The sequence below is a fragment of the Bacteroides sp. An51A genome (assembly GCF_002161565.1).
Classification (GTDB): Bacteria; Bacteroidota; Bacteroidia; order Bacteroidales; family Bacteroidaceae; genus Phocaeicola; species Phocaeicola intestinalis.
The window spans coordinates 230686-288356 of sequence record NZ_NFIC01000002.1 but is presented as its reverse complement, the minus strand read 5'-3'; the positions used below and the strand labels follow the sequence as shown (position 1 = coordinate 288356).

The window sequence follows — 57671 nt, the reverse complement described above, 5'->3', positions numbered from 1 at the left end:
ATATTTGCCCGAAGGTATCAGTGACGCGAGTTTAACGCTCTTTCCATCGGGATTTTCTACATCGATGTCTATGTACTTATTACCTAAGGCAAGGGGGGTTATTACGTTCACCATGGAGTCCAGTTCAGCCAGTTGAGGAGTTCCTTGCCAAGCATCCGTTATCCAACTTTTCATTTCTGTAATTTCTTTTTCATTGAAATTGACGGTAAGCCCAGAGAATAAGGCTTTCAATTGGTCTAAAGCTACTACGGAAGAAGGGTTTTGTTGGATAAACGCTTTTACTTTTTGTATATATTGTTGTTGGTAGTCGGCTTGTTTTGTTACTAAGTTGATGCCAATATCGGTATAATCTTTTTTGTGTTCTCGGTCTGCCATCATCGGTTTAGTATATTCTTCGAGGAACTGGCGGTCGATGGCCTGCAAGGAATCGCTGTAAGGTTTCAGTGTTGTCAGCAGTTGTTGGTAGAGGTCTTGAGTGGCAGATCCTTTGATGACCGGTGGGATTACTTTACGGTCTGGAGTCCAATAAATACTGGGCAGGCAATCGAATTCGCCTTCGATGGTGATGGGCGAATTTTCCAAATAGAAATTGGTTACGAATACTTTTCCTCTTGGGCTTTCTTGAGGATTGGTACGTGTGTCTATGTACAAGGTATACATTTCCGGCTGGTTTATTTGTCCTTGTAGCCGGAATTTTCCATGTTCCATAACGGCACTGTCAATGCGCATCACTTCGAAAGGGAGTTGTTTTTGCAGGTAAACCTTGCCTTCGGGAATGCTGTCGCCCGTCAAGGTTCCTTTGATGGTATATCCTTTTTCTTGGGGTTGGCAAGCTGCCAGTGTGGCAAGTGCTGCCAGTAAACATAATTTTTTCATAAGAATGTTGTTTGGATGGTTTTTACTATTAATTCAGGGTGTATGAAGGGTTTTGTTCCAGTAGCTTGTTTCCGCTTAGGGCCGACCGGGGAATAGGCAAATTGAGATGTGCCATTGAATGCACATATCCCAAGCTTACGAAGTCGGTACCGTCCAGTTGTGAATATCGTACCATATCATACCACTCTTCGTAGTTCTCGGCACTCAATTCCAGGTATTTGTGCCGGAAGATAGCAAGCAGCAGATCGTTGTCGGCTATTGTGTCTACATAGCCTGCGGCATATCCGGCACGGTCGGTTAGGGGTTTCAGCGCCATACGGGCCGCTGCATATTGCCCGTTTCTGGCTTCTGCCTCAGCTTTTATTAAATATACTTCGGCAAGGCGCATCAGGTAGTATGTATTATTGTCGCCGGTAGCCGCGTCGTTCAGTACGTATTTTTGCAGAAGGTTTCCCGCTTCGGTGCTTAGGTAGGTTTGTGTATAGCGCGGGTCATTGCCAGTAGGGTCTAATTCTTCGGCAATCAGCTTAATGGTAGTGCCGAAGCCGCGCATAGCGGCGTCTGTCACTTTGGAGCCATATATTTGTTCCTGTGGATACGATACGTAGGGTGCCATCAGCAATTCGTGTGAACTGAATCCTTGAGAAAAAATGTTCAAGTAATTGCTTTCTAATGCCATGCCGCTTCCCAAGGCTTCGTCGATGGTGGCTTGTGCGGTCTGTGCCGCTTCCGCATACCGGTTCAGGTAGAGCAATACGCGTGCCTTCAGGGCGTTTACGGTAATTTTGTTCACCTTATAAGCCATGCCGGCGTAAGCCGGAGCTTGTTCGGCTTGTTTCAAGTCAGACAAGATTTGGCTGTAACATTCGGCTACGGTAGAGCGTCCTTTTGCTTCGCTGTTGTCGCGTACCGGTTCGTTGTATAAGATGATGCCGTATTCGGATTTTTGGTCCCAAAATTCTCCGAAGGCACGTAGCAACATAACTTCGGCAAAAGCCTTGTGGAAATAGGCTTCGCCCAGAATTTCCGATTTTCGTGTATCGGAAAGTCCTTGCGGCCGCTTGTTTTCCAGTTGTACGATGAGGGAGTTTGCCTGGTTGATGATGCTATAAAGTACAGTATAATAATTGAGCACGGCATTGTTTTCTATTCTCACGTCATTATTGGCAAAGTTAGTAGAACCTTCTACGTCCGAGTTGAGCAACGTGCCTGTCAAGATAAACATTGCGGGGCGCAAAGAGGCGAACTCTCGTTGGCGGTAGTATTGGTAGATGCCGTTCAGCAAGTATTCGGCAGAGTTGGCGTCGGTGATGACGTTGTCGTCTGTCAGTACATAGTCGGGATGTATATCGTCTACTGGCCCCAGCAGGTTACATGCCGAAAAGGAGACTCCTGCAAGCAAGGTATAAATAAGGTGTTTGATTTGCATATTGATGTTTGTTTTAGGGTTAGAATTGAAGTTTTACGCCTATCGAGAAAGTTTTCGATAAGGGATAGGAATCGTAGTTGGTACCCATAAGTGTGGTGCCCGAACCTACCGATTCCGGATCAAGTCCCGGCCAGCCGCTTACGGTGAATAAGTTAGTAGCAACGGCATAGACGGAAGCTCCGGCGATGTGTAGTTTGGAGAGCCACGGCTTAGGGAGATTGTATGAAAGGGTGATGTTTTTCATCCTGAGATACGAAGTGCTGAATACATATCGGTCCAACAGGGAAGTATTGTAATTGTATATGCCATCGCCTATGCGAGCATACTTGGCGTCGCGGCGGTCGGGAGTCCAGAAATTGTCATACAGTTCGGGATTGATGCCTTTGCCTGCTATTCCTATCATATCGGCGGCAAGGTCATTGTATAAGGCTTCTCCTCCTTGTGAGAACTGCATCAAGATGGAGAGCGACCAGTTTTTGTAACTGAAGGTGTTGTTCCATCCGCCGAAGAAGTTTGGCTCAGGATTGGCTATTACGGTTTTGTCGCCGGTGGTCGAGAATACGCCATCGCCATCCAGGTCTTTCAGTAAATAGTCGCCTACACCTGTAGTAGCTTGGTATACTGTTCCTTCTCCATATCGGGCGGCAGCTTGCGCATTGAGCCGGTCCAGTTCGCTTTGGTCTTGCACGATGTGGTCTACTATGTATCCTTGTACTACCCCAACTGGCTTGCCTACCACGAAGTAGTCTTGCATATAGGTGTCTATCTGCGCGTTGTTCAGCTCTTCCACGCGGTTGCGGTTCAAAGACAAGTTGAGGATAGAACTCCAGTTGAAGTTGTTGGTGCGCACGATGTCGGCACCTAGTGACAATTCAAAGCCGCGGTTGCTCATGTCGATGATATTGTCGTAATAGGTATTCATGCCCGCTTCCCAGATGTGGGGCGCAGGAGCCAGCGCGCCATCGGTATAGCGGTAATACCAGTCAAGGCTTCCGTACAGCCGGTTATCGAATAAGCCGAAGTCCAACCCTACATTGACTTCACTGGTCTTTTCCCATCCGATGTTCCGGTTGGGGAGGGTGCCGTTCAGCACGATGGTGCTTCCGTTGCCGTAAGGATAGTCGCCATACGTATAATATTGCTTGTACACAAAGTCTGCCACGTTGGTCGAACCGGTCTGTCCCAGGCTGAGGCGGAACTTCAAATTGTTTATCTGCTTTTTGTTTTTGATAAAGTCCTCTTCGCTGATAATCCATCCGGCAGACAGGGCAGGGAAAAAGCCCCACTGGTTTTCGGGGCCGAATTTCGAAGAAGCATCCGCACGCATACTCAATTCTACCAAGTAACGTCCGTCATAGTCGTAATTTACGCGTCCGTATACCGAGTTCAGTCCGTTTTTGCTGGAGGTTTCGCTTTTGCCGTACAAAGTTTGGGCTGAACCTATGTTGTTCAGGTTTTCGTCGTCGGGGAATCCTTGGAAGGTAAACGAACGGCTATGTGCCTTGCTGCGTTCAGAGCCGTAGCCCAGCATTGCGCCGAAGAGGTGTTTACGGATATTGAGGCTGTAGTCCAAACGGAAATTCAATGACATTGTCGTGTATTTGCTGTCGCTGGTAAGCAGTGTCGATTCTAGCGGAAGCCCTAAGTTCGACATATCTATGCTTGCTACCTTTGGAGTGAAATATTCCGATTCGAAGGTATAGTTGGTCATGCTGAAGTCTGTACGGAATTTCAGCCCTTTCATCAGGTCGATTTCGGCGAAAAGGTTTCCTAAGAATTGATTGCTTGAGTAAGTGGTGCGGCGTTGCGTCAAGGCTACAGGGTTGGGCTCCAGTTGCAGTCCTGCCATGCCATACATTTCCAATCCAGTGTCAATGCGTGTGTAATTGCCGTCTTCATCGTATACAGTTATGTCGGGTCGTACCAGCCAAGGCTTGGTGTCGCTGCTTGCTGTGCCTAGCCCGTCGCTGGTGCTGCGTCGGTTGGTTTCCGAGTAGTTCATTACGCCGCCTATCCGTATGTGGTTGTTCAGGTCGGTATTGAGCGCAAGGCGTCCTCCGTAAGTTTCCAGGTTATCGTTGCGGTAAAGCCCTTGTTCGTTTTGGCCGTTAAGCGAGAGAGAATAATTGGTTTTAGCCGAGCCTCCGCGTATCGAAGCCGTATATTGGTGGGTCAGCGCGTTGCGATTCATCACTTCGTCGGTCCAGTTGGTATTTGCCGTGCCGAACATGGCTTGGTTCAGTCCGTGGTAGATGTACGAACCGTCTTCAGCATAGCTTACGTTTGCCAGGGCATCGATGGCGGCTGAGTAGCCGATGCCTTGATTCCAGGCATCAACGGCGTTGCGCAGGTTTTCGTCGGTATATTTCAGGAAGGCCTCGTTGCTCATGGTGTCAAACATTTTCGTGGGGTTGGCTATCGAAAGGGTATATCCTACCTCTACCGAAGGCTTGCTCTCTTTGCGTCCGTCTTTTGTCGTTACGATGATGACTCCGTTGGCTCCGCGTGAGCCATAGATGGCGGTGGCGGAAGCGTCTTTCAGCACATCAATGCTTTCGATGTCGTTGGGAGAAAGGTTTTGCAGGGGATTGATGCTGGTGCTTTCGGCAAACAGGGGCACGCCGTCGATTACGTAAAGCGGCGCATTGTTGTTGGTTCCTGTCTGCATATTGGGATAAGGGGCGGTGACGCCGCGCACGTTGATGGTGATGGAAGCGCCCGGTTCGCCGCTGTTTTGTGTGGCAAGCACACCTTTCACCATGCCGCCTCCCAGCAGGTCTTGGATGTTGTGTGATACGGGTGCCATCCGTTCGATATCTTCTTTCTTTACTGATGAAATAGAGCTGGTCAGACTTTTACGGTTTTTGCTTCCATATCCTATGACCACTACGTCTTCCAATGCCACATGGTCATCGCGCAAGGTTACGTTCAACTGGTGTTGCCCTTTATAGGCGATGTGCTGGGTTTGCATTCCGATGAAAGAGAATACCAAAGTAGCGTTGTGTTGTTCCTTTCCTATTTTTAGTTGGTAGCGTCCGTCAATGTCGGTGATGGTTCCTGTAACTGTCCCTTCTATCGACACCGATACGCCCGGCAAAGGTTCTCCGTGGCTGTCGGTCACAATTCCCGTCAATGTCGGCCCGTTTTGCCGGGCGTAGCTTGCCGACGGCATCTGGCTTTCTTGAGGCATATCCGTTCTTGCGGCATAAATGACGGTGCCGCTGCATAAAGCAAGAAATATGCACGCAAACGTTTTTCTTGTATTCATTTTTGTCTTTTTTTGAGGGTTAAATATAGTAATCCGTTGGCTGGCCTCGGGTACGAGGTTTTATCTTGATGTAAGTCTATCAGGCAGCAATTGGATTATGGTTTTACAAAATTTGCGAAAATTATTCATATTTGCAAATTTTGCTTTGATAATCTCTGAAAAATGAGGGGCATTCAAGATGGTTATCTAAGCAAATACGTCAAGACAAGAAGTCAGATAGTCCGCTATCCTCCTTATAAAATCAGAAAAACAATCTTCGAAAACAATTCTTAAAAAAAACTGAGCAAAATTCAAACAGGCTTTAATCGGGAGTGATAAAAAAGATATATTTGTTAATACAAGATAAGGAAAAGAATCTAATTATTAAAGCGTGTTATAAAGCATAAGATTTTTGTTCTTATCGCTTGCTATATTCCGGAAAGTCCGTACATTTGCAATGTGTTTTTCATAGTATTAGATTTAAGGTTAACAAAGGTTGGAGTACAGCGGTACTCCTTTTTTTATGCCCGCACGCTTCATTTGCCGGGCTTTTCCGGAGCGGTCTGTAAATCCGGTAAGGAGAATGGGTTGCCACATTCATTCTATATAACCGTATCGCCAACACGATTAGTAATCGTCAAGCTGCACGATTAGTAATCGTCAAGCTGCACGATTAGTAATCGTATCGGTATTGCAGTTATATGCCCAAACTCCAGTTTCAACAGTTTGTTTTATAGTAAAACAAAATTGGTTTGCGAAAAAATGGAACGCAGAGACGCAAAGACGTGGGGAAATAATTTAGAGAGAAGGCAAAGAACACGGAGCCAAATGTCACTCTCTGTGTGCTTTGCTCTTAAAAAAATAAACTTTGTGCTTCCGCGTCTCTGCGTTCCATTCCATTTTTCGTAATCCATTTTTGATAGACTATATCTGGCTATATAGTTCCTATGTTTGTAATGTGCTAGCAAAATAGCATAAAGCCAAGAGAATTATTAAATTTGTAAATGAAAGAAATAACTTAATAAAACCTATGACTTTATGCGTAAACAAAGTAACACATTAAATTTTGAAGGACAAAATATTTACGTAGGAATTGATGTGCATTTGAAGAGTTGGACAGTAAGTATCCTGAGCGGGCATCTCCACCACAAGACATTCGTTCAGCCCCCGAGTCCGGAAGCCCTGTCCTCTTATCTTCACTCTCATTTTCCCAACGGAAACTATCTGTCAGCCTATGAAGCCGGTTTCAGTGGCTTCTGGGCACATTATAAACTGGTTGCAATGGGAATACAGAATATAGTGGTTAATCCGGCGGATGTCTCCACCAGCCAGAAGGAACGTCTTCAGAAGACGGATGCAGTGGACAGCAGGAAAATAGCCAGGTCTCTGCGTAACAATGAACTGACAGCCATCCATGTCCCTTGCAGGGAGACATTGGAGGTCCGTACCCTTTTGCGCAGCCGTGACGCCCTTGTCCGTGACCTGGCAAGAATGAAACAGCGCGTCAAGGCATTCCTGTATTATTATGGGATTGACTATCCTAAAGAATTCCAGCACAGCGGCACCCACTGGTCACGCGCTTTCATGAACTGGCTGCGTAACGGTATCCGCATGGATACGGAGGAAGGGGGTGCCGGTCTTTCCCTTTTGCTGGATTCCGTAGAGTCACAGCGCAGGCTTCTTCTGGAAGCGACACGGAAGCTGAGGGCGCTTTCCCGTTCAGACGGATATGCCACCGACTACGAACTGCTACGTTCCGTCCCGGGCATAGGCATGATAACGGCTTTGTCTTTACTCGCCGAACTGGAAGATATACGGCGTTTCGCCAATTCGGACAGGCTTGCGGGGTATATCGGCCTTGTCCCCACTTCCCACTCCACGGGTGAGAAAGACAATAAGGGGGAGATGACCTTCCGGGGGCAAATGCAGTTAAGAAGCAAACTGATAGAATGCGCATGGTTCGCAGCCCGGATTGACCCGGCCTTGAACATGGCTTTTTCAAAGCTGACACGGCGGATGGAGCCTAACAAGGCCATTGTGCGGATAGCCCGAAAACTGTTGAACCGGATCTTTTATGTCTTGAAATATAAAAGGAGATATAAGAATGAGACAGTTGAATGACACGATGGACAACAACTATATGAATGACCGCTGACAGTTTCTTGCAGCCATCAGGTCTGCTTTCTTTAGAATGCGGCATTTTACTTTAATAGGACTGAAAAGGAACATGTGACCGGGAACTTCCCGGTTCACTGATAGAAGGTTGTCCATATAATAAGTTCCGGCAAGGAAAACGGCAGGTTTTCTTAGCCATGTAGCGATATCCGTAACACAAAGGGACAGGACCGATGTCCCATCCCTCAACAATGTTACGGCGTAACGCAGGGAGTCTATTGCTGGCAAGTTGCTCCTCAGCAGAGCTTGCGTCCTCTTCAACTCCTTGATTACAAAGCTAATGAAAACCTTTAATAAAATAAAAAAATTCTCTGGATATTTGGATTACAACATAGAAGAAACTGTTTTGAATTGATTCAAGAATAATGTTACAGTCTCCTTAAAATTTGAAATCAGCAAGCCAATTGGAAAAATGTTATATCTTTAAAGGTACCAAACTATAAAGTTATGACACACTATCCAACCGACCTGACTGAAAAACAGTGGCAAGTTATAAAAAATATTTTAGAGCCGCAAGCGAGGGACCGAAAACATTCGCTTAAAGAGATAATGAATGCAATCCTTTATATCAACAAGACCGGCTGCCAGTGGCGTATGCTTCCCTCTGACTTCGCCCCTTGGCAAACCGTCTATTGCTATTTCCGTAAATGGAAGCTTGAAGGCGTGTTTGAAGAGGTGATGGATACCTTGCACGCTTTCATCCGTAAACAGGCAGGGCATCAGGAAAGCCCCAGCCTTGGCATCATGGATTCCAGAAGTGTGAAGACTTCCCATCATGTTGATTCTGACCGCGGTATAGACGGGAACAAGAAAATCAAGGGGCGGAAAGAGCACATCATTGTCGATACGCTTGGGCTTCCGTTAGCCGTCGCAATCCATGAAGCCAACCTGCATGACAGCAAGGGTGCCCCACAAGCCATAGAAAAACTCGCTTATAAATTTCCGCGTTTGGTTAAAATCCTGGCAGATGGAGGCTACAGGGGAGGTTTGGTCGATTGGGTCAAGAAGAAATTCGGATGGATATTGGAGGTCGTACTCAGAGCGGATGAATGCCCATCCAAATTTCAGGTGCTGCCCAAACGATGGATTGTAGAACGCTCTTTCTCATGGCTGGAAAACTTCAGAAGGCTGACTATTGATTACGAGTTCCTTGCTGAAACTGCGGAAGCCATGGTACAGATCGCATTCATCCAAATCATGCTTAACAAATTTATCGAATGAAATCAAAACAGCTTCTAAAAACTTAATATCTAAAAACTTAATATCTTTCATAATGGAATTTTTTCTTATACTTCGGGCTGCATTAATTTGTGCATTTTGTATATGCCATGTAGTAGAGACGATGTGCACATCGTCTCTACAGAAACAGTGCGAAATGTTCAATGAAATGCACAAATTCATGTCGTACATGGTATAATTTCGGATGCCAAGGTGCAATTGGATATCAGCTCTATCTGCTTCAACGTTCTCTTTTAATATACTAATGGGCTGTTCGCCATGTACTGGTTTAAACCAGATGGCAGGGGAATCGGAGACATTTCTCTTGAACTCCTCAATTTTTGCAGGAGAATATTCCAGCAATCCTACTACTACAACGTTTGCCGAATCAAGCACATAGCAATAGATGAAATTGCTTGCCTTGTAATCTTTATTCTTTATCATGTGGTCGGTCAGTTCATCCATTACCTGATTCAGATAATTATAAGAAAATTTGCAAGGCTTGAAAACAAGGTTGCCGGCATTTTCCGTCATCGATTTTATCTGCGCTTGCCCGCTTTCGTTCGTAGCCAACACAACCAATTGTTTTTGGTCGTTAATGAAACATCCGCCATAGTAATCGGGATAGATAGAGGTTGCACCACGGGCGGCGGCCTGCTTGAACCCTGCTATCAGCTTCGCATGGGTTTCCAACGCTTTCTCTTCGGTATTCACTTGAAGAGCAGGTTCACTCTGAGCATTGACTTCTGTCAATACTTCGTTTTCTGAACACGATATCAATTCCATCGGAATCAGTACCAACAATCCGATTAAACAATAAATTCTTTTCATGATTATTGGTTTTTATATTAAACATTCTCAAAGATAGGCTTTTTCGTGATAGTCTGTTACATCTCCCGCCTTTTTAACTTCCTCTTTTAACAATGTGAACGACGTAAAACGTTTCATAGTATGTCGTTTTTTAATGAAACAATTAAATTAATACAAGATGACGTCATTTGCGTGGCAAGTTGGATGAAAAAGCAAAAGAATTTGATAGTTTTTATAGATTTGCCCGTGTAAAATTTTGTGCCTATGAAAACAATTCTCTTTTTATTATTATCGCTTGCCCTGTTTTCTTGCCAAGGAGGACACAAGCAGGACGTCAAATCCACTGAAGAAACAAAACATCAGATTGTGGATACTGCTTCAGTCTATTATATTAACCCTTTGCCCCTCTATTTCATTTTAGGAGGCGATACGGTATATACGCTTGTTGACGGCGGTCTTGTATTTCCCATACATACCTCTGCTCCCGATGATCCAGACTTGTTTATCAACTTGAATAATTATGTGAAGAAAAAGGTGGCAAACGCACATCTTGGCAAAGGGTCAGTAGATCTCGTTTTCATCATCGACAAGGAAGGGTATGTCCGGGACGTGACTATTGAAAAATCGGCGAAAGAAAGCGGTGCCAATCCCAATGTGGCTGCCCGTATGGATTCTATAGCCTGCAAAGTAATAGCCAATCTGCCCCGCTTCACCGCTCCGGCAACAAGAAAAGGTAAGTCTGTGAATTTCTTAAAGAGATGGACGGTACGGTTTGAGTGACTGAAGTTACCCGTTCTTGCAGATTTGCAATCCGGCAAACATCTAAGCTACTGCTTTCTGGTAGGTATCTGTTAAGCGGATTAAAATTGACTTCGTCGACCTTCGGTTCAGAGCTGGAAGACGATGTGGCAACGCCTGCCTGCCAGCAAGAAGGTGAGGCGGTACAGCCCTTTTTTCACCTTGCCTTCCGTGATGTTATAGAACGGGATGTCGAACCGGACCGGTTTGCCCGGACGGAGGATTTGCCAAGCTTCTATCTTTACCAGGTTGCTGGCTTCAAGCTCTTCTTCGGATTGCGGGTTTGCCTCCACGTAGTTTCTTTCTTTTTTCTTGTGTGCGGACGGGCGGGGCAGCTTCATTTGTCCGGTCACTTCTTTCCACCCTTCGTTGTCTTGATAATAAATATAGCAAGGGTACTTCGGCAGGTAGTCGTGCATCAGCAGCGTGCAATCCTTTTCCGACTGATTGACCATCGCCACAATTACCATCGTGTCCTCCGGGCTGACGCGCCACGCCACCTTTATCCATTCTGGAAAGCCGGACGCGCCAAGGGGGTATGCCTCGGCTGTCTTTGCTTTCTTGCTTCCGCAGCTGAGGAAGCAGAAGCAGAGCAGAAGGAACAGTCCTTTAAAAGCGTTTGTTTTCATAGGAATAAGCTTTATGTGTTGAATGTCCTCGAAAGATAGGCTTTTTCGGGATAGTCATCTTCCGCCTTTTTAACTTCCTATTTTAACATTATGAACGGATCGCCTGTCCGTGCCGGGGCATCTCTTGCGTCACACACCTAATACGATGTTTGCATCAATGCTTAATTTCCGGCTTATCTCACGGGCTACTTTCAGTGTAGGTTCGCATTTCCCGGAGATGTAATCGCTTAGACGTGAAGGGCTGACGCCAATCAGTTTAGCCAAAGACTTCTGGTTCAACCCCATTTCGTACATACGGAGTTTGAGGATGTCGACAAGCGTAGGTTCTCCCAATGCGAAATGCTCTTCCGAATAGTCAGCAACAAGGTTGGACAGCAATTCCAATTCGATGCTGCTAGGGTCATCGAGAGGCGTCTCGTCCGTAACCAACGGAAGAAGTTCCTCGACTCTTTTTACAGCCCAATCGTATTGAGCTTTTGTTTCTATCTTTGTCATAAGTTTAAATTTTAGAGCAATCAGCTATTTTGTCATATTCCGAATGTGTCCCAATGAAACGGATATAAACAAACTTTATCGTGAATTTTATTACTACAATCAGCCTGTAATTATTACCTTTGATATTGAATACGTAATGCTGGTTGCCTACGTTATCCACACTGTTAAACGATTTCTTTACATCGGCAAAACACGTCCATTGGCTCTTCTTGACTATAGTGGCCCATTCTTGCAAAGCCACTTTCGCATCGGGATGAGTCTCCGAATACTCTTTTATCGCCTGTTCTGTAAATATTCTCATTGGGTCGTTTGATTATCACAGCACAAAGATAGGAAAAGAGTTCTGATTTTCAAAACAATATTTTGATATTTATAATTATGCTATAAAAATAGCGGTACCCCGAAAGATACCGCTATATGCAACTCGGTGTTTCCGTGTTCTATTTTTAATTACAGCTCCTTAATGCTGATAGCCACACCGCCGCTGGGCGCGAGGCGTTGCTTCAGCACGGTCTTGCTGGAGACTTTCTTGGTGGAGATGATGTAGTCTTGCGGATTGGTACGCCAGTCTGCCTTTTTGCCGTCGGCATAAATGGTGGCTTCGTATTTCTTGCCTTCGGGCAGGAAGCTGAGGTCGATGACGGCTTCGCGCGCATTCTCGTCAGTGATGCCGCCGATGTACCATTCGTTCTTGCCTTTCGCCTTGCGGGCAATGGTGATGTAGTCGCCCGGTTCGGCTTCCAGGATGTAGGTATTGTCCCAGTCTACCGCCACGTCTTTGATGAACTGGAAGGCATCAAGGTGTTTCTCGTAGCTTTGGTACAGGTCGGCTGCCATCTGGAGCGGGCTGTACATCGTGACGTAGAGGGCAAGTTGTTTTACCAACGTGGTGCTCAGCTTCGCCTGGTTCGATCCGTATTGCGAAAGGTCTCCCTCGAAGATACCCGGCGTATAGTCCATCGGACCGCCCATCAGGCGGGTAAACGGCAGGATGGTGGTGTGGTCGGGGCGGTTTCCTTTGAAGGATTCGAACTCGGTGCCGCGTGCCGACTCTTGCGCAATCCAGTTGGGATAGGTGCGGCATAAGCCTGTCGGGCGGACGGCTTCGTGCGAGTTGACCATAATCTTATATTGTGCAGCCGTTTTCGCCACGCGGAGATAATGGTTCACCATCCATTGTCCGTCGTGGTGCTCGCTGCGCGGGATGATGCCACCTACGTAGCCCGTCTTTACGGCATCGTATCCGTATTTGTTCATAAAGCGGAAGGCGTCGTGCATCTGGCGTTCGTAGTCGGCTACCGATGAGGTGGTTTCGTGGTGCATGATGATTTTCACGCCTTTCTCCTGTGCGTAGCGTTGCAGTTCAGCCACGTCGAAGTCGGGGTAGGGTTTGTCGAAATCGTAAATGAATTCCTTGCTGTAAGCATAGTTGTCTTCCCAGCCTTCGTTCCAGCCTTCCACCAATACGGCGTCAAACCCGTGTTTCGCTGCAAAGTCGATGTATTCCTTCACGTGTGCCGTGTTGGCTCCGTGGTGTCCGTTGGGTTTCAGCTTCGTATAATCGGTCTTGCCGATAACGATGTCCTGCGTGTCGGTATATGCCCACGTAGAGTCTTGCCCCGTGAAGTATTCCCACCATACGCCGACATACTTCGTAGGATGAATCCACGAGGTATCCGCCAGCTTGCAAGGTTCGTTCAGGTTCAAGATGAGGCTGGAAGCCAAGATGTCGCGGGCATCGTCGCTTACTACGATGGTACGCCACGGCGTAACGCTTCCGGTATGCACGTAGGCTTTCGTGCCGTTGCGGTCGGGAGTGAGGTGCGTGCTGAGTACGAAGCCTTTGTCGTCCAGATTCAGCTGCATGGCAGGATAGTTCACCAGTGCGGCTTCGTGGATATTGATGTATAACCCTTCAGCCGATTTCAGCATCAACGACGATTGTACGGCAAGGTTCGGGGTAGCCGAACGGATGGCGAGCGGTTCCTGGCGCACGCTGTCAATCAGGCTTGCCACTTCCGAGAGTTTCGAAGTCGTAGTGGGATATTCGTTCGTATCATAGTCTCCCGGAAGCCAGAACGCCTTATGGTCACCGGTCAGGCGGAATTCGGTCTCTTCTTCGTTCACCGTAAAGTGGCGCAGTTCTTTCTGCACCGGGAACTCATAGCGGAATCCCAGCCCGTCATTGAACAGACGGAAACGGAGGTTCAGCAGCCAGCCCGTTCCGTTTTGCTTCATGGCGATGAACAATTCGTTATGGTGGTCGCGGATTTCACTGTATTGTCCCCATACGGGCTTCCAGGTAGTGTTGCTTTCCGAAGTTTGTGTATCGGTCACCGTAAAGTTGCGGTCGAATTGATAATCGGGACGCACGCTGAATCCCAATTTGCTCTCCTTGATGACGTCTTTTCCTTTGTATTGCAAGGAATAGACCGGTGTGCCTTCAGCCGAAAGGCGGAACTGCAGGGTCAGGTTTCCGTCCGGCGATTTCAGTGTCTGTGCAAACATTGTTCCTGCCCAGACAAGCAGGAACAGGCAGATCATGCTTAGTCGTTTCATAGAATGGTATGTTTTTTAGGTAAAGATTACTCCTTAATTATATAATATGGCACAGCCCATGCGGAAGCCCGCAAGATGCCTATTGATTTATCTCCTTGCGTGACCGCCCGCATTGCCTTCCGCAACCGCCCGTGTAGACCAACGTAACCGCTTACGTCAGCCTACACGGGCGGCCGCGTTTTTAACGTTTGGCTATGCCGCTATATATAAAGAACAACCGAAAGTCCTGTTCCACTTATGCCTTTCGGAATAAAAAACAAGCCTTGTTATCCCCTATAGAAGGCGTTATAACCGCATTTCATTAAAAAATTATCGTTTTTCGATAAATTTTTCTCGAAAATCTTTGGTAGTATAAAAATAATGCGTACATTTGCATATCGATAAACGATAAATAATTATCGAATAGAGAACAAAACAAGATTAATAAAAACATTAAAGACATACGATTATGAAAAAGACATTTGTTACCAAAGCTATCGCCGCTATCTTCGCAACCGCTATGATGAGTTTTACAACCGCTACCGAAGCCAGTGCACAGAACACTTTTGTTTACGGACAAGACGGAAACACAATGACCGTTTCTACGCTGAATGCCGATGGCATCTCGATTACGCCGAAGCTGAAATACGAATACCAATACGATGCCAACGGGAACCTGGCGGAAAAGAAAGCCTATCGCTGGAATGCCGATAACCGTTCGTGGCAACCCGCTTACCTGCTGAATTACCTTCCTGGCGACGGTATCTACCTGATTGACTATGCTGAATACGACAAGGCTTCGGGCGCGTTTACGCAAAACATCCAGACCAGCATCTATTACCAGCAAGCCGAAAACGGTATGTTATTGACCGACATTCAGAGATAATCCACTTGATTCATTCACCTATTAATATATAAGGAGATACAACTATGGGACGCGTTATTAAACTGGTTATTTATTATTTCTTATACAACTTGGTTTTTATGGGCGTTGTGTTCGGGGTCTATGGATTTGTTAATCATACTTCCGATATGCCGCAAAGTGGTCCTGTTTACTTTAACCTCTCGATGTGGGTGCAGCTGTTTGCTACATTAGCTTTAGGTATTCATCTGTTGGCTTGGAAGTATGTGACCCGCAAAGATTTAAGTTTTGATTTCCCGAACACGGCTAAGGTGCTGCTTGCTTCCGTTATACTTAGTGTAGGCATGGGACTTTGGACAAATTATTTGACCGAGCTGACCGAATTGCCCAATGTCATGGAAGACCTCTTCAATAAAATGATGTATAACCCGTTGGGCGTTATCTCCATCGTCGTAATGGCTCCCATTGTGGAAGAACTTTTGTTCCGCGGAGGAATGCAAGGCCACTTGTTACGCAAATGGAAGAATCCCGCCTGGGCGATTCTGGTGTCTGCCCTTATCTTCGGTATCGTACATGGCAATCCCGTGCAAATGTTTTTCGCTTCCATCCTGGGATTGGTACTGGGCTGGGTATATTACCGCACCGGAAGCCTGTTGCCCTGCATGTTGATGCACTTTATCAATAACGGTACCTCAGTATTGCTCTTCCACCTGTCGGGAGGGGAAGACGAAACCATGACCGAAGCCTTGGGCACGACCGGAGCCGTCTGCCTTGCCCTTGTGGGTGTAGCATTGACCGTATGGAGCATCTGGTACATCAAGACCCGCTTGATTCCGAATCAGATAGCATGGAAAGAAACGCCCGCTCCGGCAGAAGAAGTGATTGCATCAGAGAATAAAGAACAAGCCTAATTCATCACGCTTATGAAAACCGTACGCATTTTAGGAATTATCGTGATACTGGCACTGATAGGAGGTGCTCTTAAAGATGCCATTCCCGGATTTATAGACGGGTGGAACGATGCCGAAGCCGATTCCCAACTGGTTCTGCCTGCCGACTTTAATTCGGTGTCTTTATCGGTAGAAGGATATAAAGACGGGGTTCCCGATAGCCTGTTCAACCGGGCTATGCAAGCCAATGTGCCCTGCGAAGTAAATGGGGTGAACACCTACGTGAAGCATAATTCATGGGTGCATGCCATGGGCTTTGTGATTCTACCTGTTATATTGCTCGTCTTTTATGGAGTTTATTGCTTGATACGCTTGTTGGTATCGGTAAGCCGGGGAGAAATATTGATTCGGAAGAACATACGCCGCCTGCGTTTCTTCATTTATCCGATAATGGCATTCTCTGCCTTGTACGAACTTCAGAACTATATCCTTTATCGGATTGCCACCAGCGAGCTGGTATCTTCCGGGTATGTGTTCGATGAGTTCCATTTGAAATATTCGTGGACTTTCATGTTGGTGATTGCCCTCTTGACCGAGATTTTCGCCCAAGCGGTACGCATCAAAGAAGAGAACGATTTAACCATATAAATAAACACTTCCGTTCGGCCTGTTTGCTTGCCTTGAAAAGTAATATATACTTCATCGCCAGTTTCAGTACTACTGAAACTCCCATAGAAGATATATTCAATGGCAAACACAGATATATTCGTTTGCGGAGGCATGTAAATAGGCTATAACGGGAATTTGAACAGCATTAAATAGTATATCTTATGAAATACATCAGCCTTTTAGGAATCATCACCATTATCGCCCTTTGCACGGAGTTCGTTTTACAGATGTCTGGCGGAGATGCAATAGAAAGCTTTAATGCCGGACGTGAAACCGGAGCACAACAAGCGGAAAGTGGTGCAAGTTATGTCCATTCTTTCCTTCTTCCCGTAAAAGCCAAAGTCATTCCCGAAGGAATGGAGGGTGAAGCCACCTTGCAACTTGCGGATGGGACAAAGACCGTGCCCTATAGTATTGCCGAAGTAAAATGCGAGGTGCGCCCCAGCTGGTTCATTGCGATAGCTCTTACCTTCGGCTCTTTCTTTGTTGCCCTTATCGGCATCTATTCCATTTATTGCCTGATCCGCTTGTTGATACGTGTGGCGAAACGTGATATTTTTTCCCGTCGCAAGGTATACTGGATACGCTGGTTCGCCTATGTTAATGCCGGAATTTACCTGGGATTGATGCTCTTCGAATGGTTATTGGAGCGCGATGCGGTAAGCCAGCTTCGCATTCCGGGCTATCAGGTCATCGGTATCGAACATACCGTTTACGATTTCAGTTTCTTCTTTGTCATCGTCTTGCTGGCAGAAGTCTATGCCGTAGCGGTAAAGATTAAGGAAGAACAGGATTTAACCATCTAATTACACATTGCAAATTATTACGCCTTATGAAAAAAAGACTAAACCTCATCTGCTTGGGAATTGTGCTCGCCGTTCTTGTCTCCATGTCCTTCTTGTTCAGCACATTCTATTACGGTTTCAAGGCAGGGATTGACGCTTACGAACAAGGAGCGGCGGGAGTGGAAAAGCTTGACGTGACTTACAAGATAATTGGCACGATGCCGACCGATGTCATCACCAACGAAACCGCTACGGCTATCAACGAGAAAGACGGTTCCACCGTATCTATTCTTCCTTTTATCAGCATGATAGGAATTCCGAACGAAAAAGCGGATGCTACCGATTCCATATTCCTTTCATTGCTGGACTGGATGGTGATAATATGTTGCATTTATGCCATAGTCCAATTCGTCAAAATGATTCGGAACATCCACCGCAACATCATTTTCGATTGGGCGAACGTGAAACGCCTGCGCCGGTTGGGCTTTTCGCTTATCCTCTGCTTCTGTTGCTCGTTGGTGACATTCGCCATCAACAATCATTTAGTCTCTCAAGTGATAAGTTTGAAGGATTGTGACTTTTCCATTGCTTTCCAGTTTTCAGACCCGACATTGCTCATCGGCTTCACCTCCCTGCTGTTCGCCGAGATTTTTGCAATCGGGTTAAGGCTGAAAGAAGAGAATGATTTAACCATCTAAAAAACGGACCGCTTATGAAAACAAAACCCGATAAACAATTGGTGCAATATTGCGAAGCGCTGATGGTGCTTTCTGTCTTTAGCGCAACATGCTTTGGCGTATCGAACATTTTCCCAATCTGCTACGAGTTGGGCAAAGACGCAAGTGACACATTCATCTGGTTTGCCTTGGTGCAAGGCATAAAGGCATACGCGATGTTCTTCATCGCCGTCCTGACCTACTTTCTGGTACGCAACGTACGGAACGGATCGGTCTTTACTTCCGCCAACCAGCGCATCCTGCTTGCCATTGGCGGCTCGACCGTTATTTCCGGCGCGCTTATCAATGCTATTATCAACTGTTCTCCCCTTGAGATGCCGACCGATACCAGCCTGTTGCTCATCATCATCGGATTGTTCATCGTCCTTGTCTCGCTGATGTTCAAGATAGGCATCCGCATGCAAGAGGAACAAGACCTTACCGTTTAAACTCATTATGCTTATGAAACCGAAAAGCAACTATACCCGAGTAATGGCAGGATTTTACATCTTCCTGTGCCTTATCGCCTCGATGATTGTAGGCGAACTCATCTATTTTTTAGCGATAGTCCCATTGGTGCCCAAGCAGACTTGGCTTCCGCTCATGAATGTGGCTTGGGTTTATCTTGTGGTTACTGTCTGTTACAAACTGACCCGCCGTTATACCAAATGGTGGAAGAAACTGGAAAATAAACAATAATGCCTATGCCGATAATAGTAAATCTTGATGTGATGATGGCGAAACGGAAGATTTCGCTGGGAGAGCTTGCCGAACGGATTGACCTGACACCGGCAAACCTTTCTATCCTGAAGACAGGAAAAGCCAAAGCGGTGCGCTTCTCTACGCTGGAAGCCATCTGCAAGGAACTGAATTGCCAGCCCGGCGACATACTGGAATACCAAGCGGAAGAATAACCGATATTCACCACAGAGGTCACAGAGTATCACGGAGGAATAAAAAATGAAAACCCTGTGTGCCTCTGTGTCCCTCTGTGGTGAAATAGCAACAGCAAGACACTTTCCTTCCTTTTTGTCAGCAAAAAAACGGGCAAACATACGTATATATCGTTAATTCTCTGTATCTTTGCAGCCGAATTAGACAGTTATAGATAAATGAAGACATTTGAAGAACTTGGCGTAGCTCCCGAAATACGCAAAGCGATTGAAGAAATGGGTTACGAGAACCCGATGCCCGTACAAGAAGAAGTAATCCCTTACCTGTTGGGAAACGGGAACGATGTAGTGGCTCTGGCACAGACCGGAACCGGAAAAACAGCCGCATTTGGTTTGCCGCTGATACAGAAAATTGACGTTAGCAACCGCGTGCCTCAGGCATTGATACTCTGCCCTACACGCGAACTCTGCCTGCAGATAGCAGGTGACCTGAATGACTATTCGAAGTATATCACCGACCTGAAGATAATACCCGTTTACGGAGGTTCGTCTATCGAGAGCCAAATCAAAAGCCTGAAGAAAGGCGTACATATCATTGTTGCCACTCCGGGACGTCTTATCGACCTGATAGAACGTAAAGTGGCGAAACTGGAAACCATCCGTGACGTAGTGATGGATGAAGCCGACGAAATGTTGAACATGGGCTTTACCGACAGCATCAACGCTATCTTGGAAAAGGTGCCCGAAGACCGCAATACCTTGATGTTCTCGGCTACGATGAGTCCGGAAATCTCACGCATTGCCAAGACCTACCTGCGTGACGCAAAGGAAATCACCATCGGCACGAAGAACGAAGGTACGAAGAACGTGCATCACGTGGCTTACATCGTGCATGCCAAAGACAAATACCTTGCCCTGAAACGTGTGGTAGACTTCTATCCGATGATTTACGGCATCATCTTCTGCCGTACCCGGTTGGAAACGCAGGAGATTGCCGACAAGCTGATACAAGACGGCTATAACGCCGACTCGTTGCACGGTGAACTGAGCCAGGCGCAACGTGACCTGGTGATGCAGAAGTTCCGCCAGCGTCATTTGCAATTGCTGGTTGCTACGGATGTGGCTGCCCGCGGACTGGACGTGAACGACCTGACCCACGTCATCAACTATGGCTTGCCCGATGATGTGGAAAGCTATACCCACCGAAGCGGACGTACGGGACGTGCCGGCAAGACGGGTATCTCTATCGCCATCATGAACCTGCGCGAAAAAGGTAAGATGAAGCAGATAGAACGCATCTTGAACAAGAAGTTCAGTGTTGAGACCTTGCCTACGGGACAAGCCATCTGCGAACAGCAGCTGATTAAGCTGGTAGACGATATCGAAAAGGTAAAGGTGGACGAAGAAGAAATCGAAGCATTCTTGCCGGGCATCTACCGCAAACTGGAATGGCTGAGCAAGGAAGACCTTATCAAACGCGTTGTTTCGATGGAGTTCAACCGCTTCCTGGACTATTACAAGAATGCACCGGAAATAGACCAGCCCAGTGCCAACGAAAAAGGAAAAGACAAGAAAGAGAAGAAAAAAGGAGAACGTCCGGAGCGCAGAGAGCGTTCGCGCAAAGCCGAAAAGGGTTATACGCGCTTGTTCATCAACTTAGGCAAGACCGACGGTTTCTTCCCCAATCAGGTTATCGAACTCATCAACCGTAACTTGAAGAAAGAGCGTATCGAAGTAGGACGCATCGACCTGATGCAGAATTTCTCGTTCTTCGAAGTGATTGAGGCACAAGCACCGAAAGTGGTAAGAGCCTTGAACAAGACGACTTACAACGGACGCAAAGTCGTAGTAGAAGTGGCAGAAGAAAACGAAGGCAAAAGCGATAAGAGTGGAAAGAAACGCTCCAAGGAAACAAAAAAAGTAAAAGCCGACCGTAACGGGGAGCGGACTGCACGTGCACCGAAACAGGAAGACGACTGGCGTCAGTTTTTCCAAGAAGACGGATTCTCGGATGTAGACTTTGGCGGAATGCCTGAGTGGGTAAAAAAGAAAAAGAAACGGAAATAACTTGATAACAAATCCTAACGAATAAAGGATGTGCCTAACAGTACATCCTTTATTCGTTAGGATTTATTTGAGAAGTTGGAAACTGTTTTGAATTTCTCCAAAAAGTTTTTCTCGTCTTGAGATTCGTTTTCGTGTGTGCTTTGGGCGATTCTTTGGATTCTTTCCGTTTCTGTCCTTCGCCAGATAGCCCGCTATCTGTTGATGCTTATAACACAGCATGCACAAATCTATACCGTACAGATATAGCCTGATGACGGTTGGGCAAAAACAGGAAGAAATAACTGCTTATCTTAATTTTTTTATTCTCAACCCCTTCAACAAGTCTTTTTTTACGATATAACCCGCAAAGCACAACAACAAAAGGGTATGAAACACCAGTCGCCAGATAATGTTTGTAATTGTCATTTCCCGCGCAATAATGTACAATACAGCGGCAAAAACCAGATAAACCGTCATGTCTTTCAACGGATAAACTACGGGGTATTTCTTCTGTCCTATCACATAGGAAAGTAAGGTAATAAGCCCGTATCCTGCCACCGAAGCCCAGGCGGAAGCCACATAGCCATATTGCGGAACCAGCCAGATGTTTAATATCAGGATAACGGCACAACCGATGATGGAGAAATAAGCCCCCCACTTTGTCTCATCGGTCAACTTGTACCAGAACGACAGGTTGAAATAAATGCCTTTCAAGATTTCCGCTCCCATCACAATTGCCACGACACCCAGTCCTTCCCAATAGTCGGGTGCAATGAGATAGCGCAAAATGTCCATGTAGAACATTACCGCAAGAAAAGCCAGAAGCGAGAAGATAAAGAAGTATTTCATTGCCTTGGCGTACATTTCCCGGTTATCTCCTTCCTTATTCTTGCCAAAGACAAAAGGCTCGTAAGCATAGCGGAAGGCTTGTGTAAACATTGCCATGACCATCGCCACCTTACTTGTCGCACTATAGATGCCCAGCTGCACCAAACCTTCTTGCCGGTCATCGAACAAGAATGGATAAATCATCTTGTCTACCGTTTGGTTTAAAATACCTACTAACCCGAATATCAGGATAGGGAATGAATAACTCACCATTTGCTTCATCAACGGACGGTCCAACCGGTAGGAAAAGCCTCTGAGTTCGGGGATAAAGAAGAACATCTGCACCGCCGACATGATAAGGTTGGATACGAAAATGTAACCCACCAGATAATCGGGCCGGTAGAACCAGCTGATTGTTTCGGGCGATACCTTATATATATAGGGGCATAACAAGAGGAAGAAAAGGTTCAGCACGATATTCCCGATGATGTTGAACAACTTGATGGCAGCAAACTTCATCGGTTTCTTCTGATAGCGCAAATAGGCGAAAGGGATGCACTGGAACGAATCGAGTGCCACTACAATCACCATCATGGCGATATAGTCAGGATGGTCGGGGTATTCCAGAAAGGCAGATAACGGATGGATGAACGCAAGGCAAAGCGCGACAAACAACAGAGATAATCCGCCCACAAACAACAGCGCATTGGCATACACATGTTTCGGGTCGGCATCGGTCTTGTTGGCAAAGCGGAAGAACCCTGTTTCCATGCCGAAAGTCAGCAATACCAATATCAGTGCCGTATAGGCATATACGTTCGACACTACGCCATAACCGCCCGATACAGCCGGGATGACCGCCGTATAGAGAGGCACCAGCAAATAATTCAAAAACCGTCCGACAATGCTGCTCAGTCCGTAGATTGCCGTATCTTTAGCCAATGATTTCAGTCCAGCCATAGATGTCAATTAGTTTGTAATCATGCGCTCGTTTTATATTCACCACAGAGGACACGGAGAGATATTTTATTTCCTCTGTGGTGAAATCAAACACGCTCAATCGAATAATGTTTTTTGTTCATTCCACCGGCTTCTGCCCAGATGCTGGTATGCCAGTTCGGTCACTTCCCGTCCGCGGGGTGTACGCTTCAAGAAGCCTTCCTTGATAAGAAAGGGTTCGTATACTTCTTCTATCGTGCCGGGGTCTTCTCCCAATGCCGTGGCAATGGTGGTCAATCCTACGGGACCGCCCCGGAACTTGTCGATGATGGTGCAAAGCAACTTGTTGTCTATCTGGTCCAAGCCGTAACGGTCTATGTTCAATGCCTCCAATGCGAACTGGGCAATCTTCAAGTCGATGCGTCCGGAGCCTTTCACTTGCGCGAAATCACGCACCCGCCGGAGCAAAGCGTTGGCGATACGGGGCGTTCCGCGGCTTCGCGAGGCAATCTCTCCAGCCGCTTCCGTATCACAAGGCACCCCCAGAATCTTTGCCGAGCGCAAGATGATTTTGGTCAGCGTGCTGTCTTCGTAGTATTCCAAGTGCAAGTTGATGCCGAAGCGTGCCCGCAACGGTGCGGTCAGCAAGCCGCTTCGGGTCGTTGCTCCTACCAGGGTGAACGGGTTTAAGTCAAGCTGGATGCTGCGTGCCGACGGGCCTTTGTCTATCATGATGTCTATCCGGTAGTCTTCCATTGCCGAATACAGGTATTCTTCCACGACCGGACTCAAGCGGTGTATTTCGTCGATAAACAATACATCGTTCGGTTCCAGGCTGGTCAGGACTCCCGCCAGGTCGCCGGGCTTGTCCAGTACCGGACCGGATGTGACACGGAACCCTACGCCCAGTTCATTGGCAATGATGTTGCTCAGTGTAGTCTTCCCCAGTCCGGGAGGGCCGTGCAGCAATACATGGTCAAGCGCCTCGGCACGAAGCCGTGCCGCCTTTACAAAAATACGCAGGTTATCCACCACCTTATCTTGCCCGCTAAAGTCTTCAAACTGAAGCGGACGCAGCGCGTTCTCGAAATCACGCTCCTTTCCGGTAGGCTTATAATCGCGTATGTCGAACTGTTCTTCCATAATTTTCTTTCTGAATCTCATGCAAAGGTAATGAATAATCTGAGTTATTTTATTACTTTTGTATTATTTCAGGTGACAAGTTAACTAATCAATTAACAATATGACTACATTTCAAACAACCCACATTGTTTATTTCTCGCCGACACATACCACAGAGAAAATAGCCCGTGCCATTGCCGAAGGCATCGGAATGGAAAGACGCATCGAAACCGACCTTACATTGGATGAATCTGTCTCTGCCATCGAAATCAATCATTCGCTGACCATACTTGCCACACCTGTCTACAAAGGACGTGTGGCACCTGTCGCCTTGCAACGCATGAAACGTCTGAAAGCCAGCGGCTCACCGGTAATATTGGTCGTCGTTTATGGCAACCGTGACTATGAAGACGCACTGGTAGAATTGCGGGATATGGCTATCGAATTGGGATTTACGCCTCTGTCCGCAGGTGCTTTTATCGGAGAGCACAGCTACAGCACGCCGCAACGGCCGATAGCAGCAGGCAGACCCGATGCCGATGATTTGTACCAGGCAATACAGTTCGGCAAAGACAGTTTGTCGAAGCTGGAACGAACAAATCTGCCGGTCCCTGCGTTTTATATCAAGGGGAATGTTCCATATAAACCTTTTATTACAGGAACACCTTCGGCTCCGGTCTGTAACGAAAACTGTTTTGTATGCGGAGAATGTGTGGAAGTATGTCCTACCCATGCTATCCGTATCAGTCCGGACGGTACCAGCATCGAGACTGATGTGAATCGCTGCATCCGTTGTTGTGCTTGCGTAAAAGTTTGCCCGAACGGAGCACGTGTTTACGATAACCCCTTTGCTGCATTCCTGCATGAAAACTTCAGCGCAAGGCGTGAACCGGAATTGTTCCTATAAGCAGACGCCTGTGCAGATAGGTGCGATGACAGGTGGAAATAGTTGGAACGTCCGTTGCATATATAATCAAAAAACATCCGCTTCCGGCTTCTGACGGAGAGAAGCGGGGTATAACTCCTTAACTCCTTTAACTTCTAAAAAAGAACAAAATATGACAAAAGACAAACGGGTATTGGTGGGAATGAGCGGAGGCATAGACAGCTCTGCTACCTGCATCATGTTGCAAGAGCAAGGATATGAAGTGGTAGGTGTTACCATGCGCACATGGGACATCCCCTCACATTTTTCTTCCCCCGATCAGGAACAACCCAATGAAATAATCGAAGCACAACACGTGGCTGCCCGTTTGGGTATCGAGCATCATGTCGCAGACGTGCGGGAAGAATTTCGAAAAGTCATCGTACAATACTTTATAGATGAATACATGAAAGGACGTACGCCCAATCCTTGTGTGCTTTGCAATCCATTATTCAAAGAACGCATCTTGTGCGAATGGGCCGACCGTACCGGTTGTCAATGGATTGCTACAGGTCACTATTGCCGGTTGGAAGACCGGAATGGATTGCGTTACATCATTACAGGAGACGATCCGGTGAAAGACCAGTCGTATTTCCTTTGGAAGTTGCCGCAATCGATTTTAAAACGTATGCTGGTTCCTTTGGGTGGAATGACTAAGGAAGAAGTGCGCAATTATCTTGCCGGCAAAGGATTCGAAGCTAAGGCACGTGGTGGGGAAAGTATGGAGATTTGTTTTATCGACAGAGATTACCGAGAGTTTCTGCGCGAGCATTGTCCCGATATTGACGAAAAGATAGGGCCAGGATGGTTTGTCGATAGCAAAGGAATGAAATTAGGACAGCACCAAGGGTTTGCTTATTATACAATCGGCCAGCGTAGGGGATTAGGAATCGCACTGGGCGAACCTGCATATGTATTGAAGATCAATCCGGAAAAGAATACGGTAATGCTGGGAAACGTTGAACAGCTAAAGACGGAATACATGCTGGTAGAATCGCCCGAAACTCCCGATTTAGACGAGTTGCTTGCCTGCCCGGATTTATCTGTACGTATCCGTTACCGGAGTCGTCCGATACCTTGCCAGGTAATCCTGTTGGATAACGGTTGCCTGTTGGTAAAATTCAATACCGAAGCCTCAGCTATCACGCCGGGACAATCTGCTGTGTTTTATGATGCCAACCGGGTATTAGGCGGAGGGTTCATCGCATCGCAACAAGGAATCCGAAAGATTTCGGCGGAAAATAGTTATAAATTTGATAAAAAGAACGGACAGATATGAAACAAAAGAAACTTTCTGTTTGTTTCCTATGTTAAAGAAAGACGATTAAATTTATAAAAAGCACCCCAAAAAAGTGCAAGCTATGCTTTTTTTTTATATCTTTACTTTCGGTAAGCAATATCTGTATAACACAAAAATAAAAAGATTATGAAACTAAGAAGAAACCTTACCGCACTCGTACTTGGATTAAGCACGATTGCAGCGTTTGCCCAAAGCGGCAACACAGAGACACGCCAGATTAAAGAAGAAGGCAAAACCGTATTTAACCCGCACTGGTTTATGCAGGTTCAGGCCGGAGCCTCACACACCGTAGGAGAAGCCAAATTCGGAGATCTGATTTCTCCGGCAGCTGCACTGAATGTCGGATATCAGTTTACCCCCTTATGGGGATTGCGTGCCGGTCTGAGTGGCTGGGAAGCTAAAGGTGCGTGGGTAAGCCCTGAAACTATTTACAAGTATAATTATTTGCAGGGAAATGTAGATGCTACACTTGACTTAAGTAATCTGTTCTGCGGTTACAATCCGACACGTTTCTTCAACGCGTATTTGTTCGGCGGTATTGGTGTGAACGGAGCATTCAACAACGATGAAGCCGTAGCCTTGAACGATGCCGGACACCGCTTGGAATATCTGTGGCGCGACAGCAAAGTAAATGTCGTAGGCCGTTTCGGCTTGGGCACGAACTTACGCATCAGCGACCATGTATTCTTCAACATCGAAGTGAATGCCAACACGATGTCTGATAAATACAATTCGAAGAAGGCAGGTAATTCCGACTGGCAGTTCAATGCTTTAGCTGGATTTACATTCAAATTCGGAAAAACTTATACAAAGACAGAACCTGTTTACTACGAGCCGACTCCTGTTCCTCCAACCCCAGAACCTGTAGTAGAAGAAAAGAAAGAAGAACCGGCTCCCGAACCTGTCGTTGTTCAACCGATGAAACAGAATATTTATTTTGTTATCAATTCATCCGAAATCCGCAATTCAGAACAGAGCAAAGTCAGTGCTCTTGCCGCTTACCTGAAAGAACACACTGACGCAAAAGTTTCATTGTGCGGATACGCTGACAAGAATACTGGAAATGCACGTATCAACAAGAAGTTATCAAAAGAACGTGCAGAAGCTGTAGCAGAAGCATTGAAAGCGCAAGGCATTTCGGCAGACCGTATTACCGTTGATTATAAAGGTGATACCGTACAGCCGTTCTCTACTATGGAAGAAAACCGTGTGACGGTTTGTATTGCCGAATAAAAACTATTCATTTTCTTAATTAGACTGTATCCTGTAGAAGTTATTACCTTTCTACAGGATACAGTTTTTTTATACTTGCAGTAAGTCATGGGAATCTTATTGTGTAAAAGAAAACTGAAAAATGGGCGCATTTCGCTCTATTTGGACTGTAATGTTGAAGGAAAACGTTATAAAGAGAACCTGGGCATCACCCTAGAAGCACCTGTAAGCAAGGAAATACGTCAGGCAAATTGTGCCAAATTGCAATTGGCTAAACTTTTACGTGCACAACGTGAAATCGATTATCTCCACAATCACTATTGGTCGAAACTGCCTCCATTATTTCACTCTCAGGTTAGAGAAGATGAAACGGCAGGCGAACCTTTACCCGACTTTTTCCTTGTATCGATAGGATACCTTAATATTTATCAGCCCAAAGATAGCCGTATGGTACAGGCTGCATTTTCATACCTCCGTCAGTTTCATCCTGCTTCTTTGCCTGTGAACCATATTACACATAGCTTTTGTACACGGTTCTTTCGCTTTTTACAAGAAAGATTGCATGGCAATACACCTGTCAATTACTTCAAGAAATTCAAAATGTGTCTGGATTATTGCGTAGAAGAAAACCTTCTGCCCTCTAATCCGGCAAAAGGCATCCGGCTACCTCAATATAACGATGTGACTAAACAGATTTTGTCGCCTAAAGAACTGGTAAAACTTACTCTCACACCTTGTCGCAATCCGGAAGTGAAACGGGCTTTCCTGTTTTCGTGCCAAAGCGGATTGCGTTGGTGCGATATACAAGAATTGTGTTATAAGAATATAGACTTTGCACAACGCCATCTGATGTTGGTTCAAAAAAAAGTTGCAGGTCATTCACAAAAGCCTGTCTTGCATATCTATCTGAATGAAAATGCCATGAAACTGTTGCAGGAATCACAAGGTACTCCCGATGATTTCATTTTTCATCTTCCTTCCCATTCATATAGCTTGCGTATCATCAATGAATGGACCAGGCGTGCCGGATTGCGCAAACATATTTCTTTCCATTGTGCCCGCCATACCTTTATTACTTCCATTATGGCCAGGGGAGCAAGCATCAAGACAGCAGCTTCTTTGGCTGGACATTCCAGTACCAGGCATACGGAAAAATATATACACATCATCGATCAGCAGAAACAACAAGCGGTAGAAAGTCTTCCTAATCTTCCACTTTAAAACAGATTAGAAGCTGTTTTGAATTTATCGTGCGATGATTTGGGATGAGTTTTTGAGGCATTTTCGCTTCTGTGATGAGGAAGATAGCGGGCTATCTGACGAAGAACAGGAGCGAAAAAGACCAAAAAATCGCCCAAAGCACACACGAAAACGTATACATCAAGCCAAGAAAAACTTTTTGGAGAAATTCAAAACAGCTTCTAGGTTTTCAGTGCTATCGAAGCTTTTTCTTTGGGCAACTTTAACACCATGATAGGTAAGCCTTGTTAGAAAGTGAAGAATTTTGAAAAAAAGACATCAATTTCTCGGGAAATCAATCTTTTTTATATACATTTGTGCCATGTAATAAATAAATTTAATACGAGTTTATGAATGAACTGAAAGTAAGCCTTAAAAGAATAGCCGAAGATGGCTTTACCCGCAACGACGAAATATTGGCAGACGAATCAAAAACATTGATTCCTCAGATGGGATTCGAGTTGCTTTCTGATATTAATAAAAACATGTTGACCATTGTAGCGCATGTCGGTTATGTTACTCCTGCAAAGGAAGTTGGAGCAGCGTTACGCTTCCGATTCTCGCTAGAAGTGGACAGTTTGAGTAATCTGGAATATGTTACCAATCCGCAAAAGGGTACCCATCAATATAAGTTCCCTAATGGTTTCATCGAAGCAGTCCTTACCGATGTGTATGCTACTGCCCGTATACTGATAGCACAAAAACTGAGAGGTACACGTCTTGAAAACATTTACTTACCTTTTGGAGGTGCAGGCAGTTTGGTTCGCATGATGCAGAAGAAATAAGATAAATCTTTTTCTATAAGACAATAGCAGGAGACATAAACATTCGAATACTGTTATGCCTCCTGCTTTTTTAGCGCACCCATACTTGTCAAATTATTTTGATAAGATATCTTTTTTCTCCGAACTCAACTATCCGACTATTCAATCGGCACATATTCGGCACATTTTGTTATCAACTTCGCATGTGTAAACATCTAAACTTTTATTTATCAATTAATTAGCTCATTCCGCACTTGTAGCCGGCGCGGCTACTGACGGGGCATAAACCACCTTTCTCCGTGAATTAGGCAGTGCGATCAACTCATTGATTTAGAACGATTTGAGTTTTTTAATTTATAAATTAAATTTGTTTTATTATGAGAAAAAAGTATTTAAGTGCACTGCTGTTCGGAGCGTTATTGTTCGCTTCGGCAGGAACTTTTACCTCTTGTAAAGACTATGATGATGACATCAGTAATCTGCAGTCACAAGTGGACGGAATTAAGGCCGACCTCGAAGACTTGCAGGCGCAGATTAGCGCAGGAAAATGGATTACCAATGTTGCCTCTATCGAAGGTGGATTCACAGTGACCTTCTCTGACGGTCAGTCATTTAACATTGTAAACGGTAAGGACGGACAAAATGGTCAGGACGGTGCTGCAGGTGCTCCGGGTACGTCATGGGAAATCGGTGAAGATGGTTATTGGTATAAAGACGGTGAGAAGACCGAATACAAAGCTGCTATTGACGGTGTAGAAGGAAAAGTAAATGTCCCGACTATTAAAGACGGTATTTGGTATATCGTTAACGAAAAAGGTGAACTGGAAGCTACTGAATACAAAGCTAACGGTGCTACTTATGCTGTAGCTGAAGCTAACGGTGGTTTCACTATCTATGCTCCAACTGAAGATGGAAAAGAAATGCTGGAAATCTACTTCCCGGGTGCTGCAGGTTCTATCACCAGCATGACTGCTGAACTGAGAGCAGAAAATGCAAGCGAAACTAAATTTACTATCAACCAATATACTTTTGCTCCGTCTGATAAAGACAAGAAAACATGGGAAGATATGACTGGCACGAAAGTCACAACCAACAAATATATCTTGTCTTCTAACGATAAAATCGGTTTGCGCGTTAATCCGGTTAACGTAAATGCCGCCGATATTGATTTCGTGTTGATAAATAGCAAAAACGAAGTGTTGGACGGAGTAGTCTTCACTCCAGCAGAATATAAAGACTATGTATATACGAGAGCAGAAGCGTATGGCAACGGTCTTTACAGTTTGTCCATGAAACAAATGGAAGTGAAAGACAAAGATGCATTGGATGCGCTCACTAAACAATTCGCTACAACGAATGGAAATATCGCTTACGCTGTAAGCGCAGACTTGGCTACTCGTGCAGAATACAACATTGGCATCAATGACTTGAATAAAAAGACTGCGGATTATGGTAACATTTATATCAACAAAACTGATATAGATTCTAAGATTACTGTAGATACTAAAAAAGATAACGCTGTAACCGTTGAATATCCTGCAGATTTGTATGATATGTGGTTGAGCGTATCAAGTGAAGACCAAAACTTGTTTGGCATCGTGTTCGATCAAGACAAACAAACTTTCAGAATTGATGCAGATCCAGATATCTTGACCAAAGCAACCTTCGAGTTGACCATCCATACATTGGATAACAGTGGTGTTTATAAGAAAGAAGTTGTTACAATCAATGTTTCAGATAAGATTGCCGTTGCTCCTGACTATGAAAAGAGAACACTGAATATCGTAACTGACGATGCTGATGCATTGAAGAACAAGAATGCGTTCACCGCTGATATGGCTACCTTACTGAATGCTCTCGGCGATACACAAGCTGATGTATGGAAGAAGAAAGTAACGGCGGCAAGTGTGGCTTATTACACCGATGAAGCTTGCACGAAGTCTGTTACTGGCGCAGACGGTATTGAACTGATATTTGTTAATGCGAAGGGCGATGCACAAGCTGCTATTAAAGACGCAACCAACATGAAGTTCTCTGTAGACAATAGCGAAGCTTCAAGCGTATTTGTAGTAGATAAAGAATACTTTGCTAAAGTTACATTTAAAGCAGGTAGCTCAGAACTCAATTCAATCGTAGTTCCGTTCGAGTTCGCAATTCCTGACTTTGCAAACAGCTTCGAACAAGAACCTGCCGTATTTGTCAACAATGTAGCTAACGCTTACATGAACGTTGAAGACCAAACAGCTGATGAAGCCGCTTACAAACTGTCGCGTGCATTCAAGAAATTCTTGAGCGGTGCTACCTTGGCATTGGATAGCAAAACAAAAGTAACTGATAAGTACACTTCTGAGCAATTGGCAACAATTTCTTCTACATTCGATAACAATGCAATGATAACATTGAAAGATGTAGACAAAGCAAAAGGCACTAACATTCCTGCCGGTTACGGTCAAGAACTGATAGTTAATGCAAGTGCAGACGACTATATGGGTTGGGAATATCCGGAAGGTGAAGGCACTTACTCGTTCACTATCAAGGTGATGAGTCCGTTGTACGAAGGTACTGTAAGCGCAATCGGCGATGTTGTTAATATTCCGGCTACTTCTGTAAGCGGGTGGAATATGACCAACGAACACATCCAAGGTAAGACTTACAACAACATTACCTACAAGGTTCTGCAAGATAAGGTAGGTGACTGGACCCGTCCTGAAATTGCCAAGGTTGAAGCATCTTCTACGAACGAACGTGTTGTGAAAGTGGAAGGCGTACACGAAGCAACTGCTGGTGAAAAGGGTGCTGTTAATGAAGGTTATATCAAAGTATTGCCTCAGAATATCGCTGCTACAACTGAAACGACTATCAATGTAACAGTAACCGATGTTTGGGGCTATGCTAAGACCAACCCTGTAAAAGTAAATGTAACTGTGGGCGAATAATCCACTTTGATTACTCTATAAATAAAAAAGCGGCTCTTTTGAGCCGCTTTTTTTTATTTATCACCTTTGCTCTTGGTGCTGGAAAATGAGATACGTTCATTAGAAGCCTATATAAAAGTACGCCTGCAATGGCTACGGTGATTAATTACTTATCCGCAAGCTTATGAGTCCTCGCATAATCCTAATATACCAGGACTGCATTCCTAATACATATAGGACTCCAGTCCTGATGCGTGAAGACAACAGTCCCAGTATGTCAGGACTGGGAAAGGATTGCATTAGCTCCATTTAATCAGTCTGTTAAACCGGCTGATGGACATTAACTTACTTTCCAAAGGGTATGACATAAAGAAAGAGAGGCAATCCTCAATACAAGATTGAGAACGCCTCTCTTATCTTAGGTAAGCATTTGGTTATTTATAAGCTAACGCTTATTTCGTAGTCTTAACAGTCAGTTTAAATGGAACATACATAGTCTTATTCCATACATCTTTTACTATCAATTGCATATCGACTGTAGATGTTTCACTTACACCTTCTTCCAATTGATCTTTTACTGTAATAACTGAGTTGCCCTTGAACGCATTAAGATTCAAATTGCCACCAAAGTCATTGATATTTTCAATGAACTTGGCTGCATAATTCTTATCTACAGCTTTTATAGCAACAGATACAATTCGGTTATCGGCTAGTTTATCAGTTGTACTTCCAACTACAATATCTTTTTGTTCTTGGAATTTAATCTGGGTTGCGTAAGCAATAAACCGGGTATAATTTGCATCCTTATTGGCTGCTGCAGCATCCTTAAGCGCGTAATAAATGCCTTCGTTCTTGAAATAATCTTGACCTTTTACAGAATCCCACAACTTCAGATAATCAGCTTCTGTCAGATAGAATTTCTTTTCTCCTGTCTGAGCAGCTAAGATCTTATCACCACTATAACCTAGATAGTTCATATCTTTTACTGCCAATTCAATCAACATGTTGTTGACATCAAGCATATAATTAACTGGTTCGTTTGGTTCGTTTTCTTCAGTTATAGGAGTTGTCAAACCAACTGTATTTCCATATGCATACCCCGTCGCTTTAATCTTTTCGGCTTTAGTTGCAAACAATGTATAGGACTTGCCCTTGTCTGATCCTAATGCAAATACGGCACTCTTGACAGCATTCTTGATGTCTACCTTATTGCTACCGTCTGCTCCACCATAGACTGCAACCAGCTTGTCGTTATCGAATGTGATAACTTTGGTAGGATCATCACTGTATACCTGACTCTTGACAACAACTTCGAAATCAAAGGTTATCTTGTTGTTTGGATTATTAAATAACGGATACTGAGCACGGATCTTACGAACTTTGTACATGTGTTGCTCGTTAGCAGGAACATTAGAGCCCTCTTTCCACGTATTTACATGTAATTCGTCATTTTCAATCCAATTCCAATTTGCAAAATCGTTTGAATTAATGTCACCGCCATTGTCTACGAATGTCTTATAGTCCATATCAGTGAATGTAGGTACACCCAAAGCAGTGGTATATGCATTCGCTTTAATAATACCACTTTCAAAGTCGTAAGCTACATTATTTCCAGTTGGAACTGCAGAAACTTGCAATACGCCATCTTCAACAAATGCAGGATTCAGTCTTAAGATATCAGCCGCATCAGGATTGCTGACTGTCAACGTAGCATCATCCGAATAGATAACAGAAGTACCCTTCATTGATGTCAAAGTGAGTTCATATTCAGTTGCAGTAAATTGTTCTCTTATATGACCGTCCAATGCAGCCCCTCGCACAGCTCCGTTAACGTTGATACCGAATGTTACGGCTGTTCCATTACTCCATGTCGCAGTTTGAGATTTGTAAATAGTTTCTTGACCGTTTGCATTATACCATGTAATCGGACCATTGTAAGCTACATACTTCTTATCATCTTTTTCTCTTGTTGCGGTGAGTGTTACATCGCCACTGAAGAAATTATCCAACTGGACAGGCGAGAATTTAAGGTCTTCCAAATTCCATCTAATAGTAGCCTTAGTCGGATCTACATTCAATGTTACGGCTCTATCAGCAAGCATGCCAACTGATTCAACGCCTTGAGTAATTGAGAATGTCTTTTCAGAGCTCTTAACACTACCATTTAAGCCGGCTGCCGTTAACTTCAATGTCACGTCAATCTGTGTTTCGTTGACAGGCATGTTAGCGATGGTTACTTTAGTGCCATCAATTGTAATGCCATATTTTTCTACTTGAACGGCATTGGTTGCTTCCAATACTACATATCCCTTGTACTCGTTCTTCAGTTTGAACATTACTTTGCCGTCTTCCTGTGCTTCCAGCACATCGATAGTTTCTGCATATTTAAAGCTAGAAGTATTATCAGGGATAACGTCCACGTCATCATCTATATCAGCCGATTCAACAGTATATGCATAAGCAGTTCTTACAACAGTTCCTTTGGAATTTTCTACAAGCAATGATGAACGTCCGTCTGTAGATTTGTATTCTTCTTTCTTTTCATCAAAAGCCGGTTCTACATTCAATGTCCACAAGCAAGAACTTGCGTCTGCAGAACGTGATTCCAATTTATCCCCATCCCATTTCAAGCCTTCCGGCAAACCTTTTACAGGAGAAGAAACCGTAATTTCGGCCGTTTCACCTTTCAAGTTTACTAATGAATAAGTATATTGATCATCCAATTCTATGCTGGCTGGCGTTACAATCAAAGGTAATTTTCCACCTTGTTTTACAACTGCATCTTTCTTGATTTCTGCTAATTCCGGGAATTTTTTCAGCAATGTCTTTGCGTCTGCATTATTAGAATTCCACTTAGTCCAATCAGCTGTTTCAAATACGACCTTAACTTGGTCTGCCGGAGCTTCCACTGTATAAGCATCCGAAGTAGTAGGCAACAGGTAAGCAGTTCCGTCTACGTTCAGTTCGATGAAACCTTCTTTTTCTACTACATAAATCTGGGTAGAGCCAGCGTATACGCCTGAGTCAACAGCCTTGTATTCGCTTGTAGCTTCGTCCCATTCCCAAACAAACCAGTTGCCTGTTTCCTTGTCGATGTAAGGAGACTTGCCCGGTTCGCCAGCTTCACCTTGCTCGCCTTGTTCACCTTGTTCGCCTTTTTCACCTTTAGCGCAAACGCCAGTGTCTACACCGTCAATGATCCAGTTATTGGTAGTGGGGTCAAGTGTGATGACAGTACCCGGTTTTCCGTCTTCACCGTTGATGCCGGTGATGTTCTGTGTAGTACCGTCGTTCATGGTTACAGTGAAACCATTTTCGATAGGAGTAACCGATGATACCCACTTGCCTTCGCCTACCAGCTTCTGCAAGGCTGCGATTGCATCCTTGTTAGAAGTGATTTGCTGTTGCAGGTTATTGATGTCATCATCATAATCCTTACAAGAGGTAAAAGTTCCTGCCGAAGCGAACAATAACGCTCCGAACAGCAGTGCACTTAAATACTTTTTTCTCATAACAAATAAAATTTAATTTATAAATTAAAAAACTCAAATCGTTCTAACTCAGGTCTTTACAAGTACAACTATATTCTGGAGAGAACGGGCGGAAAGCCCCGTCAGTAGCCGCGCCGGCTACTGACCAAACAATAGCGTAGCGCCCCTATCTTCAGAATAAAGCAGTTTTGCCATAGAACTCTAGTCTTCTCTACTCATGCAGGAATCCATATCCGGATATGAATCCTTCACTTTGGAAAAGGTTTTCATTCACATTTTTTGTTTTAGAAGACAACTTTCAAGGCACAAATGTAAAGGTTTTATTTTATACACAATCATTATCTTACTAAAAACTTCTATTAAATTTGCATTTATTAACGGAGTAACGAAAACAAAGCACAGAAAAAGGGAGGTTGTGCAACGTTTTTGTCATATTCATCTTGTTTTTCTCCCGATTTATCGCCCAATCGGCTCTCCTTATTATATATTATAATAATGTTTTGCGCTTAGGAAACCTTGCGTCTTTCGCTTTTCTGTACAAATGGATGTAAAAGAGTATCCCCCCGTTATGCCGGATTACACGGGTTGTTGAGCGAAGCGAAAAAATCTGCAAGGACGGGTACCAAGAAATGGTCTATGCCGAAATCGGAGGGTTTTACATCCATATTCATAAGCCGTTGTTTTTATAATTGGTTTATTTCTTCTTCGGTCAATTTCGTATATTTCATGATTTTAGCGACAGGTTCGTTGTCGGCTTTCATTTCTAGTGCCGTTTCAATCGCTTTTCTCTTCTCACCTTTCTCAATGCCAATCTTTTCGCCTTTCTCAAGTCCTTCTTTATGCCCTTTTTTAAAGCCTTTCTTTTCGCCTTTCAATTCAGCTGTATCTATTGTGTTTTTCCAATCACGGTAGACTTTCAAGCTTTCCTCGTAAGCATCGTATTCCACTTTCGTGAACTTGGCTATCTCCGCAGTTTCGAAAAGACGGGTGAAGATACGTTCCTGCAACGCTTTGGGACGTTCCATCAGGCGGGAAAGGTTGCGCAGGACGAAAAGCCATTTCTCGAACATCCCATTCAATTCGTCTTCCGACTTGTTGAACTTCGGCATTTCCAAATAGATGAAGGTCAGCTTGTCGTAGAACACTTCCTTGGTTTCTACATCCAACAGCTGTACCTCGTGGTGGTAATAATTGTCATGCACTTTGTCGAACTTGAAATTCAAGATGCCAATGACATAGACGGCTTTCAGCCGGTAGTTCCACTCTCCTTTCTGTCCCTGTTCGCGGATGGGGAAAGTGGCATAGTAAAGGCTACGATCCTTGAAGAACTGCTGTTCGCCACGTTGCATCTCCACCAGTATCTTTTCGCCATTTTCGTTCTCGCAATACACGTCGAACACTGCCTTGCGGTCGGACTCGCCCGTGCCAAGGTGTTCCGTGTTGAGATAAGTCAGGTCTTTCACCACCTCCTTGCCATGGAGCAGGCTGTTGATGAAGCTGATGAGCAGGTCTTTGTTGATTTCGGTGCCGAACAGTTTCTTGAAACCGAAATCGGTGTACGGATTGACATAACGGTCTTTTAGGTATCTCATGTCCATAATGTGTAATTATTAAGGGTGTGACTCTTTACAAAATGCCCCATTTCATACCGTGCATTTTTTTAAATTCTTTGCAAATTCCAGCGAAATGGAATTTTCCGTACTGCGGCATGCCTCACTTCCGAATGCCAGTCCACAGGCTATGATGTCATCCCAATCTTTTTGGCATAGGCTATCAAGATCGGAACGGCGGACACGGTTTTCTATCAGTCCGTATACAATGCCTGCATTGAAATTATCGCCGGCTCCAATCGTGCTTACGGTTTCGACCTTCGGCACCGGATATGTATTGGAGTATTGCCGGGTAAACAGACGGACATCGTGTGCTCCATCGGTATAAATAAACGGATTGCAATAAAAAGCCACTTTCTGACGATAAACTTCCTCGGCACGGTCCAGTCCGAACATAAACCGGAAATCTTCGGACGAGCCACGCAGGATATCAGCATATTCGAAGTTTTCAAGAATGGTAGGCATCAATTTGATAGCTTCATTGGCATGCGTACTCCGGAAGTTTACATCGTAGTAAATGATAGCTCCCCGCTCGCGTGCCAGTTCGAGCAGTTCTTTCACCTTGTCTCTCAATACCGGTGTGACGGCAAAATATGAACCAATCATAACAATGTCATCCGCCTGAATATCGGGCATAGTCACATCTAACCGTTGACGCGGATAGTCTTTGTAGAAAATATACTCGGCATCGTTGTTCTCATTGAGAAAAGCCAGAGATACAGGTGATTTCCCATCAGGAAAGACATTGACATTGTCTGTACGCACACCATTGGCACGCATATTATCCAGAATCATGCTGCCTACCCTGTCATTTCCGGTTTCGCTGATAAATGTTACATCCATTCCCATTCTTCCCAGTGAAATCATTGCGTTGTATACCGATCCTCCCGGTACAGCCGCCTGTGGCTGTCCGTTGCGGAACAAAATATCCAAAATCGTTTCTCCTATACCTATTACTTTTCTCATAGTTGTAAGTTTTTGAGTTTGTAAGTTCTTGAGTTCTTGAGTTCTTGGGTTTTTGAGTTCTTGAGTTCTTGAGTTTGTAAGTCCTTTCATTTTTAGGTTGAAGCTTGACAGATGCGTAAAAACTTACAAACTTAAAAACTCAAGAACTTAAAAATCTGATATTTACTTACTTAATTCGCGCGAACGTTCTCCCAGATAACCGCCGTGATGGCGCTTGCTATACTCTTCAATGGTAAATCCTGTACGTTTCATGGTTTCTACTACAAGAATATCGCCTATTACCGTCATAACTGTAGTAGAAGTAGTAGGGGTCATGCCCAATGGGCAAACTTCGTCAGGATGTCCGGTAGCAATACAGATATCAGCAGCTTCGGCCAGCGGACTATCCGGATTTCCAGTAATGACAATCTTTTTCAGATTAGGGTTCAAGCCTTTAGCCAAATCTGTCAATTCGATGATTTCGCGTGTTTTTCCCGAATTAGAGATAAGCAAGAGCAAATCATTTTCTTGCAAAATACCCAAATCGCCATGTTGTGCTTCACTGGGATGTAAGAAGACAGCCGGTATGCCGGTGGAGCAGAAAGTCGTAGCAATGTTCATGGCTATCTGTCCGGCTTTTCCCATGCCGCTGGTAACCAGTTTTCCTTTTTTCTGATGCACCTGTTCTACAATCAGGCAAACAGCCTTGTCGTATGCATCCGTTACTGGAATATCGAGTACAGCTTGCGCTTCACGGCGCAACAATTCGTGAATGGAATCCATCTTTAAATAATTAATAATGAATAATTAAGTTCCTGGGTTTGTAAGCTTTTGAGTTCTTTCAGTTTTAAACTTGCAAACTCAAGAACTTACAAGCTAATGCGGACTTTATTTCAAAAGTTCGGTCAGCTCTTCAAACGTGTTTGCCACTTTATAGTATTGCCTCAACGGATGATGAGCAAAACGGGCTTTTTCCAGCCGGTCGAAAAAGTGCAAAATATCATCCCAGAAGCCGTTGATATTATAAAATATAACCTGCTTGCTATGATAACCGATAGTAGCTGATGCCATGACATGAAATATTTCATCCAGCGTACCTATACCGCCCGGCAATGCCACCATTACTTCAGCCTCTTGCAGCATCGTATCTTTCCGGTCGCTCAAGTTAAAGGTGCGGAATGTCACATCCAGCTTATCGCTTACCATTCCACGTTCCTCCAGTCTGGTAGGCACGACACCCATAATCATTGCCCCTTTTTCTTTGGCAGCATCTGCAACGGCTTCCATCAGCCCGCTGCTGGAACCACCATATATCAGCCATTTACGATGTTCGCCCATCCACTCACCCAGTTCTTTGGCTTTCTCTGCATAAATCGGGTCGATTGCATCGGATGCAGAACAAAATAACGCTATCTTATTCATAGTCTTTTTAGTTGACAAGTTGACGAGGTGACAAGTTTACAAGGCTCTGAATAGTTTTACTAAAGGTATTTAAAACCTTGTCAACTGGTTAACTTGTCAACTCGTTACCTTATTAATTTCCTGCAAATATCTGTATTTTTTCTGCAAAAGCAATGAGTATTATTGTATTTTTGCACCCAAAATAAGTAGAAAACAGAAAATGACGACTTTTCAAACTGCCACTTTACCCAACGGAATACGTATCATTCACGAACCGAATCCTATCAATGTGGCTTATTGCGGCTATGCAGTAAATGCCGGAACACGTGACGAGCGCAAAGATGAACAAGGCATGGCGCACTTTGTAGAGCATCTGATATTCAAAGGGACACGCAAGCGGCACGCCTGGCATATCCTGAACCGCATGGAAAATGTGGGTGGTGACTTGAATGCCTATACCAATAAAGAAGAAACGGTGATTTACAGTGCTTTCTTAAAAGAGGACTTTCTGCGTGCCGCCGAACTGCTGACCGACATTGTGTTCAACAGCACCTTCCCACAAAATGAAATAGAGAAAGAAGTAGAAGTAATCATTGACGAGATACAGAGCTACGAAGACAGCCCGGCAGAACTGATATTCGATGACTTCGAAGAACTGATTTTTCCTAACCACCCACTGGGACGCAACATTTTAGGCAAACCTGACCAATTACGCAATTTTCAGAGCGAAGATGCCATGAACTTTGTACACCGTTATTACAAACCCGACAATCTTATCTTCTTTGTACAAGGCAACCTGGACTTTCACCGCATCGTACATGCCATGGAAAAGCTTACGGCAGACATACCTTTCGGAAAAGTGGAGAACTATCTCCGCCAGGCACCGGATACCTATCGCCCACGCAAACTTGTCCTGCATAAAGACACACATCAAGCACACGTAATGATAGGCGGACGTGGTTATCATGCTTATGACGAACGTCGGACAGGACTTTATCTGCTAAACAATATTTTAGGCGGACCAGGTATGAACAGTCGGCTGAATGTTACTCTGCGCGAACGGAAAGGACTGGTATACAGCGTAGAGTCAAGCCTGACTTCCTATACTGATACCGGTACGTTCTGCATTTATTTCGGATGCGATCCTAAAGATACAGATGTATGTATCGAGCTGGTACAGAAAGAACTGCGTAAGTTGCGGGAAGAACCTCTCACCTCTTCACGTCTGAATGCAGCCAAGAAACAAATCATCGGCCAAATCGGCGTAGCAAGTGATAATTTCGAAAACAATGCCCTTGATATGGCAAAATGCTTCCTTCATTATAAGCATTATGATTCGAAAGAAGAATTGTTCCACCGTATTGAAGCCCTCACAGCATCGCAGTTGCAAGATATTGCCAATGAAATGTTTGCAGAAGATTATCTTTCCACATTGATTTATACATAGTTTTTGCAAGCTTCCCAACCGTCTTGAAACGATAAAAGATATAAGTGCGCCGGCAAACGCATATAAGTCCATCCGCTGTAAGATTATTAATCTTCAGGCTGCAAGATTATTAATCTTACAAGCGGAAGATTATTAATCTTACACCAGACTAAGAAGCTGTTTTGAATTTCTCCAAAAAGTTTTTCTTGGCTTGATGTATCCGTTTTCGTGTGTGCTTTGGGCGATTTTTTGGTCCTTTCCGCTCCTGTTCTTCGTCAGATAGCCCGCTATCTTCCTCATCACAGAAGCGAAAATGCCTCAAAAACTCATCCCAAATCATCGCACGATAAATTCAAAACAGCTTCTTAAAAGCCTTAAGAACTTAAAAATAATTCGTACCTTTGCGCACAAAGTAAAAAACAAACGCACAAAGATATACACATGAAAATAGAAGACAAACTTACGGCTTCCGTCATCGACGGAGTGAAGAAGCTGTACGGAGCGGAGATTACCCCCGCCATGGTGCAGTTGCAAAAGACGAAGAAAGAGTTTGCGGGCCACTTGACAGTGGTGGTGTTCCCTTTTCTGAAACTTTCGAAGAAAGGGCCGGAGCAAACCGGGCAGGAAATCGGAGAATACCTGAAGGCGAACGAACCTGCCATTGCCGACTATAATGTCATCAAAGGATTCCTGAACCTGACGATTGCTTCGGACGTATGGATTGACTTGCTGAACCGCATCCATGCCGATGCGCAATGGGGTATCCGCAAAGCCGACGAGAAGGCTCCGTTGGTGATGATTGAATATTCATCGCCCAATACCAACAAGCCGCTCCACTTGGGACATGTGCGTAACAACCTGCTGGGAAATGCACTTGCCAATATCATGGCTGCCAACGGCAACCGCGTGGTGAAAACCAACATCGTGAACGACCGCGGCATCCACATCTGCAAATCCATGCTGGCATGGCTGAAATACGGCAACGGCGAGACTCCCGAATCATCGGGAAAGAAAGGCGACCACCTGATAGGCGATTACTACGTAGCCTTCGACAAGCACTACAAAGCCGAAGTAGCCGAACTGATGGAAAAGGGAATGAGCAAGGAAGAAGCCGAAGCCCAGTCGCCTTTGATGCAGGAAGCCCGTGAAATGCTCCGCAAATGGGAAGCAGGCGACCCCGAAGTGCGTGCCCTTTGGGAGAAAATGAACAACTGGGTATATGCCGGATTCGATGAAACCTACAAGATGATGGGAGTAAGCTTCGACAAGATTTATTACGAATCGAACACCTATCTGGAAGGGAAAAAGAAGGTGCTGGAAGGCTTGGAGAAAGGAATCTTCTACCGCAAGGAAGATGGTTCGGTATGGGCAGACCTTACCCCCGAAGGACTTGACCAGAAACTGTTGCTCCGTGCCGACGGTACCTCGGTTTACATGACCCAAGACATCGGTACCGCCGAACAGCGCTTTGCCGATTATCCGATAGACAAGATGATATACGTGGTAGGCAACGAACAGAACTACCACTTCCAAGTGCTTTCTATCCTGCTCGACAAGCTGGGATTCGAGTGGGGAAAAGATTTGGTGCACTTCTCTTACGGCATGGTAGAATTGCCCGAAGGAAAGATGAAGAGCCGCGAAGGTACCGTGGTAGATGCCGACGACCTGATGGAAGCCATGATTCAGACTGCTAAGGAAACCAGCAACGAGTTGGGCAAACTGGACGGACTGACACAGGAAGAAGCCGATGACATCGCCCGCATCGTAGGATTGGGCGCATTGAAATATTTCATCTTGAAGGTAGATGCGCGCAAGAACATGACCTTTAATCCGAAAGAATCTATCGACTTCAACGGGAATACCGGTCCTTTCATCCAATACACGTATGCCCGTATCCAGTCCATCCTGCGCAAGGCAGCCGATGCCGGCATCACGATTCCGGCGGTTATCCCGGCCGGCATGGAACTGACGGCAAAAGAAGAAGGACTGATTCAGATGCTTGCAGACTTTACGGCTACCGTAGCTCAGGCAGGTACCGACTATAACCCGTCTATCCTTGCCAACTACGCTTACGACTTGGTAAAAGAATACAACCAGTTCTACCACGACTTCAGCATCCTGCGCGAAGAAAACGAAGCGTTGAAAATCTTCCGCCTTGCCCTGAGCCAGAACGTGGGCAAGATTGTGAAAGAAGCCATGGGATTGCTGGGCATCGAAGTGCCTGAACGCATGTAAGAAACAGCTTCACCACAGATTACACAGATTAAAAAATTGATTGAAAATCTGTGTAACCTGTGGTGAAAAAAGAAATTATATGGGAAAGAAGAAATTTTACGTGGTGTGGAAAGGCGTAGAACCAGGTGTGTACGACTCGTGGACAGATTGCCAGCTACAGATTAAAGGCTATAAGGGTGCGCTCTATAAATCGTTTGATACACGTGAAGAAGCAGAAAAGGCATTGGTTACCCCTCCGCACCATTACCTGCAGCCCCATAAAGAAACGGCAAACCAATCTCTTGAAAAACGCTTGCCTTCCGGTTTCGACCTGAATTGCCTTGCCGTAGATGCGGCATGCAGCGGTAATCCAGGCCCGATGGAATACCGGGGTGTGTACCTGTTGACGGGGCAGGAAATCTTTCACTTCGGTCCCGTCTATGGTACGAATAACATCGGCGAATTCCTTGCCATCGTACATGCCCTTGCTTTGTTAAAACAAAAGAACATCTCCATGCCTGTCTATTCGGATAGCCGGAACGCCTTGAGCTGGGTGAAGCAAAAGAAATGCAAAACCAAACTGGAGCGTACGGCAAAGACCGAAGAATTGTTTTGCCTGATAGAACGTGCCGAGAAATGGTTGCGTGAACATACATACAATACTCCCTTACACAAATGGGAAACCGAACTTTGGGGCGAGGTTCCTGCCGATTTCGGACGCAAATAGGGAATGAACTGACAAGTTTACAAAGGGGCAGGTTCGTTTTTGTGAGAAATTTCTGAAAGTGATGAAAAGCTTGTCAACGGAAATATTGCCAATTTAAAAAGAAGAACAAATGAAAAAAAGACTTGCTTATCTTATGGGCTTTTTTGCTTTGATACTGCTATTTTTTATAGTTCAGAAGCCCGGCTTTATGTTTTACAATGATGCTGTGGGACGAGGTGTGCCTGCGCTTGATTATTTTAAAGTAATGTGGCACGGCATCAGCCTCGATGCAGCAACTACAGGATATCTTACTGCCCTGCCGTGGCTGGTAATCTGTATCAGCATTTGGTTCAAACATTTCCCGCTCCGGAAGATAATCGTCATTTATTACATATTTATCAGCCTTATCGTAGCAACTATCTTTGTAGGCGACATGTGCCTGTATCCATTCTGGAATTTTAAACTCGATGCATCAGTATTCTTCTATTTGGAATCACCCAAAAATGCAGCCGCCAGTGTCTCCATAGGGTTTATCACTCTTCGCATATTAATCATACTTTTACTTGCCGGCATCATGTGCTGGGTATTGTATTATTTTACCCCCCGCTGCCTGCCCTATGTGCGGAAGAGACTCGCAGCTACATTAAGTACTCTTTTAATAGGAGGCTTACTTTTTCTCATTATACGAGGGGGCGTAAGTGAATCGACCAGCAATATCGGACAAGTATATTTCTGCAACGATGAATTTTTAAATCATTCAGCTGTCAATCCAGCTTTCAGCTTGCTGGCATCCATCAGCAAGACCAAAGACTATGCCAGCCAGTACGACTATTTCGATGAAGCAGAACGCAAAACCTTATTCGACGGGCTATATCCTACGAAAGGCAAGAATACAGTAGAATTGCTCAACACCCATCGTCCTAATATACTGATTATCTTGATGGAAGGATTCGGAGCTACCATGATAGAATCATTGGGTGGCACCCAAAATGCCAGCCCGAATATTGACCGCCTGGCGAAAGAAGGCATTTGGTTTACACATTGCTATGCAAACAGTTTCCGTACCGACCGTGGAACCATTTGTGCTCTAAGCGGTTATCAAAGCTTTCCAGACCTGTCTGTCATGAAAATACCAGCCAAAAGCCGTACACTGCCATCCATTGCAGGAAAGCTGGTGAAAGAAGGTTATCATACCGATTTTTTGTATGGAGGAGACATCAATTTCACCAATATGAAAAGCTACCTGTTGCAAAGCGGTTACCAGAAACTGACCGCAGATGTCGATTTCCCGATGAATCAGCATCAAAATGCATGGGGAGTGAATGACGACATCACTTTCGACCACTTGTTTCAGATGCTGACAGAACGGCAGGAAACACCATGGCACACAACTTTCCTCACCCTGAGCAGCCATGAACCTTTCGAAGTGCCTTACCATCGTCTGCCAGAAGCAAAACCAAATGCTTTTGCTTTCACCGACCATTGTTTGGGAGAATTTGTCGAAAAACTGAAACAAACACCCATATGGAAAGATTTATTGATAATATGCCTGTCTGATCATGGATTTTATTATCCGGACAATAGTGGCCATGGACACGACGAGCGTATCCACCATATTCCGATGCTGTGGTTGGGAGGTTCTGTAAAACAACCGATGGTAATTGACTGCATCATGAACCAGACAGACCTTGCAGCGACATTATTGGCACAATTAGGCATTGATCATAGTGAATTCAACTTCAGCCGTAACGTCTTGGGAACGAAATATACATATCCTTTCGCCTACTGGAGTTTTGGTGGTGGTTATGCATTTGCCGACAGCACTGGAGTTACTGTAATGGACCTAAATGCAGACCGTCCGATGATAGAACGCCCATCATCCAACACCAACCGCATTTTGCGCGGAAAAGCCATCTTACAAAGTTCATACGATGACATAGGTGCACGCTGAATATTAGCTTCCACGCAGGAAAGGATTATCCGATTTCGGAAAGAAGACAGTCCTCTCCTGCGAGGCATATTCTTGTTATTACGTTTACCTGTACCCATAATATTCCTATTTGACTAATTCGAAAACAGTTTCATAATAATTGGTGCACTTGATAAAATATAAATTGAATATCCGCAAATATCCCATGTAGGGGCGAAATACAGATATTCATTACATACAAACGCAGAGAAAACTTTAGAAGCTGTTTTGAATTTCTCCAAAAAGTTTTTCTTGGCTTGATGTATTCGTTTTCGTGTGTGCTTTGGGCGATTTTTTGGTCCTTTTCGCTCCTGTTCTTCGTCAGATAGCCCGCTATCTTCCTCATCACAGAAGCGAAAATGCCTCAAAAACTCATCCCAAATCATCGCACGATAAATTCAAAACAGCTTCTAAGATAAGGGAGGCGTTCTCAATCTTGTATTGGGAATCGCCTCCCTTTCTTTTTATCTTTACATTAACCTTCAAATTACGGATATGAAAAAATGCTTACGCATTTCACTCAATGAACTGTAGGGCGTATGCGATACGCCCGAATGCGCCAACTTATCCACGCAAATGCATTCAGGGCGTATGCGATACGCCCCTACATGGCTTTTGCGAAATTCATTAATAGTAAATCGTAAATAGACAAATAGTAAATCAGACGGTTTTCCAGTCCTCCACCGTCCCCGTTTCGGAAGAGAAGTTCACTCCTATTTTATATAAGGTGCGCGGGTCGGCTTCGTAGGGTCGGGCATAGCCCTTCGCCTCTATCTGCGCCAAAGCCTCGTCCGCCGTACCATCGCGCTTGAACTCGAAAATATAAATGTAGTCATCCGTCTCCACGATGCAATCGGCACGCCCCTGGCTCTGTTCTTTCTCCGTATAGACCGTGTAGACGCTTATCAGGCGGAAGATGAGGTAAAGCGTATAGTGGAAGAAGCGTTCCTTCTCCGCCTCGTCCTTCTTGGCACGCATTGAGTACGGGATGCCGGCAAGGAACGAGGTGAACAGCTTGCGGAGTTGCTCCACATCACCGTGTTTCAATGATTCCACCACGTCTATTACCCAATTCTTCATGTTCTCTTGCGGCTTTAAGTAATCTGCGGCAATCAAGGAAACAAATCCATTCTTTACCTCATTATTAGGAAAATCAAGTAAAAAACGGTTATAGGTCCTTTCATATCCTTTTATGGTCAGGTAGCCGCTTTGGTAAATCATCGGCAAGGGCTTTTCCACGTCCGCCTTATAGTCGACAAACTCTTCGGGGCGGTAATAGCGTCCGGTCAGTTCGTTCAAGTTTTCCTGCGTATGGTTCAGCAGGCGGACCAGATAAGAGGGCGTGCCGCTGACAAACCAATAATCTTGGATATCCAGTGAAGCAAAAGCGTTCAACAAACTGAACGGATTGTACACGTCCACCATTCCTTTGCTGAAGTGATAGCCGTCATATTGATGCTTTAATTGTCCTCTCATATCATCGTCCGTACATCCGTAATCTTCTGCCAACTCATGAATTGGTCCAGCGAAATAATGCTCCAGTTCTTCCTGCGTGATGCCGCAAAGCGTTTCATACCTGCGGTCCATGCTGATGTCTGCCGGCTGATTGAACCCGCTGAACACACTTACCTGAGAGAACTTGGTCACGCCCGTCAACAGCACAAACTGCAAGTCCTCGTCAGCGGTTTTGAATACCGAATAGAAACTCTTCAATATTTCCCGGTTACGGTCTTCCAGCAGACGCCTTTCACCGTCTACCGTAGTGGCATATCCCGTATCCAGCACGTCAAGGATAGGTTTATCGTATTCGTCTATCAATACCACGCAACGTCTGCCGTACCGTTTGCGTGCCTGATGCAGCACATGGATAAAGCGTGCGCCTGTCGTTTGCGCCGTATCGCTCCTGCCATACTGCTTTTCCCAGGCTGCCATGGTCTCTTCTATTCTCGCTTCCAAATTGCCTGGCAGGGTAAAGTCTCCCACATTAAAGTCGATATGGAACACGGGGTATTCCGCCCAATCGGTTTCCAACTTGTCAATGGCAAGCCCTTTAAATAGTTCTTTCCTCCCCTGAAAATAACATTTCAAGGTAGAGACCAGCAAGCTCTTGCCGAACCGGCGAGGGCGGCTCAGGAAATAGATTTTCCCCTCGTTCACTAACCGGTAAATCAAACCGGTCTTGTCGACATATACATAGCCGTCTCCTATAATCTGGTCAAAGCTTTGGATTCCTATCGGGTACTTCATCGTGCATCAAGTTTTGGATTTACGCAAAGAAACAAAATTATTCTGAAAGGGACAATAAAAAGGCGGCTCAAAAGAACCGCTTTTTTATTTATCACCTCTGCTCTTGGTACTGAAAAATGAGATACGTTCATAAAAGTACGCCTGCAATGGCTACGGTGACTAATTGCTTATCCGCAAGCTTATGAGTCCTCGCATAATCCTAATATATTAGGACTGCAGTCCTAATACATATAGGACTCCAGTCCTGATGCGTGAAAACAACAGTCCCAGTATGTCAGGACTGGGAAAGGATTGTATTAACTCCATTTAATCAGGTTGTTAAGACGGTTGATAAATATTAACCTACTTTCCAGTCCTCCACCGTCCCCGTTTCGGAAGAGAAGTTCACTCCTATTTTATATAAGGTGCGCGGGTCGGCTTCGTAGGGTCGGGCATAGCCCTTCGCCTCTATCTGCGCCAAAGCCTCGTCCGCCGTACCATCGCGCTTGAACTCGAAAATATAAATGTAGTCATCCGTCTCCACGATGCAATCGGCACGCCCCTGGCTCTGTTCTTTCTCCGTATAGACCGTGTAGACGCTTATCAGGCGGAAGATGAGGTAAAGCGTATAGTGGAAGAAGCGTTCCTTCTCCGCCTCGTCCTTCTTAGCACGCATTGAGTATGGGATACTGGCGAGAAAAGAAGTAAACAGCTTGCGGAGTTGTTCCAAATCGCCTTGACGCATGGAAACAACCACACTCCGTATCCAGCCGCCCAGGTTTTCCTGAGGCTGCAAATAACTGGAAGCAACCAACGATACAAAGCCGCTCTTCACCTCATTGTTCGGGAAGTCGAGCAGGAATGTACCGAAATCACTGTCGTAGCCCTTGATGGTCAGGTATCCGCTTTGGTAAATCATCGGCAGGGGCTTTTCCACATCCGCCTTATAATCGACAAACTCCTTGTCCTCGTAATATTTGCCGGTCATTCCGTTCAGGTCCTCCTGCGTATGGTTCAGCAGGCGGACCAGATAGGTGGGTGTGCCGCTGGAGAACCAATAGTCACGGAGTGCCTTTTTGGCAAACGCGTTCAGCAGGCTGAACGGGTTGTATATGTCCGTCAGGTTGCCGCTGAAGTGATAGCCGTCATACCGGTGCTTCAGCATGTCCAGCATCCCTTCTTCAGTAACCTTATATTTTGTAGCCAATGCCTTGATAGGCTCGGCAAAATAATGCTCCAGTTCTTCCTGTGTGATGCCGCAAAGCGTTTCATACTGCTCGTCCATGCTGATGTCGCTCGGCTGGTTGAACCCGCTGAACACACTTACCTGAGAGAACTTGGTCACGCCCGTCAGCAGCACGAACTGAAGGTCTTCATCCGCCAATTTAAAGGTGGAATAGAAACTCTTTAATATTTCCCTATGGATGCCTTCCAGCAAACGTTCCTTCCCGTCTATCGTGGTCGTGTATCCCGTATCCAGCACATCGAGTATGGGTTTGTCGTATTCGTCTACCAGCACCACGCACCGCCTGCCGTACCGCTTGTGCGCCTGCTGCAGCACGTAGGCGAACCGCTTGCCTATATCCTCAAATTCTGTAGTTCGCCCGTATTCCTTTTCCCATGTGCCGACCGTACCTCCTATGATATCATCCAGTTTGCCCGATCTTGTAAAGTCCGTTCCGTTGAAGTCGATATGGAACACGGGATATTCTGCCCACTCGGTTTCCAACCTGTCAATGGCAAGCCCCTTGAACAGTTCTTTCCGCCCTTGGAAATAACATTTCAAGGTAGAGACCAGCAGGCTCTTGCCGAACCGACGCGGGCGGCTCAGGAAATAGATTTTCCCGCCTTTTACTAACTGGTAAATCAAATCAGTTTTATCAATATAGACATAACCGTCTTCTATAATCTGGTCAAAGCTCTGGATTCCTATCGGGTACTTCATCGTGCATCAAGTTTTGGATTTACGCAAAGAAACAAAATTATTCTGAAAGGGACAATAAAAAGGCGGCTCAAAAGAACCGCTTTTTTATTTATCACCTCTGCTCTTGGTACTGAAAAATGAGATACGTTCATAAAAGTACGCCTGCAATGGCTACGGTGACTAATTGCTTATCCGCAAGCTTATGAGTCCTCGCATAATCCTAATATATTAGGACTGCAGTCCTAATACATATAGGACTCCAGTCCTGATGCGTGAAAACAACAGTCCCAGTATGTCAGGACTGGGAAAGGATTGTATTAACTCCATTTAATCAGGTTGTTAAGACGGTTGATAAATATTAACCTACTTTCCAGTCCTCCACCGTCCCCGTTTCGGAAGAGAAGTTCACTCCTATTTTATATAAGGTGCGCGGGTCGGCTTCGTAGGGTCGGGCATAGCCCTTCGCCTCTATCTGCGCCAAAGCCTCGTCCGCCGTACCATCGCGCTTGAACTCGAAAATATAAATGTAGTCATCCGTCTCCACGATGCAATCGGCACGCCCCTGGCTCTGTTCTTTCTCCGTATAGACCGTGTAGACGCTTATCAGGCGGAAGATGAGGTAAAGCGTATAGTGGAAGAAGCGTTCCTTCTCCGCCTCGTCCTTCTTAGCACGCATTGAGTATGGGATACTGGCGAGAAAAGAAGTAAACAGCTTGCGGAGTTGTTCCAAATCGCCTTGACGCATGGAAACAACCACACTCCGTATCCAGCCGCCCAGGTTTTCCTGAGGCTGCAAATAACTGGAAGCAACCAACGATACAAAGCCGCTCTTCACCTCATTGTTCGGGAAGTCGAGCAGGAATGTACCGAAATCACTGTCGTAGCCCTTGATGGTCAGGTATCCGCTTTGGTAAATCATCGGCAGGGGCTTTTCCACATCCGCCTTATAATCGACAAACTCCTTGTCCTCGTAATATTTGCCGGTCATTCCGTTCAGGTCCTCCTGCGTATGGTTCAGCAGGCGGACCAGATAGGTGGGTGTGCCGCTGGAGAACCAATAGTCACGGAGTGCCTTTTTGGCAAACGCGTTCAGCAGGCTGAACGGGTTGTATATGTCCGTCAGGTTGCCGCTGAAGTGATAGCCGTCATACCGGTGCTTCAGCATGTCCAGCATCCCTTCTTCAGTAACCTTATATTTTGTAGCCAATGCCTTGATAGGCTCGGCAAAATAATGCTCCAGTTCTTCCTGTGTGATGCCGCAAAGCGTTTCATACTGCTCGTCCATGCTGATGTCGCTCGGCTGGTTGAACCCGCTGAACACACTTACCTGAGAGAACTTGGTCACGCCCGTCAACAGCACAAACTGCAAGTCCTCGTCAGCGGTTTTGAATACCGAATAGAAACTCTTCAATATTTCCCGGTTACGGTCTTCCAGCAGACGCCTTTCACCGTCTACCGTAGTGGCATATCCCGTATCCAGCACGTCAAGGATAGGTTTATCGTATTCGTCTATCAATACCACGCAACGTCTGCCGTACCGTTTGCGTGCCTGATGCAGCACATGGATAAAGCGTGCGCCTGTCGTTTGCGCCGTATCGCTCCTGCCATACTGCTTTTCCCAGGCTGCCATGGTCTCTTCTATTCTCGCTTCCAAATTGCCTGGCAGGGTAAAGTCTCCCACATTAAAGTCGATATGGAACACGGGGTATTCCGCCCAATCGGTTTCCAACTTGTCAATGGCAAGCCCTTTAAATAGTTCTTTCCTCCCCTGAAAATAACATTTCAAGGTAGAGACCAGCAAGCTCTTGCCGAACCGGCGAGGGCGGCTCAGGAAATAGATTTTCCCCTCGTTCACTAACCGGTAAATCAAACCGGTCTTGTCGACATATACATAGCCGTCTCCTATAATCTGGTCAAAGCTTTGGATTCCTATCGGGTACTTCATCGTGCATCAAGTTTTGGATTTACGCAAAGAAACAAAATTATTCTGAAAGGGACAATAAAAAGGCGGCTCAAAAGAACCGCTTTTTTATAACATACAAGACCTTATAAGTAATGCCAATCAGGAGTTAAAAGGGAGTTAGATGGAGTTATCGCCCACTTGATGGGATGGGAGTTAGATGCCAATACCTCTGTGCATACGGTTCTTTGACTTACTATCGGCTTAACTCCTACAATATAAACTAAAATGAATGTCCGCATCTTGCCAATTAACTTGTAGGAGCAGGGTTTGCCTGCCCGAAAACATCCACGTGGACGCATACGGGCGGGCGAACCCCGCCCCTACATTGGCTAATTGCGGAATTCATATAAACTAAAGAAGCTGTTTTGAATTTCTCCAAAAAGTTTTTCTTGGCTTGATGTATCCGTTTTCGTGTGTGCTTTGGGCAATTTTTTGGTCTTTTTCGCTCCTGTTCTTCGTCAGATAGCCCGCTATCTTCCTCATCACAGAAGCGAAAATGCCTCAAAAACTCATCCCAAATCATCGCACGATAAATTCAAAACAGCTTCTAAATTAGTTACTTACATAACGGCTCTAGTTTTGCAGCTTGCTGAACTTGAATAAATTACTTGATTTCCCATGTATCGTTGGTATCGAGCAATTCTGCAAAATTATGGTATGGTTTCTTTGCCGACACTTCCTTTATCTGCTCTTCTACCGCTTCGTCATAAGTAGGAGCTTCCACATCGCGGATTACCCCCAAGGCAATGGGAAAATCCGGTCCTTCCATCAATGCCAACTTCAATTGCAAGGTATGGTCCTCACAATGGGCGTCGTGTACAAGGATATCGCTCTCCGTAATGCCGTTTTCACCCAATTTCACGACTTTCAGCCCAAAGCCTTCCTGCATCAAGCCAAACTCCCGGTTCGGTCCGAAAAGCATAGGTTTGCCATGTTCCAGATAAATGGCATTGCGTTCCCGGTCTTCTTTTTTCGCTACGGCATTGTGTGTGCCATCATTAAAGATAACGCAATTCTGCAACACTTCCACTACCGAAGTACCTTTGTGACGGGCAGCTGCCTGCAACACCTCGACAGATGGTCCGCCATCTACAGCTGCACAGCGGGCAAAAAAGCGTCCACGGGCACCAAAGCAAAGCTCTGCCGGCCGGAAAGGATCTTCTACCGTGCCATAAGGTGACGACTTACTGACAAAGCCACGTGCTGACGTTGGCGAATATTGTCCTTTCGTCAAACCGTAAATACGGTTGTTCAACAAGATGATATTAATATCCACATTACGGCGAATAGCGTGGATGAAATGATTTCCTCCAATGGCAAGTCCGTCACCATCACCCGAAATCTGCCAGATGGTAAGATTCGGATTTGCCACTTTTGCCCCTGTAGCAATGGCTGCCGCACGCCCGTGAATGGTGTGCATACCATACGTATTCATATAATAAGGCAAACGCGATGAACATCCGATACCGGAGATAACAGCTATTTCATGGGGAGGTACACCCAACTCGGCAAGTGCCTTATGAAATGAGTTCAAGAATGCATGGTCGCCACATCCGGGACACCAGCGCGGCTGGCCTGCTTTATAATCGGCTGCTGTATACATAGTTGTTTTTTAGTTTTTAAGTTCGTGAGTTTTTTAGTTTTTAAGTTCGTGAGTTTTTTAGTTTTTAAGTTTGCAAGTTCTTAAGTTCGTGAGTTTATTCTTTCTCAACTTAAAAACTTAAGAACTTAAAAACTTAAAAACTTAAAAGAACTTATCTCTTATGCATTCAGAATGCGATTAAAGGCTTCTACCAGTTCTTGCACAACGAAAGGCTGTCCTTTCACCTGATTAAACTGATAGAGATGAATGCCTTCTACCTTCATGCGCAGGTAGCCTGCGAGCTGTCCCATATTCTGCTCTGCCACCACAACTTTCTTGTAACGGCGAAGCACTTCTGCTGTATTTTTCGGCAGCGGGTTAAGGTATTTGAAGTGTGCCAGTGCCACCTTCTTACCTTGGTCATTCAATATGTCCATGGCAGAATGCAAATGTCCGTATGTACCGCCAAAACCGACGATCAACAAATCTGCATCCTCACATCCTTCTACCTGCAAATCGGGAATGCACGAAGCGATGCGTGCTACTTTTTCCGCACGAATGCCCGTCATCAGGTGATGGTTTTCGGGATCGGTAGAGATGGCACCTGTCTCGCTGCTTTTTTCCAGTCCTCCGATACGGTGCATGAAACCTTTCGTACCAGGTATCGCCCAATAACGTACTAACGAATTCGGGTCACGCTGGAAAGGCGTCCACGAGCCTGCCATTTCCGGCTTGACATATGGCGGACGAATCTCAGGATATTTCGCCAAATCGGGTAAATGCCATGCAGCCGAACCATTAGCGATGTAGGCATCGGTAAGCAATACCACGGGAGTCATATGCTCTAAAGCTATCTTACAGGCCATGAAAGCGGCATCGAAACAATCGGTAGGCGAAATGGCAGCGATGACCGGCATCGGACTTTCGCCGTTCCTTCCGAACAATACCTGCAACAAATCTGTCTGTTCCGACTTGGTAGGCAAACCGGTGGAGGGACCTCCACGCTGCACATCCACAATGACCAATGGAAGTTCGGTTATCACCGCCAGATTCATCGCCTCACTCTTCAGGCAAATACCCGGTCCTGAAGTAGTAGTGACAGCAAGTGCACCGGCAAAAGCTGCACCTACAGCCGAAGCACATCCGGCAATCTCGTCTTCGCATTGCACGGTTTTTACGCCTAATGACTTATGCTTCGCCAATTCGTGCAGGATATCAGTGGCAGGTGTAATCGGATACGAGCCCAAATAAAGTTGTAATCCGGCTTTTTCAGCAGCAGCAATCAAGCCGTATGCAGTCGCTTTGTTGCCATTGATGTCCATATAACGCCCTTTTTCCTTAGGCTCCTTACTCGGTACTGTATAGCTGGCAGAAACAGAAGCATGTGTGTTTTCGCCAAAATGATAGCCATCGTAAAGCACCTTAATATTAGCTTCTGCTATTGCCGGTTTCTTGGCAAACTTCTCGCGCAGCAGTTTTTCACCTACACTGACATCGCGGTGGAACAGCCAACATACCAGTCCCAATGCAAACATATTCTTGGTACGCATGATAGACTTATTATCCAATCCGCTGTCTTTCAGGCTCTCTTTGCACATCGTGGTAATGGCTGCCTCTACTACTTCGTTTTTGATACCCAGTTCAGAGAATGGGTTTTCCAATTGGAACTGTGCTTTCTCCAAATCACGTTTGGTAAACGAGTCCGTATCGATGATAATAACCGCTTGAGGCTTACAGAACTTGTACTGTGTTTTCAATGCAGCAGGGTTCATAGCGACCAACACATCACATTTGTCTCCCGGCGTATAGACCTTACCCGACCCGATATGTACCTGAAAGCCCGATACTCCCGTCAGCGTACCTTGCGGAGCCCGTATATCAGCCGGATAATCGGGGAATGTACTGATATCATTTCCTTCCGTAGCCGAAATATTTGAAAACATATTTCCGGCAAGCTGCATGCCATCGCCCGAATCTCCCGAAAAACGAACTACGACATCGTGCAGCTCTTTGACTATCATTTCTTTTGCCATACTATATTTTTTTAGAGTTCTCGTATTAAATGCACACAAAATTGGGGAACTTCCTTTAAAAATCAAAATAAAAAGGCAGAATTATTACAAAAAATGTAAGGTCCTTGTGTTTTTCTTGAGCAAATATATGGGAATTAGCACAAAAAGCAGTAAATTTGCACACTCGCCTTGGTAGTTCAACGGATAGAACAAGCGTTTCCTAAACGTTAAATAGGGGTTCGATTCCCCTCCGAGGTACTTTTATTTACTATTTTACTATTTACGATTTACTATTTTAAGCAAATGACAAAATAGTAAATCGTAAAATCGTAAATCAAGGGATGTTTATCAATTTGTGTATCTGAAGGCTTAACCGCCACTGTGGATGCTTCTTTATATACTCAATCACTTCTTCTGTATTTTGGCACGAACACGGCTGTAGGAAATGTTCTTTTGCTTCTATTAATAAATAAGGAGAGACATCTTGTCCGAGATAAACCACTTTCACTTCATCAACATGCTTGACGCGAAGAATTGTTCCTTCTTTTGGAGAACAGGTTACCCAGTCTACCGCTTCGGGCAAGATTTGTGTTCCATTGGTCTCGACAGAAACATATTTGCCGGCTTTGTGCAACAAATCAACCAATGCATCGTTTATCCACAACCCCGGCTCTCCTCCAGTCAGAATAACCATCCGGCAGGGATATTTACATACCTCTTCTACAATTTCCTCATCGCTCATTTCCGTTCCTGATTCATGCGATGTATCACAAAAAGCGCACTTCAGATTGCATCCCGAAAAGCGTACAAATACAGCAGGGGTTCCTGCATGTGCCCCTTCTCCTTGCAGACTATAGAATATTTCGTTAATCTTTCTCATAAATTACCGTATTGCCTTCCGATTCCCTTACTTCCACCTTAAAACAATGTGGTACCTGTTCGCATACCCAACGAGCGATATTTTCTGCCGTCGGATTAAAAGAGAATACTTCATTCAAATGACGGTGATCCATTTGTTCTTTTACTATCTTTTTAATTTTAGAAAAATCAACTACCATACCACACTCGTCCAGCTCCTTGCTGCGGCAATATACGGTGATTATCCAGTTATGTCCATGCAGATTTTCGCACTTGCTGGGATAAGAAAGTGACAGGCTGTGCGAAGCCGATATTTCCATACGTTTGATGACTGTATACATAATGCTTGTTGTTCTAAGATTGTTTATCGTAAAAAACGGTTAGTGCCTAATGTCACCTCAGCACTTTGCAAAGATAAGAAAGAATTTGCATCTGGGCAAACAGGAAGAAAAGAGTCTATATAATAAAGGAGTTAAGCCTATAGCTGATTTTCCACCACCAGACTATTGGCTTAACTCCTTTACTTCTTTAATTTCTCAATTCCTTATTATGATATTATCAGGCTTTTCCGGTTTCTTCTTTCTGTCCTTTCCGGCCTCCCATCATCAGGTAAGCCACCGGGGCAGCTACAAACAATGAGGAGAACGTACCGACTACCACACCCAGAATCATTGCAAATGAGAAACTGCGGATGCTGTCGCCTCCCAAGAAGAAAATGATAAGCAATACAATCAACGTACTCTGACCGGTATTCAACGTACGGGCAAGTGTCGTATTCAAAGAATCATTGAACAGTTTTGTACGTTCACGTTTCGGATACAGGTGATAGAACTCGCGCACACGGTCGAATATAACCACCTTGTCGTTAATAGAATAACCGATTACCGTCAATACTGCACCGATAAATGTCTGGTCTACCTCCAATGAGAACGGCATCCAACCGTAACATAAAGAATAAGCACCTACTACCAGCAGCGTATCCACCGCCAATGCAGCCGTTGCACCCACACTATATGCAATGTTG

At 45.1% G+C, this 57671-nt stretch carries 49 protein-coding genes and 1 tRNA gene (2 of these 50 only partly in view); 24 read left to right on the top strand and 26 right to left on the bottom strand.

What is annotated here, in order from left to right; all coding sequences use genetic code 11:
• The 3 genes in view from B5G04_RS04790 to B5G04_RS04780 are tightly spaced (at most 28 nt apart) and all read right to left on the bottom strand, a layout consistent with a single transcriptional unit that may run on beyond the window.
• On the bottom strand, positions 1-876 hold the 5' portion of the coding sequence (locus B5G04_RS04790; protein ID WP_022038629.1) for a TlpA disulfide reductase family protein. The gene continues 330 nt to the left of window position 1, outside the view; the window shows 876 of its 1206 coding nt (coding positions 1-876); the start codon lies at positions 874-876; the stop codon falls past the left edge of the window.
• 28 nt (positions 877-904) lie between these two features.
• The gene (locus tag B5G04_RS04785) at positions 905-2305 is read right to left on the bottom strand and encodes a RagB/SusD family nutrient uptake outer membrane protein (RefSeq protein ID WP_022038628.1); all 1401 of its coding nucleotides are present in this window, start codon (positions 2303-2305) and stop codon (positions 905-907) included.
• Positions 2306-2324: 19 nt separating this feature from the next.
• Positions 2325-5573 (bottom strand): TonB-dependent receptor, encoded by a 3249-nt coding sequence (locus tag B5G04_RS04780; RefSeq protein WP_022038627.1) that lies wholly within the window; start codon positions 5571-5573, stop codon positions 2325-2327.
• A gap of 1017 nt (positions 5574-6590) precedes the next feature.
• On the opposite strand from B5G04_RS04780, the gene B5G04_RS04770 reads away from it, so the two are divergent.
• Together B5G04_RS04770 and B5G04_RS04765 are read left to right on the top strand one after the other, a co-directional pair.
• Positions 6591-7673 (top strand): IS110 family transposase, encoded by a 1083-nt coding sequence (locus B5G04_RS04770; RefSeq protein ID WP_087396076.1) that lies wholly within the window; start codon positions 6591-6593, stop codon positions 7671-7673.
• 501 nt (positions 7674-8174) lie between these two features.
• Positions 8175-8948, top strand: a complete 774-nt coding sequence (locus B5G04_RS04765) for an IS5 family transposase (RefSeq protein WP_022040158.1) — start codon at positions 8175-8177, stop codon at positions 8946-8948.
• Here the strand turns inward: B5G04_RS04765 and B5G04_RS19285 are convergent.
• A complete protein-coding gene (locus B5G04_RS19285; RefSeq protein ID WP_143270428.1) occupies positions 8832-9776 on the bottom strand; it encodes a hypothetical protein in 945 nt (314 codons plus the stop codon). The genes B5G04_RS04765 and B5G04_RS19285 overlap by 117 nt on opposite strands.
• Before the next feature lie 243 nt (positions 9777-10019).
• Here B5G04_RS19285 and B5G04_RS04760 point away from each other — a divergent pair, with 243 nt between their 5' ends.
• Positions 10020-10535, top strand: coding sequence for a hypothetical protein (locus tag B5G04_RS04760; protein WP_087396074.1), 516 nt, complete (start codon positions 10020-10022; stop codon positions 10533-10535).
• A gap of 107 nt (positions 10536-10642) precedes the next feature.
• On the opposite strand, the gene B5G04_RS04755 is transcribed toward B5G04_RS04760, so the two are convergent.
• The 4 genes from B5G04_RS04755 to B5G04_RS04740 form a co-directional block, all read right to left on the bottom strand.
• The gene (locus tag B5G04_RS04755) at positions 10643-11182 is read right to left on the bottom strand and encodes a hypothetical protein (protein ID WP_087396072.1); all 540 of its coding nucleotides are present in this window, start codon (positions 11180-11182) and stop codon (positions 10643-10645) included.
• A 129-nt stretch (positions 11183-11311) separates the two neighbouring features.
• Entirely contained in the window at positions 11312-11677 is a 366-nt protein-coding gene (locus tag B5G04_RS04750; protein ID WP_022040156.1) for a helix-turn-helix domain-containing protein, read from the bottom strand.
• Between the two features lie 4 nt (positions 11678-11681).
• Entirely contained in the window at positions 11682-11978 is a 297-nt protein-coding gene (locus B5G04_RS04745; protein ID WP_022040155.1) for a type II toxin-antitoxin system HigB family toxin, read from the bottom strand.
• Positions 11979-12127: 149 nt separating this feature from the next.
• Positions 12128-14236: a glycoside hydrolase family 97 protein gene (locus tag B5G04_RS04740; protein ID WP_087396070.1), complete on the bottom strand. Its 2109-nt coding sequence runs from the start codon at positions 14234-14236 to the stop codon at positions 12128-12130.
• A 448-nt stretch (positions 14237-14684) separates the two neighbouring features.
• Between B5G04_RS04740 and B5G04_RS04735 the strand changes: the two genes are divergently transcribed.
• The 9 genes from B5G04_RS04735 to B5G04_RS04695 all read left to right on the top strand — a co-directional run bounded on the left by B5G04_RS04735 (position 14685) and on the right by B5G04_RS04695 (position 21097).
• Entirely contained in the window at positions 14685-15101 is a 417-nt protein-coding gene (locus tag B5G04_RS04735) for a DUF3836 domain-containing protein (protein WP_087396068.1), read from the top strand.
• Positions 15102-15145: 44 nt separating this feature from the next.
• Complete coding sequence (locus B5G04_RS04730) at positions 15146-15988, top strand: type II CAAX endopeptidase family protein (RefSeq protein ID WP_087396066.1); 843 nt, start codon at positions 15146-15148, stop codon at positions 15986-15988.
• A gap of 12 nt (positions 15989-16000) precedes the next feature.
• Entirely contained in the window at positions 16001-16615 is a 615-nt protein-coding gene (locus tag B5G04_RS04725; protein WP_022040151.1) for a DUF2975 domain-containing protein, read from the top strand.
• 182 nt (positions 16616-16797) lie between these two features.
• A complete protein-coding gene (locus B5G04_RS04720) occupies positions 16798-17442 on the top strand; it encodes a DUF2975 domain-containing protein (RefSeq protein ID WP_087396064.1) in 645 nt (214 codons plus the stop codon).
• 26 nt (positions 17443-17468) lie between these two features.
• Complete coding sequence (locus tag B5G04_RS04715) at positions 17469-18119, top strand: DUF2975 domain-containing protein (RefSeq protein ID WP_087396062.1); 651 nt, start codon at positions 17469-17471, stop codon at positions 18117-18119.
• Positions 18120-18133: 14 nt separating this feature from the next.
• Positions 18134-18586: a DUF2975 domain-containing protein gene (locus tag B5G04_RS04710; protein ID WP_087396060.1), complete on the top strand. Its 453-nt coding sequence runs from the start codon at positions 18134-18136 to the stop codon at positions 18584-18586.
• Between the two features lie 13 nt (positions 18587-18599).
• Complete coding sequence (locus B5G04_RS04705) at positions 18600-18836, top strand: hypothetical protein (protein ID WP_143270427.1); 237 nt, start codon at positions 18600-18602, stop codon at positions 18834-18836.
• Between the two features lie 5 nt (positions 18837-18841).
• Positions 18842-19051, top strand: coding sequence for a helix-turn-helix transcriptional regulator (locus tag B5G04_RS04700; RefSeq protein WP_013618101.1), 210 nt, complete (start codon positions 18842-18844; stop codon positions 19049-19051).
• 198 nt (positions 19052-19249) lie between these two features.
• Positions 19250-21097, top strand: coding sequence for a DEAD/DEAH box helicase (locus B5G04_RS04695; RefSeq protein ID WP_087396056.1), 1848 nt, complete (start codon positions 19250-19252; stop codon positions 21095-21097).
• A gap of 285 nt (positions 21098-21382) precedes the next feature.
• On the opposite strand, the gene B5G04_RS04690 is transcribed toward B5G04_RS04695, so the two are convergent.
• The gene (locus B5G04_RS04690; protein WP_087396054.1) at positions 21383-22864 is read right to left on the bottom strand and encodes an oligosaccharide flippase family protein; all 1482 of its coding nucleotides are present in this window, start codon (positions 22862-22864) and stop codon (positions 21383-21385) included.
• 96 nt (positions 22865-22960) lie between these two features.
• Positions 22961-23986 carry a Holliday junction branch migration DNA helicase RuvB gene (gene ruvB / locus B5G04_RS04685; RefSeq protein ID WP_022040144.1) on the bottom strand — a complete coding sequence of 342 codons (1026 nt, stop codon included), beginning with the start codon at positions 23984-23986 and terminating at the stop codon, positions 22961-22963.
• Positions 23987-24086: 100 nt separating this feature from the next.
• Here ruvB and B5G04_RS04680 point away from each other — a divergent pair, with 100 nt between their 5' ends.
• The 7 genes from B5G04_RS04680 (at position 24087) to B5G04_RS04655 (ending at position 32341) form a co-directional block, all read left to right on the top strand.
• Positions 24087-24872, top strand: a complete 786-nt coding sequence (locus B5G04_RS04680) for a 4Fe-4S binding protein (RefSeq protein ID WP_087396052.1) — start codon at positions 24087-24089, stop codon at positions 24870-24872.
• A gap of 151 nt (positions 24873-25023) precedes the next feature.
• Positions 25024-26169, top strand: a complete 1146-nt coding sequence (mnmA, locus tag B5G04_RS04675) for a tRNA 2-thiouridine(34) synthase MnmA (RefSeq protein ID WP_087249026.1) — start codon at positions 25024-25026, stop codon at positions 26167-26169.
• A gap of 147 nt (positions 26170-26316) precedes the next feature.
• The gene (locus B5G04_RS04670; RefSeq protein ID WP_087249024.1) at positions 26317-27423 is read left to right on the top strand and encodes an OmpA family protein; all 1107 of its coding nucleotides are present in this window, start codon (positions 26317-26319) and stop codon (positions 27421-27423) included.
• Between the two features lie 87 nt (positions 27424-27510).
• Complete coding sequence (locus B5G04_RS04665) at positions 27511-28623, top strand: site-specific integrase (protein WP_087396050.1); 1113 nt, start codon at positions 27511-27513, stop codon at positions 28621-28623.
• A gap of 34 nt (positions 28624-28657) precedes the next feature.
• Positions 28658-28876, top strand: a complete 219-nt coding sequence (locus tag B5G04_RS19675; RefSeq protein ID WP_158100048.1) for a hypothetical protein — start codon at positions 28658-28660, stop codon at positions 28874-28876.
• Positions 28877-28991: 115 nt separating this feature from the next.
• A complete protein-coding gene (locus B5G04_RS04660) occupies positions 28992-29426 on the top strand; it encodes a hypothetical protein (protein WP_087211935.1) in 435 nt (144 codons plus the stop codon).
• Between the two features lie 356 nt (positions 29427-29782).
• Positions 29783-32341, top strand: coding sequence for a PL29 family lyase N-terminal domain-containing protein (locus B5G04_RS04655; protein ID WP_087396048.1), 2559 nt, complete (start codon positions 29783-29785; stop codon positions 32339-32341).
• Positions 32342-32772: 431 nt separating this feature from the next.
• On the opposite strand, the gene B5G04_RS04650 is transcribed toward B5G04_RS04655, so the two are convergent.
• The 5 genes from B5G04_RS04650 to B5G04_RS04630 all read right to left on the bottom strand — a co-directional run bounded on the left by B5G04_RS04650 (position 32773) and on the right by B5G04_RS04630 (position 39788).
• Positions 32773-35832: a hypothetical protein gene (locus B5G04_RS04650; protein WP_087396046.1), complete on the bottom strand. Its 3060-nt coding sequence runs from the start codon at positions 35830-35832 to the stop codon at positions 32773-32775.
• 662 nt (positions 35833-36494) lie between these two features.
• Entirely contained in the window at positions 36495-37409 is a 915-nt protein-coding gene (locus tag B5G04_RS04645) for an Rpn family recombination-promoting nuclease/putative transposase (RefSeq protein WP_087396044.1), read from the bottom strand.
• A gap of 45 nt (positions 37410-37454) precedes the next feature.
• Positions 37455-38387, bottom strand: coding sequence for a carbohydrate kinase (locus B5G04_RS04640; protein WP_087396042.1), 933 nt, complete (start codon positions 38385-38387; stop codon positions 37455-37457).
• Positions 38388-38549: 162 nt separating this feature from the next.
• Positions 38550-39149, bottom strand: a complete 600-nt coding sequence (locus tag B5G04_RS04635; protein WP_022038633.1) for an SIS domain-containing protein — start codon at positions 39147-39149, stop codon at positions 38550-38552.
• A gap of 105 nt (positions 39150-39254) precedes the next feature.
• On the bottom strand, positions 39255-39788 hold the full coding sequence (locus tag B5G04_RS04630; RefSeq protein WP_087212274.1) for a TIGR00730 family Rossman fold protein: 534 nt from the start codon (positions 39786-39788) through the stop codon (positions 39255-39257).
• A 199-nt stretch (positions 39789-39987) separates the two neighbouring features.
• Between B5G04_RS04630 and B5G04_RS04625 the strand changes: the two genes are divergently transcribed.
• Positions 39988-41214, top strand: a complete 1227-nt coding sequence (locus B5G04_RS04625) for a pitrilysin family protein (protein ID WP_087396040.1) — start codon at positions 39988-39990, stop codon at positions 41212-41214.
• A gap of 148 nt (positions 41215-41362) precedes the next feature.
• On the opposite strand, the gene B5G04_RS19670 is transcribed toward B5G04_RS04625, so the two are convergent.
• Complete coding sequence (locus tag B5G04_RS19670; RefSeq protein ID WP_158098033.1) at positions 41363-41533, bottom strand: hypothetical protein; 171 nt, start codon at positions 41531-41533, stop codon at positions 41363-41365.
• A 101-nt stretch (positions 41534-41634) separates the two neighbouring features.
• Between B5G04_RS19670 and argS the strand changes: the two genes are divergently transcribed.
• From argS to B5G04_RS04610, 3 genes are all read left to right on the top strand, one after another.
• On the top strand, positions 41635-43428 hold the full coding sequence (gene argS / locus B5G04_RS04620; RefSeq protein ID WP_087396038.1) for an arginine--tRNA ligase: 1794 nt from the start codon (positions 41635-41637) through the stop codon (positions 43426-43428).
• A 79-nt stretch (positions 43429-43507) separates the two neighbouring features.
• The gene (locus B5G04_RS04615; protein ID WP_087396036.1) at positions 43508-44134 is read left to right on the top strand and encodes a ribonuclease H family protein; all 627 of its coding nucleotides are present in this window, start codon (positions 43508-43510) and stop codon (positions 44132-44134) included.
• Between the two features lie 109 nt (positions 44135-44243).
• On the top strand, positions 44244-46064 hold the full coding sequence (locus B5G04_RS04610) for an LTA synthase family protein (RefSeq protein ID WP_087396034.1): 1821 nt from the start codon (positions 44244-44246) through the stop codon (positions 46062-46064).
• Positions 46065-46177: 113 nt separating this feature from the next.
• Here the strand turns inward: B5G04_RS04610 and B5G04_RS04605 are convergent, their stop codons facing one another.
• The 7 genes from B5G04_RS04605 to B5G04_RS04580 form a co-directional block, all read right to left on the bottom strand.
• Positions 46178-46468 (bottom strand): hypothetical protein, encoded by a 291-nt coding sequence (locus B5G04_RS04605; protein ID WP_158100047.1) that lies wholly within the window; start codon positions 46466-46468, stop codon positions 46178-46180.
• 274 nt (positions 46469-46742) lie between these two features.
• Positions 46743-48329, bottom strand: coding sequence for an ATP-binding protein (locus B5G04_RS04600; protein WP_087396029.1), 1587 nt, complete (start codon positions 48327-48329; stop codon positions 46743-46745).
• Between the two features lie 337 nt (positions 48330-48666).
• Positions 48667-50253 (bottom strand): ATP-binding protein, encoded by a 1587-nt coding sequence (locus B5G04_RS04595; RefSeq protein WP_087396027.1) that lies wholly within the window; start codon positions 50251-50253, stop codon positions 48667-48669.
• A 337-nt stretch (positions 50254-50590) separates the two neighbouring features.
• Complete coding sequence (locus B5G04_RS04590; protein WP_087396025.1) at positions 50591-52177, bottom strand: ATP-binding protein; 1587 nt, start codon at positions 52175-52177, stop codon at positions 50591-50593.
• Positions 52178-52442: 265 nt separating this feature from the next.
• On the bottom strand, positions 52443-52718 hold the full coding sequence (locus tag B5G04_RS19665; protein ID WP_158100046.1) for a hypothetical protein: 276 nt from the start codon (positions 52716-52718) through the stop codon (positions 52443-52445).
• Between the two features lie 81 nt (positions 52719-52799).
• The gene (locus B5G04_RS04585; protein WP_022039285.1) at positions 52800-53798 is read right to left on the bottom strand and encodes a 2-oxoacid:ferredoxin oxidoreductase subunit beta; all 999 of its coding nucleotides are present in this window, start codon (positions 53796-53798) and stop codon (positions 52800-52802) included.
• A 158-nt stretch (positions 53799-53956) separates the two neighbouring features.
• Positions 53957-55810: a 2-oxoacid:acceptor oxidoreductase subunit alpha gene (locus B5G04_RS04580; protein ID WP_022039286.1), complete on the bottom strand. Its 1854-nt coding sequence runs from the start codon at positions 55808-55810 to the stop codon at positions 53957-53959.
• 165 nt (positions 55811-55975) lie between these two features.
• Here B5G04_RS04580 and B5G04_RS04575 point away from each other — a divergent pair.
• Positions 55976-56047: transfer RNA gene (locus B5G04_RS04575), tRNA-Arg, on the top strand.
• Between the two features lie 76 nt (positions 56048-56123).
• Here the strand turns inward: B5G04_RS04575 and B5G04_RS04570 are convergent.
• The 3 genes from B5G04_RS04570 to secDF all read right to left on the bottom strand — a co-directional run.
• Complete coding sequence (locus tag B5G04_RS04570) at positions 56124-56669, bottom strand: 7-carboxy-7-deazaguanine synthase QueE (protein ID WP_087396023.1); 546 nt, start codon at positions 56667-56669, stop codon at positions 56124-56126.
• Positions 56656-56988, bottom strand: a complete 333-nt coding sequence (gene queD / locus B5G04_RS04565; RefSeq protein ID WP_022039288.1) for a 6-carboxytetrahydropterin synthase QueD — start codon at positions 56986-56988, stop codon at positions 56656-56658. Before queD ends, B5G04_RS04570 begins: the two co-directional genes overlap by 14 nt.
• A gap of 217 nt (positions 56989-57205) precedes the next feature.
• Positions 57206-57671, bottom strand: partial view of a protein translocase subunit SecDF gene (secDF, locus tag B5G04_RS04560; RefSeq protein ID WP_087396021.1) — the final stretch only. The gene runs 2528 nt beyond the window's last position; 466 of the gene's 2994 nt are visible here — the last part of the coding sequence; its start codon lies off the right edge, out of view; it ends in the stop codon at positions 57206-57208.

What these genes read in the sequence shown, in the direction of transcription:
- B5G04_RS04785 (WP_022038628.1), bottom strand. Translation starts at nt 2,305, where the DNA reads ATGCAAATCAAACACCTTATTTATACCTTGCTTGCAGGAGTCTCCTTT.
- B5G04_RS04780 (WP_022038627.1), bottom strand. Translation starts at nt 5,573, where the DNA reads ATGAATACAAGAAAAACGTTTGCGTGCATATTTCTTGCTTTATGCAGC.
- B5G04_RS04770 (WP_087396076.1), top strand. Translation starts at nt 6,591, where the DNA reads ATGCGTAAACAAAGTAACACATTAAATTTTGAAGGACAAAATATTTAC.
- B5G04_RS04765 (WP_022040158.1), top strand. Translation starts at nt 8,175, where the DNA reads ATGACACACTATCCAACCGACCTGACTGAAAAACAGTGGCAAGTTATA.
- B5G04_RS19285 (WP_143270428.1), bottom strand. Translation starts at nt 9,776, where the DNA reads ATGAAAAGAATTTATTGTTTAATCGGATTGTTGGTACTGATTCCGATG.
- B5G04_RS04760 (WP_087396074.1), top strand. Translation starts at nt 10,020, where the DNA reads ATGAAAACAATTCTCTTTTTATTATTATCGCTTGCCCTGTTTTCTTGC.
- B5G04_RS04755 (WP_087396072.1), bottom strand. Translation starts at nt 11,182, where the DNA reads ATGAAAACAAACGCTTTTAAAGGACTGTTCCTTCTGCTCTGCTTCTGC.
- B5G04_RS04750 (WP_022040156.1), bottom strand. Translation starts at nt 11,677, where the DNA reads ATGACAAAGATAGAAACAAAAGCTCAATACGATTGGGCTGTAAAAAGA.
- B5G04_RS04745 (WP_022040155.1), bottom strand. Translation starts at nt 11,978, where the DNA reads ATGAGAATATTTACAGAACAGGCGATAAAAGAGTATTCGGAGACTCAT.
- B5G04_RS04740 (WP_087396070.1), bottom strand. Translation starts at nt 14,236, where the DNA reads ATGAAACGACTAAGCATGATCTGCCTGTTCCTGCTTGTCTGGGCAGGA.
- B5G04_RS04735 (WP_087396068.1), top strand. Translation starts at nt 14,685, where the DNA reads ATGAAAAAGACATTTGTTACCAAAGCTATCGCCGCTATCTTCGCAACC.
- B5G04_RS04730 (WP_087396066.1), top strand. Translation starts at nt 15,146, where the DNA reads ATGGGACGCGTTATTAAACTGGTTATTTATTATTTCTTATACAACTTG.
- B5G04_RS04725 (WP_022040151.1), top strand. Translation starts at nt 16,001, where the DNA reads ATGAAAACCGTACGCATTTTAGGAATTATCGTGATACTGGCACTGATA.
- B5G04_RS04720 (WP_087396064.1), top strand. Translation starts at nt 16,798, where the DNA reads ATGAAATACATCAGCCTTTTAGGAATCATCACCATTATCGCCCTTTGC.
- B5G04_RS04715 (WP_087396062.1), top strand. Translation starts at nt 17,469, where the DNA reads ATGAAAAAAAGACTAAACCTCATCTGCTTGGGAATTGTGCTCGCCGTT.
- B5G04_RS04710 (WP_087396060.1), top strand. Translation starts at nt 18,134, where the DNA reads ATGAAAACAAAACCCGATAAACAATTGGTGCAATATTGCGAAGCGCTG.
- B5G04_RS04705 (WP_143270427.1), top strand. Translation starts at nt 18,600, where the DNA reads ATGAAACCGAAAAGCAACTATACCCGAGTAATGGCAGGATTTTACATC.
- B5G04_RS04700 (WP_013618101.1), top strand. Translation starts at nt 18,842, where the DNA reads ATGCCGATAATAGTAAATCTTGATGTGATGATGGCGAAACGGAAGATT.
- B5G04_RS04695 (WP_087396056.1), top strand. Translation starts at nt 19,250, where the DNA reads ATGAAGACATTTGAAGAACTTGGCGTAGCTCCCGAAATACGCAAAGCG.
- B5G04_RS04690 (WP_087396054.1), bottom strand. Translation starts at nt 22,864, where the DNA reads ATGGCTGGACTGAAATCATTGGCTAAAGATACGGCAATCTACGGACTG.
- ruvB (WP_022040144.1), bottom strand. Translation starts at nt 23,986, where the DNA reads ATGGAAGAACAGTTCGACATACGCGATTATAAGCCTACCGGAAAGGAG.
- B5G04_RS04680 (WP_087396052.1), top strand. Translation starts at nt 24,087, where the DNA reads ATGACTACATTTCAAACAACCCACATTGTTTATTTCTCGCCGACACAT.
- mnmA (WP_087249026.1), top strand. Translation starts at nt 25,024, where the DNA reads ATGACAAAAGACAAACGGGTATTGGTGGGAATGAGCGGAGGCATAGAC.
- B5G04_RS04670 (WP_087249024.1), top strand. Translation starts at nt 26,317, where the DNA reads ATGAAACTAAGAAGAAACCTTACCGCACTCGTACTTGGATTAAGCACG.
- B5G04_RS04665 (WP_087396050.1), top strand. Translation starts at nt 27,511, where the DNA reads ATGGGAATCTTATTGTGTAAAAGAAAACTGAAAAATGGGCGCATTTCG.
- B5G04_RS19675 (WP_158100048.1), top strand. Translation starts at nt 28,658, where the DNA reads ATGATTTGGGATGAGTTTTTGAGGCATTTTCGCTTCTGTGATGAGGAA.
- B5G04_RS04660 (WP_087211935.1), top strand. Translation starts at nt 28,992, where the DNA reads ATGAATGAACTGAAAGTAAGCCTTAAAAGAATAGCCGAAGATGGCTTT.
- B5G04_RS04655 (WP_087396048.1), top strand. Translation starts at nt 29,783, where the DNA reads ATGAGAAAAAAGTATTTAAGTGCACTGCTGTTCGGAGCGTTATTGTTC.
- B5G04_RS04650 (WP_087396046.1), bottom strand. Translation starts at nt 35,832, where the DNA reads ATGAGAAAAAAGTATTTAAGTGCACTGCTGTTCGGAGCGTTATTGTTC.
- B5G04_RS04645 (WP_087396044.1), bottom strand. Translation starts at nt 37,409, where the DNA reads ATGGACATGAGATACCTAAAAGACCGTTATGTCAATCCGTACACCGAT.
- B5G04_RS04640 (WP_087396042.1), bottom strand. Translation starts at nt 38,387, where the DNA reads ATGAGAAAAGTAATAGGTATAGGAGAAACGATTTTGGATATTTTGTTC.
- B5G04_RS04635 (WP_022038633.1), bottom strand. Translation starts at nt 39,149, where the DNA reads ATGGATTCCATTCACGAATTGTTGCGCCGTGAAGCGCAAGCTGTACTC.
- B5G04_RS04630 (WP_087212274.1), bottom strand. Translation starts at nt 39,788, where the DNA reads ATGAATAAGATAGCGTTATTTTGTTCTGCATCCGATGCAATCGACCCG.
- B5G04_RS04625 (WP_087396040.1), top strand. Translation starts at nt 39,988, where the DNA reads ATGACGACTTTTCAAACTGCCACTTTACCCAACGGAATACGTATCATT.
- B5G04_RS19670 (WP_158098033.1), bottom strand. Translation starts at nt 41,533, where the DNA reads ATGATTTGGGATGAGTTTTTGAGGCATTTTCGCTTCTGTGATGAGGAA.
- argS (WP_087396038.1), top strand. Translation starts at nt 41,635, where the DNA reads ATGAAAATAGAAGACAAACTTACGGCTTCCGTCATCGACGGAGTGAAG.
- B5G04_RS04615 (WP_087396036.1), top strand. Translation starts at nt 43,508, where the DNA reads ATGGGAAAGAAGAAATTTTACGTGGTGTGGAAAGGCGTAGAACCAGGT.
- B5G04_RS04610 (WP_087396034.1), top strand. Translation starts at nt 44,244, where the DNA reads ATGAAAAAAAGACTTGCTTATCTTATGGGCTTTTTTGCTTTGATACTG.
- B5G04_RS04605 (WP_158100047.1), bottom strand. Translation starts at nt 46,468, where the DNA reads ATGATTTGGGATGAGTTTTTGAGGCATTTTCGCTTCTGTGATGAGGAA.
- B5G04_RS04600 (WP_087396029.1), bottom strand. Translation starts at nt 48,329, where the DNA reads ATGAAGTACCCGATAGGAATCCAAAGCTTTGACCAGATTATAGGAGAC.
- B5G04_RS04595 (WP_087396027.1), bottom strand. Translation starts at nt 50,253, where the DNA reads ATGAAGTACCCGATAGGAATCCAGAGCTTTGACCAGATTATAGAAGAC.
- B5G04_RS04590 (WP_087396025.1), bottom strand. Translation starts at nt 52,177, where the DNA reads ATGAAGTACCCGATAGGAATCCAAAGCTTTGACCAGATTATAGGAGAC.
- B5G04_RS19665 (WP_158100046.1), bottom strand. Translation starts at nt 52,718, where the DNA reads ATGATTTGGGATGAGTTTTTGAGGCATTTTCGCTTCTGTGATGAGGAA.
- B5G04_RS04585 (WP_022039285.1), bottom strand. Translation starts at nt 53,798, where the DNA reads ATGTATACAGCAGCCGATTATAAAGCAGGCCAGCCGCGCTGGTGTCCC.
- B5G04_RS04580 (WP_022039286.1), bottom strand. Translation starts at nt 55,810, where the DNA reads ATGGCAAAAGAAATGATAGTCAAAGAGCTGCACGATGTCGTAGTTCGT.
- B5G04_RS04570 (WP_087396023.1), bottom strand. Translation starts at nt 56,669, where the DNA reads ATGAGAAAGATTAACGAAATATTCTATAGTCTGCAAGGAGAAGGGGCA.
- queD (WP_022039288.1), bottom strand. Translation starts at nt 56,988, where the DNA reads ATGTATACAGTCATCAAACGTATGGAAATATCGGCTTCGCACAGCCTG.